A 55200-nucleotide genomic window follows, 5' to 3' on the forward strand; every position below is an offset into this window, starting at 1 on the left:
TTTTTGTTTTATACTTATCCATGCTGTAAGTCCTTTGTTTTGGTCTTGGATAAGTCATCCCACCCCATTATAAAGGACTTTTTCATGTGTTGAAACAGTTAAAATTTTTAATGCAACACTAGTGGTAATATATATAGTATATAAATTCTCAATCGATGAGATAACTAATTATATTCATCTGTTCACAAAAGTGTCAAACTTTCAGTGTCAAAGTTTAATCATAAATCCGACAGTTGTTTTAGTACATAATTAACCAGATGATTAACAATGTGACTTTTGTTTTGTTAGTTTACTCCACTGGCATTGATGGGTTTTTAAGGTGTTTAATAATTAAAAATGAATATTTAAAACGTTCTAAATAAAACAATTACAATTACAATCATTTCAATTTACTTAATACTCACGAAAAAAATGTAAAAAAGAGTGTTGCGGCTTCCAGCTTACTCCTATAAAATTGAATTTGTTGTTTAAAAATCAGAATAATTATACAGATTTGTTATTTTAAGAGGTGAGAAAATGTTTACCGGATCAAACTATAATTTAATTAAGGGTGCGTTGGATGCGTCTTCGATGAGGCAGGAAATGATTTCTTCTAATATTTCCAATGTCAATACACCAGGCTATAAAGCTAAGCGAGTCGATTTTGAAGAAACGTTAAAACGAGCAATGGATGGTTCAGCTATGAAAAGTACCCATGCGAATCATTTTGGCGCTTCGGACAGTTCATCTGTTACGCCGCAGATAAAAGCTCAGACAGGTAATCGTGTGAATGAAGATGGCAACAACGTGGCTATTGATAGTGAAATGGCTGAACTATCTGCCAATGCAATTTACTACCAAGCTTTAACTACCCAGTTAAGTAACCATTACAGTAGCATTCGTTCTGTATTGCGTTAAGAAAAGGAGAAAAGAAAATGTCGATTTTTAATTCCATGCAGATAAATGCCAGTGGACTGACACTTGAGCGATTCAAATTGGATACGATTTCTACCAATATTGCGAATGTAAATACTACTCGAAGAGAAGACGGCGAAGGTCCTTACATAAAACAAACAGTTGAATTCGAAGAAAACTTCAATCGTGCCAATTCCCAGTTGGCAAATACGCCCACTGTAAAAAGTGCCGGTGTGCGGATAACAGGTGTAGATGCAGATGAAGAAAACTTCAGAATGGCTTATGAACCCAACCATCCGGACGCAGATGAAGACGGCTATGTTGCATACCCAAATGTAGACATGGCAGACGAGATGGTCGATATGATGACGGCGATTAGAACGTATGATGCTAACGTTACCGCTATTAATAGCAGTAAAGAGATGCTCAAGCGTGCTCTTGAAATTGGTCGTCAGTAAAACAATTAAATAATGAATAGGAGTTTGACAAGTGAATATCCCAATAAATCAGCTATACTCTCAGGCAATCAGCCAGGTCAATCAGACTAAACAAGCTTTACCCGTACATACAGAAGAAAATAAACCAGCTCAATTTACTTCAATGCTGCAGAATTCCCTGGCCAGTCTTGAAGACAAGCAATCAGAATCCGTGCAGGCCGTTCAATCTTTAGTGGACGGAACAACGGATGATTTACATACAGTCATGATTAAAACAACGGAAGCTCAACTCTCTCTGGAAGTCGCTGTTCAGATGCGCAACCGCGCACTGGAAGCCTATAACGAAATAAAGAATATGCAATTTTAATTAAGTTAAGTAATCAGAGTAGAGGGAGCGTCCTAAATGAATAAAGTGAAAGAAATTGGCACATCGATTAAAGATGGCTGGCTTCAGCTTGAGGAAAAAAAGCGCAAGCGGCTGGTTATTTTTGTATCGATTGCGTTAATTTTACTGGGTACAATCGGCTACTTCACTCAGAGAAGTCAGTACACCGTGTTGTTTTCCAATCTTGAAGAGGCAGATGCAGGAGCCATTGTGGAAGACCTGAATGCTCAGAACATGAACTACCGTTTGGAAGATAACGGAACAACTATTTTAGTTGATGAAAAAGATGTCGATAATTATCGAATTAATCTTGCTGTTAATGGGATGATGCCCGAGCGTTCGACTGGTTTTGAGATTTTCGATGAAACGAATATGATGACGACTGATGATGATCGTCAGATTATGTATCAGCGTGCATTAACTGGTGAGCTGGAACGGTCTATTTCGTCATTGCAGCAGATTGATTCTGCTAAAGTGATGTTGTCTTTACCGGAAGACAGCATTTTTCAGAACCCGGCTTATCGAAGTGAAGCGTCAGCATCCATCGTAGTTCAGACGAGAGGAACTGTTTCTCAACAGAATATCCAAGGGATTGCTTCACTCGTAACGGGTGCGGTTGACCGTTTACCTATGGAAAATGTTCAAATTGTTGATACCAGCGGTAATTTGCTAAGTGGCTTTTTACAGTCCGGTGGTGAGGGACTGGCAAGCGGCGACTTCTCTTCAAATCAGCAAGCTGTCAAACGTTCATATGAAACTGATTTGGAAGAGCGTATTCTATCGCTCTTAGCACCCGTTTATGGCTACAATAATTTACGCGTGGTCGTTAATGCATCAATGAATTTTGATGTAATTGAAGGCGAAAGCGTAACCTATACTGCCCCGATGACAGAAGATGGTGATGATAATCGTGAAGGATTGATTCGCAGTCAGATTGAAAGTTTTGACGGCGCAAGAGATATGGTATTAGGGCTGATGGAAGATGCAAATACGCCTTTAGCTGACGATGATAATCCTGAAATTTCGGCGTCATTGGACCGCACGACCAATTATGAACTGGATCAAGTTACTGAACGGTATGTCCGTGCACCGGGTGTCGTTGAAGCGATTAATGCATCCGTAGTGGTTAATCAGAATTCTGGTGTGGTACCCGTAGAACTACAAATTAATGATATAGTCAGTCGGGCAATCGGTTTGGATAATCAGGCGGAGGTTACTCTGCCTGGTGATGTGACTGTCGAAATATTACCATTTGCAGAAGGAGAAGATTTAGCTATCGGCGGCGAGAGCATATTAGATGAGCTAATTGACTTCTTAGCATCAAGCTGGCTCTACATGGTTAGTGGTCTGTTACTCATTATCGGAGCGATGGTCGTTCTATCCCTAATAAAACGCGGAAAAGAAACACAGCAAAACGAGTTATCTGAAATGAGTGCGTCACCTGCTCCAGAACCTGTTGTGATGCCAGAAGTTAATCCAATAGAAGAAATTGATAAAGAAAACGAAAAACTTCAGCAGAAGAATAAAGTCATGTCAGAAAAAGAAGACAGAGTGAGAACGCAGGCGAAGGAGAATCCTGAATTAGCCGCTGAACTGATGAAAGTCTGGTTGAAAGAGTAGAGAGGATGAGTGAACGTGGCGGAGACAGTTGAAACTATTAAAACAAATGAATTAGATGGTATTCGAAAAGCGGCTATTTTTATGATTTCTCTTGGACCGGAAACGTCGGCTCAAATCATGAAGCAGCTGCCGGATACGTACATTCAGAAAATCAGTTACGAAATAGCCAATATTGATCATGTGAGTCAGAAAGAACGGGAAGCTATCGTTAACGAGTACTTGGAGATGTCCCAAGCCAGAGAGTACATTTTAGACGGCGGCTTTGATTATGCAAAAACACTACTGAATAAAGCGCTCGGGTCTCAGCGGGCCAAAGAAGTGATTGATATGCTGAATCAGATTCAGTTGCGTGAGCGTCCGTTTAATATCGCTCGAAAAGCGGACCCTGCTCAATTGACCAATTTACTTCTGGGAGAACAGCCTCAGACAGTTGCCTTGATTCTGTGCTACATGCAGCCGGATAAAGCGGCTCAGATTCTGATAAATTTCCCACCCGAAAAACAGTCAGAAATAGCGGAACGTATTGGAACAATAACCAGTACGTCCCCCTCCGTTATTGAGAAAATCGAGAAAGTGATAGAAAGTAAGTTTTCTACATATATTGAAAACGATACAGAAAATGTCGGTGGTGTGTCGACCCTTGTTGAAATCTTGAACCAGGTTGGTCGGACGACAGAGAAAGCCATCGTCGGCGAACTCGAAGAACGTCAGCCGGAATTGGCAGAAGAAGTCAAAGCCAGCTTGTTCACCTTTGAAGACATTATTTCTCTTCAAAAGAACGATGTGCAAAAAGTGCTGCGTGAGGTCAATAATGATGATCTTGTACTGGCTCTTAAAGGCGTATCAGACCAGCTACGTAACTTCATCTTCGATAACTTATCTGCAAGAGCAGTTGAAACTCTCAAGGAAGATATGCAGTTCCTCGGACCGGCACGTCTGTCTGCGGTTGAAGAAGCCCAGCAGAATGTCGTTACGGTTATACGCCGTCTAGATGAACTTGGGGAAATCTACATTATGCGAGGCGATCAAGATGCCATCATCGAGTAGAATTATTAAGTCGGTCAAAACGCAGTCAGCTAAGGCCTCCGAAGATTGGATAATCAATACTACTTACGACTATGAACCAGAAGAAGAGTTTTTAGAGAGTATAGACAATGAGGAAACCAGTCAGGAAGCGCGTGAGAAACTGGCAGAAGCGAAGGAAAAAAGCAGTCAGTTGATTGAAAAGGCGTTAAATGAAAAGGAACAGTTACTATCTGAAGCCGAAGAAGAAATTGCCAGTTTAAAAGAAGAAGCTTACAAAGAGGCTTTTGAAGCAGGTCAGCAGGCTGGCTATGAAAAAGGATACAGCGAAGGAAGAGACCAAGGCTACACTGAAGGAAAAGAATTGAGCCAGCAGCTGGTTGATCAGGCGAGAAATACAGTTCGTGAAGCTCAGTTGAACATTGAACAGTACATTGAAGAGAAGAAGGAAAGTTTACTGTCTCTTTCTGTTCATATGGCTGAAAAAATTGTTCAGGAGCAGCTAGAAATGACGCCTGATGGGATACTGGAACTGGTTCAGCCCATTTTACATCAGCTTGACCGCGAAGAAGATTATGTCAGTCTGACCGTTCATTCGTCCAAGCGTAAAGAGCTTCGGGAAGCTATTCCTTATCTGGAAAAAAATTACCCAGGGGTGCGCTTCGTTGTCTTTGGTGATGATAACGTTGATGCACTAGGCTGTGTTGTTGAAAGTGCGCATAAAGTGGTTGATTTACAGGTGAAAAATCAGCTGCTGGCGATGATTGAGGAAATGAAAGAAAGTGAACGTGAGATGGAATGATTAATATTCCTTTTGAACTGTACCATGAAACCTTAAATAAGAAAGCAGTCATGCTAAAGCACGGAAAAGTCAGCCAGGTCATTGGTCTTATTATCAAAGTGGATGGGCTGGATGCGTTTATCGGTGAAGTCTGTGAAATCGAAATTAAGTCACACGAAAAAACGGTTTTGTCTGAAGTAGTCGGCTTTGTGGATGAGACAGTTCTCTTAATGCCCTTAGATGACTTGGATGGCATTGGACCGGGCTGTCTTGTTTATCCAACAGGGAAAGCGCTGAAGATAGAAGTCAGCAACGAAATGCTCGGCAAGACCTTTGACGGTTTAGGTCGTCCATTAAGTGAAGAGACCCTAAAAGAAACAGCTACGTATTCTGTGCATCGTCCTTCTCCTGACCCGTTCAAGCGTCCGAAAATCGATACCATCATGCCTACGGGCGTAAAGGCCGTCGATGGTCTGCTGACAGTAGGCGAGGGTCAGCGGATGGGCATTTTTGCGGGATCTGGGGTCGGGAAATCGACGCTGTTAGGCATGATGGCTCGCTACAGTGAAGCAGATGTGATTGTGATTGGTCTGATTGGTGAGCGTGGACGGGAAGTCCTTGAATTTATCGACAATGATTTAGGCGAAGAAGGCTACAAAAAATCAGTTGTTGTGGCGGCAACATCCGACCAGCCACCTCTAGTCCGTTTAAAAGGGGCTTACGTCGCTACTGCGATTGCTGAGTATTTCAGGGATCAGGGCAAGAAAGTCGTCCTGATGATGGACTCCGTTACTCGTGTGGCCATGGCCCAGCGAGAAATCGGGCTGGCAACAGGCGAGCCGCCGACGACGAAAGGGTATACGCCTTCGGTCTTTACAGTCTTACCTAAGCTGCTGGAACGAAGCGGGAATACACTGACTGGTTCTATCACAGCTTTCTATACCGTCCTTGTTGAAGGGGACGATATGAATGAACCGATAGCCGACTCGGTCAGAGGTATTCTGGACGGACATATCATTTTGTCCCGGCAGATAGCTTCAGAGAATCATTACCCGGCCATCGATATCCAGAACAGCTTAAGTCGTTTGATGAAGGAACTGGTCAGCGAGGATCATGATGAAGCAGCCGGTAAGCTCAGAGAAAACCTGGCAACCTACCGAGAATCGAAAGACCTGATTGATGTGGGTGCCTACCAGCAGGGAAGTAATCCGCTAGTCGATCAGGCTGTCCGCTTGAATCAACCGATTAAAGGATTTTTAAAGCAAAAAACAACTCATTCGTTTACCTTTGCCGAGACAGTGCAGCAAATGAAAGCTCTGTTGTCCAATCAGGGAATAAGATAAGGAGGGATTGAATGCAGGAATACCGTTTTTCAATGGAAAAGGTACTGGATTGGCGTTCAGATCAGGAAGACACCGCTCAGCGTCTCGTGAAAGACAGGGAAGAGCGTGTCAGACAGGAAGAAGACAAGCTGAATCGCATAATTTCAGAAAGCCGTCGTTTAAAAAACGAAAATCTATTTCATAAGAGTGTTGATCATTTGAAGCGTCAGAATCTTTACAAGGATTTGCTGGATGACAAGATTATTAAACAGCGCCTAGCTCTTCAGACTGCTGAACAGGAACTTGTTATGGCAAGAAGCCAGTTAAAAGAAGCCCATAAAGACAAGAAAGTGATGCAGAAACTTGAAGAGAAAGAGCACTCCCGTTTTAATGATGCTTTGAAGAAAAAAGAGCAGTCCCAGCTCGATGAAATCGCCACCCTCAGTTTTGGCCGTCCATCACTGTTTTAATTTACATAACCACCTTTGAAAGGAGGTGAATAAGAATGAACGTGACGGCAGTTAATCAGATAGTCGCAAATACTAAAGCGTCGAAAAAAACAGAGTTGAATGATGGTTCAGCTTTTTCCCAGGAGCTGAAGAAGCAGTTAACGCACGCCGAAGAATCGGAAGCCGACGAATTAACTGATGACCTATCCCAGTCTGAAGTTAAATCAGAAGTGGAAGAAGATACTGACAAAATGGAAGAGACCAGTGAATTTGTCATTATCCCAGCCTTTCTGAGGTTTGACAGCAAATTAGAACACGCTTCAACTGTACTGACCGATTTACATAAAGACCAGCTTGACATGGCTAGTACAATCGCACGAGAGACTAACTTAACTCCGCTGGCTATCGATGAGGAAGCCATTATTTCTATGACTGATTTATCCGAGTCTTTCCAAGCTTTAGAAACGGTTAAGGTGTCAACTGAACCGGTGCTAACTACAGCGGTATCCGGAAAAGAAACAGCTGAACTGACGCCCGATTCTGAAATAAAGAATGCTTCTATGGCTGATACAGAATTCCTACCGGCTACTGACGCGAATGATTTGCCTGAAGGATTGATTAAAGAAAATTTTTCAGTAAATTTATCTAAGGCTGCAATTGAAGGTGAGACTGGAAGAGTTTCATTAGAAAAAGCAGAAGAGATGACAATGACAGTTAAAGATAGCAAGCCAGTCATAGGAGACTCTGCAAAAGAAACAGCTCCAGCCATTGAGAATAAACTGACGCAATCATCAACCCCACAGACTGAAGCGAATGGACAAAATGAACGCCCATCGAGTTTTGAAGCAATCAATTTTCAAGCTGGACAACAGTCGGAAGAACTTTCTAAACCGACAGTAACTGAACAGTCTGTTAATCTGAAAGACAACTCAGCTGAAGAACAGTTGGTTGAGCAGTTCGGTTTATCTCAGTCCACTCAATTAAAAACTGTACCTGACACTGTAAATCAGACAATACCATTACCGGTTAAAACTGCATTGGAACAGAGTCCAGAAGTTATTCAGGATATGATGATGTCTGTAAGTTCAAATGAAGCCGGAGAGACTGTCTATCAGTCTACTCTAACGTTAACGCCCGAAACACTTGGTGACATAAAAGTTGAGCTATCATACAGCGATGAGAAGCTGACGGGTAACTTTATTTTTGAAACTGAGGATGCGAAACAGCATATCGAAAGTCACTGGCAGCAGATTAAAGGGCCTTTGGAAATGAAAGGACTGCAACTGAATGGGTTTGAATTTCAGGTGGTTGACCCTCACACATCTGCTCAATCAGGTAATCTTAACTTTTCACAGCAGTCTGATCAGTCAAAAAAAGATCAGCAGGATGAACAAAGAAAATCTGCTCAGTCATCGGATCGATTTGAAGAAGAGACCGCAGGAGCAAACCTTGTTACTCGACAAGAGAGCGGCTTGAATTATTATGCGTAAGTGAAGGAGAAAGATATGAATATTCCAAATAATATGATGATTGGATCACTCAAAGCGATTCAACCTGAAGAAGAGACGAGACAGAATTCTGATTTAAATATGGAACAGTTTCTGCATATCATCGCAAATGCAATGAGCATGCCGTCTTTTGACGGACAAGGAAGCGGAGGCGGTTCGGAAACAGACTATATTGGACAAATGGTACAGTTTGGTATTCTGAATGCGGTCAGTGATTTAAATGACACGATGCAGACCAGTCTGCTTATGAATCAGCAGCAGCAAGCGCTAGGTCTCGTTGGAAAAGACGTGACGATTGCCGGCGAGGAAGATCAATTGATTATGGGGACCGTTGACAAAGTCCGTTTCGACAACGGCTATGCCACGCTTCAGGTCAATGGCAGAACGTATGAAATGAATGATGTCATTGAGGTGAGACAGTAACATGCTGCGAAACATTCAAGCCACGCCTGTTCATCAGACAGACAAGCTTTACCAGAAACAAACAATTGAACGTAAAGTGGATTCTGCCTTCTCAGATTTTATGGATGAAGCCGTTAAATCTACAGAAAAATTAAGCAAGGTCACCATTTCCAATCATGCACAAAAGCGGCTGGAACAGCATGGCTTTCATCTGAATGACACCGATATGCATCACCTAGAACAGGCAGTTGAAACACTTGAAGCAAAAGGATCCAGACAGTCTCTGATTTTGTATGATGACCTGGCACTGATAGCCAGCATTAAAAACAAGACAGTGATTACGGCTCTAAAATCCAACGAAATGAATGAAGTAACAGATATCGACAGTGCATTTCAAATAAATGAGAAAAGATAAACGAACCAGCTGGACTGAAAAGAAGCTGATTTCTGATGACCGATTGATTCAGAAACGTTTAAACTAGGAGGAAAAACAATGTTAAATTCATTATTTTCAGGTATTACTGGCATGAAAGGCCAGCAGACTAAAATGGACGTTATTGCAAACAATATTTCTAACGTCAACACCACAGGTTTTAAAGCGCAGCGTGTACGATTTCAGGATATGATTAGTGAAACTAACGCCAATGCACAAGGGCCAAATAACGGCGGACGTGGCGGACTAAATGCCCAGCAAGTTGGTTTAGGTACGCAAGTCGCTGCAACAGACGTGATGATGCAGGGCGGGTCCCTTCAGTTTACTGGACGTGCGCTGGACTTTGGTATTCAAAATGGCGACAACTCTTTCTTTGTAGTAAGTGAAGACGGTGGAGACAGTGGCATGATGCAGTATACGCGTGATGGTGGGTTTTATACAGATAATGAAGGAAACCTGACCACTTCAAACGGTTTCCGTTTGATGGGTTACAGTGAAGCAAATATGGGGAATCCATCTGCTGCCAATCTAGAAGCCTTAGCTATTCCTCAAGAAAGAGATGGTCTGACATTACAGGACTATAGCATTGATAATACTGGAACGATTTTAGGAACATACAGCGATGGAAATGCGTATGTTATTGGACGTATTGCCATGTCCAACTTTGCGAATCCAGATGGTCTGGAAAAAGCTGGAGAAAATATTTATAACGCTTCTGCCAACTCAGGAGTGCCGCAATATGGCGGTCCCTCAGATGATGGATTCGGTTTGGTCCGTTCAGGTTTCATGGAAATGTCCAACGTCGATTTGGCAACTGAATTCACTGAAATGATTGTGGCCAGCCGTGCTTATCAGGCTAATAGCCGCAGTATCACAACAAGTGATGAAATGCTGCAGGAATTAATCAACTTAAAACGTTAATTAATCAGGGAGTGGTCATATTTATCACCAATGGCCACTTCTTGACTTAAACATGAAAAGAGGCAAATCATGATTCCACTACGAACTGTATCTGGAAAAGAATTTTACTTGAACAATGATTGTATCCTTAAGATCGAAAAAGATTTTGACACACTGATTACCTTAGTGGATCATAAAACTTTGCGAGTAATGGATACACCGGAAGAAATAGCTGAAAAAGTGCTGCAGTACAAAAAGCAAATTTTCCAGAAATCGATGGGGGTGTAAAGAAATGAAACGAAACATATTGCCAGCAATTGGTCTGGTCGTAGGTGTGGGCTTAATTATTGCGGCTATGGCAACCAACGGATCTTTAGTCAGGTATTTCGATGTACCGGCATTGGTCATCACATTATTTGGATCATTTTCAGCGCTGCTCATCAGTTTTCCTTTTAATGCCTTAAAGAAAGTTCCAGCCTTATTAAAACTGTTGCTTTTCACACCAGATGATGACCGTGGCGCTTTAATCGATACGATTACACATCTGGCAAAGAAAAGCCGAACAGAAGGGATTCTTGCTATTGAAGAAGACATTCAGGAAATTGATAATCCAGTCCTTATTTATGGTTTGGAAATGGTAGTTGATGGAACAGATATCGATACAATTGATGAGATTTTAAATGTCGAAATGGAACAGACAGAAGACCGTCACTCCATTGGTCAGCAAGTCTTCTTGAAATGGGGAGAGTATGCACCGGCATTTGGAATGATTGGGACATTGATTGGTCTGATTGCGATGCTTGGAGATTTACAGGACCCGTCACTGATTGGAACGGGAATGGCTACGGCTTTGCTGACTACCTTTTACGGAAGTTTTATGGCCAACATGGTCTTCCTTCCGATTGCTAAAAATCTAGAAATGCAGACAGCCAACGAAATGAAAACCAATGAAATGATTATAGAAGGCGTCTTGGGACTGCAGCGTGGAGACAATCCGCGTATCATTGAACAGAAACTTCAGAGTTTTATGTCTCAGAGTGACTATAAGAATAAAAAAGATACAGCTGAAGCAGTTAATGTTGCTGAAGAAGTGATGTAAGGAGCTCAGGATGGCTAGACAACGAAAGAAAAGTGAGAAAATTGAAAGCGCAGGTTCGCCTCCTTGGATGACTACCTATTCAGATTTGATGTCTCTCCTCCTGACATTCTTTATTTTACTGTTCTCCATGTCTATCGTAAGTGAGGAACGGTTTAGAGAGGTAGCGGAATCGTTACGAATGGCTTTAATTGGAAGCAGCAGTGATGCCATACTTGATGACCGAGGCAATTCGTACGGTGATATGGAATTTGATGAGTATGGAGACTTGAGTGAATATGAGGGCCTAGATCCTGATGATTTAGCAGTAGAGGAATCACCGTCAGATTTGAATTACGTACCTGAAACAGTAATGGATTTGTTTGACACAGTTAACAGCTATATTTCAGATGAAGGTCTGGAAGCAGCTGTGACACTTTCCAGAGATCAGGAAGGGGTCTATATCGATATTCAGGAAGCGATACTGTTTGACTCAGGTAGTGCAACGTTGAAACAGAACGGACGTGAGACCATTGGTCAGTTAGCTGGTTTGTTTGACTTGTTTGATAATGAAATTGTTATTGAGGGGTATACGGATGATATTCCAATGAATAGTCGACAATTTCCTTCCAACTGGGAGTTATCGACTGGGCGAGCCTTATCTGTTTTAAGGTATTTGAGTGAAGAATACAGTATTTCACCTACGCGATTATCCGCCAGAGGTTATGGTGAATATCGGCCTATTGCTCCAAATGATTCCGATGAAAACCGAGCGCTTAATCGCCGGGTAAACATTGTCATTGTTCACGAAGATAGAGAGGAAGTCATGAATGGCGCAGAATAATAATGGAACAAAGAAAAGAAACACAGTAACTAAAATTGTAACGGTGATTGTTGTTGCTGTCATTGTTTTAGTCGTGGGTATGGGAATCGGCATGACTGTTTTTGGGGAGTCGGGCGATGACACATTTATGTCTCGTTTCACTTCTGAAGAAACAGAGACAGAACACACAGTGGCACTGGATGAATTTCTAGTTAATATCAGTGGCGAGTCTACACGAAGCAAAGCTATTGTTCGTATGGAACTCACCGTAACCAGCATGGATGACGAGGCTGAAGATATTATTAACCAGGACATTGCAAAAGTAAGGGATGCGGTCATACATGTAGTGGCGGGCCAGACTGACGCGACTATTCTTGAAGAAGATGAGGGCGAATTCATCATCAAAGATCTGATTAGAGAACGAATCAATCAGTCGCTGAAGCAGGATTTAATAGAAGATGTTTTTGTAACTAATATTCTTATTCAAAATTAAGACTGGCGAATAGTAAGAGAGGAGAAGAAAACAGTGTTTACAGATATTGTACAGATGATTCTAGCTTTAGCATTAATCATTTTTTTAGCCAATTTTTTACTGAAGAAGCTCGGATCATTTCAAAAGTCCACGAGTCAGATTATCAAGATTATAGAGCGTGTACCTGTATCGAAATCTTCTTCTCTCTGTATCGTTCAGGTGGAAGCGGAATACTTATTAATGAGCATTTCAGAGTCTTCAAATGAAGTGATTAAGACCTTTTCCGATGAAGAAAAGGAAGCCATACAGCTTCGGTTAGCCCGAAAACAACCGGATGCTAAAAATAAAGAAGCTATACATAAAATAAAAGAAAGCAGTGCGGTGCATCTGCTTTCTGATAAACTGGATACTTTAAAAAAAGATTATAAAGAGTTTCAGAAGAAAGGGATTAACAAGTAATGACGGAAATTTTAGTAGACGCATTAGCGGTGACTAATGATTCGTCCGAAGTTGTTAATCTATACCTGCTGCTGTTTTTGATAGCCTTGGTCCCTTCGTTTCTTGTTTTAACGACAAGTTTCACCCGAACGATTATTGTTCTTTCCTTTACACGGAATGCATTGGGGACGCAACAAAGCCCTCCCAACCAGGTGCTGATTGGACTGGCTCTCTTTTTATCCGTGTTCGTTATGCGACCGGTTTATCAGGAGGTAAATGAAGAGGCCCTGCAGCCAATGCTCGCCGGTGAAATAAGCCGGGAAGAGTCATTTGAAATTGCAGAGCAGCCCATAAAGAACTTTATGCTCGAACAGACCCGGACAAGTGACCTGGAATTGTTTGTACAAATCAGTGGAGACGATTTTCCGGATGATCCGGAAGACTTATCTCTATTCACCGTTATTCCAGCTTTTTCAATCAGCGAACTGCGTACAGCTTTTACTATAGGTTTTCTGATTTTTATCCCTTTTCTGGTAATTGATATTGTCGTAGCCAGTATACTCATGTCGATGGGGATGTTCATGCTGTCACCAGTCATGATTTCACTGCCATTTAAGCTGCTGCTGTTTGTCATGGTCGATGGCTGGTATCTAGTTGTGGAATCTCTGATAGGAAGCTTTTTCTAAGATGGAAAGGATAGTTATATGTCTACGCAAAATGTATTAGATGTTTTACAGGATGCCTTTTTAGTACTGATTCGTGTCGGTGGTCCGGTGTTAATTACCGCTTTAGTGATTGGCCTGGTCATCAGTATCATACAGGCAACCACTCAGATTCAGGAACAAACATTAAGTTTTGTACCCAAATTATTTGCCATATTACTTACTTTGGTTTTATTGGGTAACTTCATGTTGAATACGCTCGTCGCTTTTACTGACCGGTTATTCTCCATCATAGCAGGACTGTGACACGATGACGTTAGAAGTACAGCAGTTTTTACTTGTTATGATTCGGATAACTGTCTTCATTGCCATCAGTCCGGGATTCTCGCATAGTTCTTTTCCAACTATAAGCAAAGTCGCTTTGGCAGTCGGTTTATCCATACCTGTCATGGCAGTCATACAGCCCTTTGAAGCAGACCTGACCATGGGTATGTTTGTCGCCATAGGAATAAAAGAGTTGTTTATTGGCATGGCATTAGGTTACATCACTTTGCTGTTTTTTACAGCAGTTGAGATTGCCGGTTCACTGGTCGATTTCCAGGTTGGGTTTTCAATGGGATCCATTTATGATCCCTCATTGGGAGTCAACGCGTCGTATTATGGGCGGATATACTACTGGATTTCAATTATGATATTTTTTATAGCAAATATTCATCACCAGGTGATCACAAGTCTAGTTGAATCCTTTACATGGGCACCTTTAGATCAGCTGAATTTTACCCATATTGGAATGGAAGGCATCGTTCATTTGTTCGGCCACTTGTTTGCAACAGCGGTCCAGCTTGCCATCCCACTTATAATCGTCGCTTTATTGTCAGAGTTAACCTTAGCTTTAATTTCACGGACAGTTCCGCAAATTAACGTGCTGATACTCGGTATGCCGATGAAGACATTAGTCAGTTTAGTGTTTATGTTCTTCTTTCTGCCTGTTTTGATGCAGAATATCGGTGATCTGTTCCCGGACATGATCAGATATATGAATGAATGGCTGTTTTCCATACAGTAAGATATAAAAGGGGCTTAATTAACTATTGGATTAGTTTAAAAAGAAGCAAAAACTCAGCAGGTGTCTAGTTTAACAAGAGATGTACAGGCTGAACTCAACAAAATCGATGATTTCTTTAGTTCATAAAACTGAACTGCACAGAAAGCCCATTTAGAATGAAAAATGTTTAGTTCATCACTAATTAAGCGAACTGAACTAAACAAAATACGAAAAAAGTGTAGTTCGTAATCAACCTATTCGGCTAGACTTAACAAACTTGTAAAAGGGGTGAGGACATGCCTGCAGATAAAGATGGAAAAACAGAAAAGCCCACCCCCAAGAAGCTGCGTGAGGCACGAAAGAAAGGGCAGGTGCCCAAAAGTCAGGATTTATCTTCGGCGATTTCCTTTGGCCTCTTTACACTCAGTTTTACAGCCCTAGCTATGTTTGTTTTGCAGAGAAGCTATGTCTTCATGCAGGAGTCGCTAAGGTTTGGTGCGAACCCAATAAGTGTAGCACACGAGCTGCCGGCTATAGGTATGCGGGCCATCATATGGTTTCTCGTTTTGGCTTCACCTTTTCTGGCCATCGCCTTCTTCACTGGAGTCGTAGGCAATATGATTCAAGTCGGCTTTCTTCTGACAAAAGAGCCACTCAAACCCAGTTTCAGCAAGATAAACCCAATCAGTGGCTTTAAAAATATATTCGGTAAGAAAGCTTTGTTCGGTCTTCTGAAGAATCTTATGAAACTCTTTATCGTAGTTGGTTTCACTTTGTATACCATCTATCAGTCAGCGGTTATCATACTGAATGCAGGTAACGTCGGAGTCGTCAATATTTTTCCTTTGATGATTGAACTGGTCAGCTCGCTCGCGATTCAGCTGGCAGTCTTTCTAGCCATACTTGGGGCAGTCGATTACGTCTATCAGCGGTATGATCATAAGAAAAACTTGATGATGTCCATGCAGGAGATTAAAGACGAGTACAAAGAGATGGAAGGCGATCCGCAGATTAAATCTCAAAGGAAAGCAATGTACAAAGACATGGTTTCCGGAAATATTAGTGATGTCTCTGAGGCAACGGTTTTGATTACGAACCCGACACATTTCGCCATTGCCATTCGCTATGATGCAAGCAAAGATCAGGTTCCTATCGTCCTTGTAAAAGGTCAGGATTATATGGCTTTGAAAATGAGAGAAATGGCTGGCGAAGAATCTATTCCAATTATCGAAAACAAACCGTTAGCTCGTGCGCTTTATAAACAAGTCGAGCCGATGGATCCAATACCGTCTGAGATGTATCAGGCAATTGCCGAAATTCTTGCACTTATTTTGCAGGCTGAAGAAAACAAGAAGAAAAAGATTTAATAAAAGAGAATGGGTGGAAATATGAACAATCAAACGGCGGTCAAGACATCAACTGCATTAGCTAATTCATTAAATATAATCATCGCCTTTGTAGTGGTGTCTATTATCGGGATTATCATTATTCCAATGCCGACATTTGTGCTGGATTTCTTGCTGGTAATTAATATTTCCTTGGGAATTACAATACTGGTCCTGACACTCTTTACGCATTCTGTCCTGGATTTCCTCAGTTTCCCAACCTTGTTGCTCGTTACAACTATGATTCGTTTAGGCTTAAATATCAGCTCTACACGACTGATACTCAGCCAAGGGGATGCCGGGCGAGTTATCGATACGTTCGGCAGTTTCGTTGCGGGTAACAACTACATAGTTGGAGCTGTTCTGTTTGTCATAATTGTTATTGTTCAGATTATGGTCGTGACAAACGGTGCAAGCCGTGTAGCTGAAGTATCTGCCCGATTTACACTGGATGCCATGCCGGGTAAGCAGATGGCGATTGATGCCGATTTAAACAGTGGTCTAATCTCTGAAGAGCACGCTAAACTCAGACGATTAAATTTGGAAAAAGAGGCGAACTTTTACGGGTCGATGGATGGTGCCAGTAAGTTTGTCAAAGGGGATGCCATAGCCGGTATCATCATTACCCTGATAAACCTGGTTGGTGGTATTGCCATCCACTCTATGCAAGGAGATTACTCTATTGGCGAAGCGCTCAGTCACTTTGGACAGTTAACGATTGGTGACGGTCTGGTCAGTCAGATACCTTCCTTATTAATCTCTGTTGCGTCCGGTATTTTAGTTACTCGAACAGCAAATGAAAAAGCCTTTGGTGATACAGTCGGAGGCGAACTCTTTCATACGCCGCAGGTCATGTATATTGTTGCTACATTATTAGCTGTTTTCGCACTCGTACCAGGCTTTCCATTTTTCCCATTTATTCTAATTTCAACTGGACTAGCAGTATCTGGATACCTCGTTAGTGAAAGCCAGAAAGCTGACGCTAAAAACGAGTTGGATCAGCAGGATAGAGCAGCCATGCAGCAGGCTTCAGAACCTGTTGAAGAATCTGCTTCTCTGTTTCAGGTGGACCGGATTGCTGTTGAAATCGGTTATGGTCTGATTCCGCTGGCAAATGAAGATCAAGATTCAAGTATGACGGATCAAATTGCCGCAATAAGAAAACAGTTGTCTTATGAAATGGGTATTTTATTGAATCCCATTCGCATTCGAGACAACTTACAGATGGAACAGCACAGTTATGTTATTAAAATAAAAGGTAACGAAGTGGCTTCGGGCATTCTCTATCCTGATAAATTCCTGGTGGTCGAACCGGGTGGTATGGAAGAGGAAATTGACGGGATTGATGCGAAGGAACCGGCATTTGGTCTGGATGCCTTATGGGTCACACCTAAAAACAAAGAAATTGCCGAACTTCATGACTACACGGTAGTTGATCCATTGACTGTGTTGGTTACACATGTGAAAGAAGTCATGAAACAGAATGCAGATGAACTCTTAGGCAGACAGGAAGTCAAAGAACTCCTGGAAGGCCTCAAAGAACATTATAATGTTGTCATTGAAGAATTGATTCCGGATATTCTACAACTGGGTGATGTGCAGAAAGTACTTCAGAGATTATTAAAAGAAGGCGTGCCGATTACGGATCTGGTTACCATTCTCGAAACACTCGCAGATTACGGTAACACAACCAAGGATCATGAGACACTGACCGAATACGTCAGACAGTCGCTGAAACGCACAATAGTTAAGGATCATCTGGATGAAATGGGAACGATGCACGTGCTGACCGTTCATCCAGAAACAGAGGAACGACTGGCGGGTAGTGTGCAAAAATCAACTCATGGCTCCATTCCAGTCCTTCAGCCACAGGAAGTGAACCAGTTGTTTGACAGTATTAACCAGCAAAGTTCTTTATTGTCTGCCCAGGGCATTCCATATGTCTTGCTGACGTCACCGAAAATAAGACCGGCAGTCAGAAATTTGCTGTCCTTTAATTTTCCGGAATTGAATGTGTTATCTTTAAATGAAGTACCGAATGAATGCCCAATCGAAAGTGCAGGAATGGTGTCCATTAATTAGTCAGGAGGGTAAAAAGTGGAAGAGAGTCAACGTAATGAAACAGTCATGCAGTATATGCCGCTAGTCCATAAGGTTGTACACGGACTGAAAATCAATAACAGAGACTATGACCACGACGATCTGGTTAATATTGGTGTCATTGGTCTGATGAAAGCAATTGAGAAATACAATGAGTCACTGAATGTTCCTTTTATCAATTATGCCTACATGCGAATCAAGGGTGCGATTATCGATGAAATCAGAAAAACATCGCGTGTTTCACGTAATAAAATAAAAGCTGTGAATGCTTATTATGATGCTATCAGCACGCTGCAGCAGACACTTCTGAGGACACCGACTGAACAGGAAATACTTGCCGAGATGGCCATAGATATAAGTGAACTGAAGAAAATTTATGAAACAGTTCATCAACTGGCAGACGTTTCACTGGACGATATTTTATTTGAAGATTCCTCCGGAGAAACCAGTTTACAAGGAGTCATGACAGATTCTGCTGCTATATCGACGGCTGATAAGCTAATTAAAAAAGAGCAGCTTCAGTTCATGGAAAAAGCAGTCAAGAAACTGACCGAAAGAGAACAGCAGATTCTTCAGCTGATTTACTTCGAAGAGTTAAGCATGAAAGAAGTCGGTTATATTTATGATATCTCTACGCCGCGAGTCTCCCAAATTCACGGCAAAGCGTTACTTAAACTAAGAGAAGCATTACGAAAGGACGATGAATCTTGATTAGAGGCTTAGATACATTATCGAGCAGTTTCAATGTGCTCACGCAAAAGCAGAAGAATCTGGCGACAAATGCTGCAAACACGATGACGCCTGGATACAAGTCACAGAAATTGATGACAAGCACAACTGAACAAGTAGATGTACATAATTACACACGGGGTATCGATTCTAATAGACGGCGAGATGTGGGTGACTTAGTGTTCGGCAATCAGCTGGATGAAGCGGTCAGACAGCATTCATTTGGCGGTCTGCAGATGACTGAAAACAAAACGGATATCGCTATTAATGGAGAAGCCTTCTTTACTGTACAAAATGAAGCGGGTGAATTGTTTTATACTAAAAACGGTAATTTTTCTGTCAATCAGGAAGGACAGTTGATGACACAAGAAGGCTATCAGGTCATGGGCATCGAACAAAATGGTGCGATTACTCCTATTTCTGTGGGCACTGACTTGGAACAGACTTTCTCAATTAATGCTTACGGTTTTGTGGAAACAGACAATCAAGCCCCACAATTTTTATTTTTAACAGAATTTGAGGATACCAGCACATTAACCAGCACTGGAGGCACATTGTTCCAAGGTGACGGCGGTGTACCCGTTGGAGAAGGTTTCAGAATTCAACAAGGCTACCTTGAATCATCCAACGTCGACATGGCAGATGTAATGACTGACATGCTGCAAATCTCTAGAGAATTTGAAGCCAACCAAAGAGTTTTACAGTCAACAGACGAAACGCTGAAACGCGCAACCCAAGAGATAGGACGAACTTAAAAAGGAGCAGATTATGACAATCCCTTATAGTATTTCTAAAAGTGCACTGCAGACTCATCAGCATAAACTTAATCATTTGTCCCACAATATTTCAAATGTGAATACAATTGGCTTTAAGCAAAAAGACAGTCATTTTACTGAACTGCTGCATAATGAAGTAACGAACCAGGATGTCCGTTTGTCAGACAATGCGGAGGTTTCACTGAATGCAGGGGTACGAATGGCAGCCAGCAAGGACAGCTTTACTCAAGGTGCTTTGAACCATACCGGAGAAGCTCTCCACCTGGCTATTGGTGGAAACGGATTTTTCGGGGTACGTAATAATGACGATGAACTGCTTCTGACGAGAGACGGAGCTTTTCAAGTTAATGAAATGGGGCAGGTAGTTTCTGATAGAGGAGAGTCTCTGGAAATGGATTTGACTATTCCGGTCGAACAGTGGGATAGACAATCTCTCACAGTCACTGATTCGGGAGAAATTCTGACCGCAGTCAATGGCCAGATGACCGTCGCTGGTACTATTCCTTTGTATTTGCCGCCTCATTCAACCGCTTTGGAATCAGCTGGAGGCAATAGTTACCGCGTACTGGATGGAGTGAATTTAACTGATTCACGTAATGCTCCAGAAATGTTTGGATCAGTCATGAGCGGCTATCTGGAAGAATCAACGGTTGATTTAGCAAGGAGCATAACTGATATGATGCTCTCCCAGCGCGCTTATTCGTTAAACGCAAAGGTGATGCAAAGCACGGACGAGATGCACAGCTTAATTAATCAGTTTACTTAATTGACATAATCAGCTAAGTGATGAGCTAGAGAGGAACGCGAGATGATTCGTTTAATTCAGTTATCCAAAAAGTATCATAAAAACGACCCATATGCTTTGCAGGATATATCAGTTGATATTGAAAAAGGTGAATTTGTTTACCTGATTGGCAAAAGTGGCTCAGGCAAATCAACCTTACTCAAGCATCTCTATGGTCACGTTAAGCCAGATACAGGGCATGTATTAATGGATTCTTTTGTGGTGAGTCAGCTCAAAGCAAAGGATATGTATAAATTGAGACGACAAGTAGGAGTTGTGTTTCAGGACTTCAGTTTACTGCAATATAAAACTGTCTTTGATAATGTAGCTTACGTACTAGAAGTGATCAAGACAGATGAAAAAGAAATTGAAGCAAAAGTGATGCGGGCTCTAAAGATAGTGGGCTTGAGCCAGCGTGCCCTCGATTTTCCTGGAAATTTGTCAGGTGGTGAGCAGCAGCGCGTGGCCATTGCGCGTGCCATAGTACACGAACCAAAGTTTTTAATAGCTGATGAGCCGACCGGTAATCTTGATCCGAGAACGAGCTTGTCTGTTTTGAAACTCCTCCATAAAATCAACAAAACGGGCACCACCGTTATTATGTCAACGCATGACTATAGTTTTGTTGAACACATGCCTGCACGAGTGATTGCGCTAGCTGATGGAAAAATTAAAAGTGACCGTTCCAAGAATCATACGCTGCTTATACTAAATAATACGATGGGCGAATACTACGTCGTCTAATAATAAAACGGTACTGACAAGTTGTTATCTTGTCGGTACCGTTTTTAATATTACTAATGAGTTAGCTATATTTAGACTGTCTGGGTCACTGATGAAATAGGGAACAAAGACTGTCCTTTATCGATTTTCTGTTCAATAGTAGTAAGTTTGTTATTTCTTAATTTTGTAATAAGTGGTGTCAGCTTCTCAACTTCAATCATTAATAAATCAGCAATGTGTGTCGTGTTTTTAATAAGCTCCAGCTGCTTTTCTGACTGACTATCTGTAGTATCCGTTATTGTAGAGGTCTGTTCAGCAATTGACTGCATGCGGTCCAGAGCCTTGAGAATACTGTCAGCACCTTGAGATATGGATTCAGAAGTTAAAGCGGTCTGATGAATATCCTCATCTAAACTATTCACCGCATCTATAATGTATTTAAACTTAAGTTCAGTTTCCGATACACTATGAAGGCTATCTATCATTTTGTGTTGTCCATTATTAACCGATTCCTTAGCCTCGCCACTTTCAGTTTGTATAGTTTTAATTATATTACCGACCTGCCTGACAGCCTCGTCGGTCTGAATCGATAATTTTCTTACTTCATCCGCAACGACAGCGAAACCTTTACCCGCACTGCCAGCTTGAGCCGCTTCTATAGCTGCATTCAAAGCCAGAAGGTTAGTTTTTTCTGAAATATCCGAAATAACTGTGATAATACTATTGATTTCTTTCGATTGTGAATCCAGCGTTTCGACAATGTCTCTGACATGATTAAATGAAGCTTCCAGTTTGTTCATTTCGTCGGTCGTCTGATTAACTAAAGCAAAACCTTCTGTTGATTCTTTTTTCATTAATTTAGATGAATTGACAATATTGGATGTATTTTTTTCAATTTCTTCAATCGACAAGGAAAAAGAGTCCAGTACTTTTTGACTGTTTTGGGCTTGTTGGACTTGATCGTTGGCTCCTTTTCGAATGGAAAGAATAGAGCCCTTTACTTCCTGACTACTGGTTTGTGTTTGGCTGGCGTTTTCAGTTAATTGCTGTGCTGTAAGTTCTACTTGTGAACTTGTGTCTGTCAACTGCTCAATAATCGATTGAATAGTCCTCTCACTTGCTTCATTCATTGCTTCTAATGTAGCTACTTGCTTTTGATTAGCAAGAATTTGCCATATAACAGCCCCTGCTGTAAGAACTAGAAAGACAGCGTGGATGAGCACCATAGTAAAAGAATACGTTCCGGAACCATAAACAAACACCGTGGCTGGTGGATAAAAGTAGCCTAATAGATGCTGAAAAGCAAAAGTACCCGTCATTAAAGAAACTAATTTAACGGAATTATAATAAGCCATCGTGGCAATAACCATGAAAATACCAAAATGGTACTCAACAGCCCCAAATCCACCCATGATCATGCTGATAACAGAAAAAGTCAGTAGCAGAGTAATCAGGACCGGTAGTAGTCTGTGATTATTTGAGACCCGCATCAATAGAAAGGCAGTTAACAGAAGAGATACTGGAATTGAAAGAAACAGAGCGTTGACCATATTAAAATAAGGGGGAAGTGTAGATGTCATCGCTACTTCTGAACCGTGATTGTGCGAGTTAATAACAGAAAATTGATGAAGATACTGCACCAGCAGAGTAAGGGACAAGGTAATGGTTCCCAGAACCATCATGAGTTTATTTTTGTTCATGGCATTCATCCTTTAGGGTCGAGAATAATTCGACAAGTTATTTAATACGCTTATTATCGGTAAGTAAAAAAGAATATTAAGCATAGAGTTCAATAAATAAGACTTTTCATTGTATAATTAAAAAGAACACTTTGCTGAAAATGATTTACATTGAGAGATGGGGTACAACGATGATAGAAAAACTGAATTTAAACTTGGAAGAAGCAAAAATATGGATTACTTTAGGCGGGAGTGTGTTATTTTCATTTCTCCTAGCAATTTTTGTTATTTCATTGGATACTCGAGTAGTCCCTTTGCTAGAAAGCTTCCCTACTTGGACCTTGACAAGCGTTAGCTTAGCGAGGGAAATACTGAGTCTCCTAGCCGGATCGCTTTTCTCTGTTGCAACGTTTACTTTTGCGACAATGTTGACCATAGTCACCTTGTATACATCAAATTTTAGTCCAAGAGCCACTGAAAATTTTCTACTGAACCGTACTTCAATGCAGACACTGGGTATATTTCTTGGTGGCTTTATTTATTGTTTGTCCTCTTTATTTTTTATGAGAAGTTCTGAAGATGAATTCCTAGTTGTTTCTGCAACAGTTGCACTACTATATGCGCTAGGGGCAGTTATTACCTTTACTCGTTTTGTCTATGTCAGTTCTCAATATGTCCAGCTTGAGAAACTGATCCATAACCTCTATTCTGAAGCAGAAGAAGTTTATGAAAACTACATTACTCGATTTGAGGAATTTCAGACGGTCAAGCATTTACCTGAAGTGGAGTATATGTATACCTATACTATAAAAGCAAAAAAAAGCGCCTATATTGAACACATTGATTTTAATATACTTACTTCAGCAGCAAAAAATACGCAGGCACTGCTGGAAGTGAAAATAAGAACCGGAACGTTTGTCTCTTCTAATGAGCCAGTAGCAGAAATTCTAACCAATATGAAGCTGGACGATGAAAAATTAAATAAATACAGTTCGCGCATTAATCAAAGTTTCAGTTATGAAGAACAGAAGTCAGCCATGTACGACCCGGACTATGCCCGCTCAAAGTTAACTGAAGTTGCTTTAAGAGCTGTGTCTCCCGGAATTAACGATCCCAAAACAGCGATTCACATATTAAGGTATAAGGCTCTACTTGAACGGCGTTTAGCGGGGCTTCCAGGAAAGTATGTAATCATGAAAAAATCGGATGAGTCACTTATTGAAAAAGAGACACCGGAAAAATACGAAGGTACTGTGTTCTATCGTTATAATGACTTCGCTGAGGATCTGTATACAGGCTACTGGCAGCTTGTCTTTTACATGCAGAAAGATATTTCCGGCGTACACGCTTTATTCGAAGCCGTAAAAACTATTGTCTACAATGCTCATGAAGATAATTTAGGTTTTATAAAAGAGTACAATGAATACCTCTATACAACATGACTTATAAAAACTTTGAAGAAGCCTTTGACCTCCGAATCATTGAACAGGATTATGAGAAAATAAAAGCTGTTATTGAGGCAAAGAGCTCCGAATCAGATAAATAGGAATTGTAAAAAGAGCCTTTCAAAGGCTCTTTTTTTGTAATAGTTACTATCTGCCTATTAACATAGCCCTAGAATAACCGATAATAACGACGAGGAATACTTTAGAGAGGGAGTCGTATATGAAAGAATCGGCTATTAAATTAAATGAAATTGAAAATGAAATGGTATTAGAAGAAAGTAAAACAATGAAAGAGCGCTACAATGATAAAGCAACAAAATTACTCACGATTTTAATAGGTGCGATGATAGTCAGTGCCTACCCTGTCGTTTATCTATTTACAGTAGTTGACTGGCTGGCGATTGAAAATTTTGTTTCATTTTTAATCTACACATCGGTTATCAATATTTTAATGATTATCAGTTACAACGTGTTTGGTAAAAAGTACGCAGGTAAATACATTTTAGTATCGCTTATGTACACTTTACCAACCGCGATAAACATTGCTTTGCTCTCGAGAACAGCTTGGAGCGTACTGTTTCTTTACTTAGTTCTCACCGTCATCTTTTTGAACAAAAGAATTCTATTATTATCAGGATTACTAGGCATGATCAACTTAATGGTTGTCATATTTTTCGAGTTTACTTTAATCGCTGATCCGGTCGAGTTTAGTATTATGGCCATTCTGTACTTATTTACCGTAATTACAGGTTATGCTGTTGTCTCCAATGGTGAAGGACTGATAAATCAGATTGAGACGTCACAAGAGAAAACATTAGCACAATCTTCGCATATGGAAAACATTATACTGGCTGCTCAGCAAACGATTAGTCAGTTAAGAGGAAGTGCCCAATCACTGGATAAAACAAGTGCATCCATTGTCCAGGCTTCTAACGAAGTAAGTCGAGCAATCGAGGACATTGCCAGTTCAACGTCCAGTCAGGCAGCAGATACTGAAAACGGGGCTGACCAAGTTAAAGTTCTTGGTCGTATTCTCTCTGATCAGTCCAATTACATGAAACAACTGACAGAGGCTACTGAGAAGGCAGATAGTTTAAGAGAAACTAGCATGACTAATCTATCTTCTCTAACTGAAAACACTCAAATGAGCATTGAGAATGTGAAAGAAATCGAAACGATGATTCAGTCAACATCTGAATCAGTAGAGAAGATTGATGCCGCATCTGCTGAAATAGCTAGTATTTCAGAACAGACCAATCTCTTAGCTTTAAACGCATCCATTGAAGCAGCTAGAGCGGGAGAAGAGGGCAAAGGCTTTGCAGTAGTAGCTGATGAAATAAGAAAACTTGCAGAGAAGTCACACGTATTCAATGAAGAAATTGTTGAAGTCATCAGCAGTTTAACGAAACAGGCAAATGAAGCTGTAGGTGCAGTAAGAAACTTAAGTCTGATAACTACGCAGCAGCAAGGGAGTCTGGATGAAACGAATAAGCAGTTTGATTCACTCTCTGAATCAATTGCTATAATGGAAAAAGTAATTAAAACTGTTGCTGAGGCTGGAAAGAAAATGGAAGAAAAAAGCGAAGAGCTAATTACAATTATGCAGAGTTTATCTGCTTCGTCAGAAGAAAATGCAGCAACGACAGAAGAAATCTCCGCTTCTACTGGTTCAACTTCTAATGATATAGAGGTAATATCTAAAGAAATACATGATATCAGCTTACAAGTTAAAGAACTGGAACAAGTCATCAGCAAATAATGGACAACGTTTAGCATAATAAAACAATAAATTTATAAATATGAAAAAACTTTATATAGATGCGTATTTTTTGTACTATTATGATACACTTGCATTATATTGCTGACAAAATACAAGAGAGCCGTAATTAACTCTTTAATTACGTAAAAGGGGTAAACATCCGAATGACATTTATTAGTTTGTTAAATGTACAAGCGATAATACAACTGAATACACTGACCGCTATTGAACACATACTAGTGGCCTTGATTTGTTTTGCAGCACTATTCATTACGATTAATTTTTCCAAACCAGCCCATGTTTATTCTATTATAAGTGATCCGTATGATTATCCTGACAAATCAAAACAGAACAAGTCCGTCAAGAAATGGTGGCAGATTTTGAGCAATAAGCTTAAGCGTTCAGGAAAAGACGAAGATAAATGGCGAGATGCTTATGAAAAGAAAAAACATGAACTCCATAAAATAACTTACTTTGATATGCTCACGAACCTTCCCAATCGTGTGAAGCTTGTGCAGGACTTTAAGGCAAGGCTTGCTGTTTCAACTGAAACGGATGCATCAGTCGAAATTTCAATTTTCATTCTTGATATCGACCGCTTTAGAATTATCAATGAGCTTCATGGGAGAGATGCTGGGGACAAAGTGCTCATCAAAATCGCTCAACGACTCCGAACGTTATTCGGCGATCAGGCCGTCATAGCTAGAGAAAGCGAAGATGAATTGTACATACTAATAGAAGGCGTCAATGAAAAACAGACGCTTCAATATGGACAGGATATAGTGGCACTCTTTTCCAAACCTTTCAGAGTGAATCAATCTACTTTTTATGTTACTGCCAGTGTGGGAATCAGTCGTTATCCTGAAACAGCTCAGGACATGGATGCATTACTTCAGCAGGCTGAAATTGCCATGTACAAAGTGAAACGATCTGGAAAGAACAACTTCCATCTGTTTATGACCGATGATGCTGCTGCAATTGAAAGAAAACGCCGGATTGAATTTGGCTTGAAAGAAGCACTTTTGAACAACGAGCTGTATCTCCTGTATCAGCCGAAGATTGAAATGAACAGTGATAAAATTTATGGCGTCGAAGCCCTTTTAAGATGGGAACATCCATTGCTTGGGCTAGTGTCTCCAGTCGAATTCATTCCAATTGCGGAAGAATCAGGAATGATTAGTGAAATTGGCTATTGGGTCATTTATGAAGCTGTCAGACAGGCGAAAGAATGGCAGAAAGAAGGATTAGAGCTTCATGTGGCGGTAAATGTTTCTGCTATTCAGTTAGAGGACCCATACTTTGTAGTTCGTGTTAGAAATGTATTGGAATTATACGAAGTTGATGCGAAACTCTTTATTATAGAAATAACAGAGAGTGTGATGCAGGATGTTGAACAGGCTAATCGCGTGATTAAAGAATTGCATAAAATTGGAGTGAATGTTGCCATCGATGACTTCGGAACAGGTTACTCTTCATTAAGTGTGTTAAACAATGTCTTTATCGATATTGTTAAAATTGACAAGTCATTTATCGACCATATCCTGAACAAAGAAAATACTGCTTCGCTGGTTCGTACAATGATTCAAATGGGTAAAAGTCTGGACTTCAGAATTGTTGCAGAAGGCATAGAAAGTAAAGAACAGTCTAACTTCCTGAAAGAAAATGACTGTGAATATGGTCAGGGATACTTTTACAGTAGACCAGTATCGGCAGACGATATTATACGATTATCCAATAAAGAATAGAACAATCTAAATGAAACTCTCAATATTAGGTGATATGGCAATGTGGCAATGTGGCAATGTGGCTTAATTATTGAGAGTTTTTGAATACATAAATTACGAGAGTAAACAGATTAGCAAAATGTGTCAGAATGATATAAAAGGAATAGAGGCTACGAAAGATAAATTAAAACTTTTTAGTAATGGACTGTTTGTTTATTATTCACAAATTAATACTAATTCGATATAATTGACTAAGACATGGTTAAAATATAAACTTATTTCTATGAGTTTTTACTGAAAGTGTATTCATATTAATTGGCGGAGGATTTCAGATGATATCATCATTTTACAAGAAAGTGATATGGGGTAGTTTTGCAATGGGCAGTCCTGTGTTATTTTATCTAGCTTATAGCTTGTCTCATACTAGACCCGATTTTTTCAGCTTCGAATTTGGTATTTTTTTGTTGCTTGCAATTATTGTAGCTCTTTATCCTATTCATACTGAAGAGTCTATATTGTTTCTGATTACGGGTATTTCTTTACCAGCTTTTGTTTTGTTTGGATTGTTCGCAGAAATGGTGTTGACTACTATTGCACTTATATTCTTAATGATGCGCTCACATATAAAGTTGGATGAAAGTTTTCGTTATCCTCTTAATATAGTGATGTTTCAGATTCTATCAATCATTGCTGCCGTGACGTACAATCTAATCAACCCTTACATAACAATCTCAAGCTATCACAATTACAGTATAATCGCAATGACTATATACATGCTGATACATTTATTAGCCAATCAGTTTTTGATGCTAGTATTTAACCGCTACTTGTTTAATGATAAAGAAGCTTCGTTTCTAGACGGCGAGTTTATTTTTTCACTAGTTACAAGTCTCTTTACTGTCCCCTTATCCTTTATTTTAATCTACTTATTTGTTGAAATTGGGATACCTGGTGCATTAATTGGATCGCTTCCATTTATTACCATTACTATCGGGGTTAATGTCCATTATAAGAGCAAGGTCAATAATTCGTACTTAAAGAAAGTAAATACCTTAGCTCAGGAATTAACTGAAAAAAAGCAGACAAGGGAGGTTTTAGAGACATATTTACGTTCTTTGGCTATGATTTTTCCTGTAGATGCACTATCGTATTTTACTATTAATGATAAACAGTCACTTCAAAGAGTGGCAATTTATAGAAAAAAGGAAGGGTTCAAAGAACTTGAAGAAGCATTTGACCTGTCCAATAAATCGATACTTAAACGTGCAATGGATACAAAAGATATTCTATATTATAATCGCTCATTGGACTGGAAAAAATATTGCATACGTGATTTATCATATACAGCTGAAAGTGCATTAGTCCTTCCGATTACCCAACAAAATGATGTTACAGGTTTAATATTATTAAGTCATCGCACAAAACATATGTATAATGAGATGCTAGTTTCGTTGATTAGAATATTGCACAAGTATTTTGCCATAGCCTTAGATAATGCTGTTCAGTACGAACTATTGGAAGAGAACAGCGAAACTGATTTTCTCACGGGCTTACCTAATTTAAAGTACTTTGCTAAAAAATTGGAATACGCCATGAGTAAAGGGGTTGACCATATATCTCTAGTAGTAATGGATTTGGACCACTTCAAGAAAACAAATGACCAGTATGGCCATCAAGCAGGTAATGAAATATTAAAGCAAGTGGGGTGCTTACTAGAGGACTACTCAAATGATGAGATAACAGTTGCGCGCTTTGGTGGTGAAGAGTTTGTCGCACTACTGCCAAACTATACAAAAGAAGAGGCAGCTGACGTGTCTGAAGATATGCGCCGGTCTATTGAACAGAGAGTGTTTGAAATTAGTCAGACGATTCAGGATAAAGATACTGTGGGAATCAAATTGACAGCCAGTTTTGGAGTGGCTACTTATCCAGATGATTGTAAAGAATCAGATGAACTCATTAACCTGGCAGATAAAGCTATGTATATTGGGTCAAAACAACGCGGGCGTAACCGCGTGACACTCGTACAAGAAGGAAGTTTAAAAAATGCAGTCAAAAAGAAGTATTGATCTAAAGAATGATAGCGGCACAACCCTAGTTGAATTATTAGCTGCCATCGCTATCCTTTCAATAATCGTAACGGCCTTTCTTGCATTTTTTGTTCAAGGAGCCAGAACCAATAGCCGGACAAATGACATGACTGAAGCAACCTTTATTGCTCAGGAAGAAATGGAAGAAATTGTGCACTATTCTCAGACGATGACTTTCGAAAATTTGCAAAGTCAGGATAGATTTAATAGCAGCGGTAATACACTTAATAGCTCTTATACGGCTAGCGGTTATACTGTAAAAACATCAATCAGAAAAATGGAAGATACTGAGCGTCTTTTTACTGTTATAGTAGAAGTAGAAAACGCAGCCGGTAGACAGGCGGTTATGGAAAACAGACTGACTTTCGAATGAGGTATATAGGATGTTGAAATTTTTGAAAAATGAAGACGGTATTACCCTTGTGGAACTGCTGGCGAGTTTGGTAATTTTATCAGTAGTCATACTTTTAGTCGGATCTGTGCACATTTTTGGACAAACCCAATTCATCAGTCAGACAGAATCCGCTGGACAGGCGAATGATTTAAGATACAGTTTGACTTTAGTTTCACGAGACATCAGACAAGCTGAGGAAATCAGTTTTGAGTCGGGGGAATTAAAACTGGACGGGCTAACTTATACTCATTCTGGGAATGCATTAAGAAGAAATGGGGAAGTTATCTCTGGCAGGGTCAGTTTATTTGAGGTTGATTTTAATGATGAAAAAGCTGATATAAGAATACGGAGTACGGAAAACAGACAAAGAAAATCCCAGACATACGAAACAACTATTTACTTCAGGAGGTGATTGGCAATGGGATGCTTAATTAGCAAGCTTAAAAACGAAGAGGGCAGTGGACTGATTTTAGCCTTGATGACACTAATGGTACTGGCCGTTCTAGGAGCTTCTTTAGGAACAATCACCATCGGTAGTCACCGTCTGAGCAGTATGAACAGAGATTCGACATCTGCCTATTACATAGCCGAAGCCGGCGCCAATCAGGCTTTTGAAGAGATTAAAGCGTATGTCTATGACGCTCATGAAAGCACATCTGGTCAGAGCAGTTTCTTTAATCGAGTCGATGAGTTATCCAAAGAGTATTTTAATGGACAATCAATAACCGGCTTTTCAGACCAGTTCGGAGATTCGCCTGAGAGTATAGTAATACTTTCTAGAGGGACTCAAGATGGTGAAACAACGTCTTATGAACTTTCTTCTGTTGGAAGTGTGGATGGAAAAGAAAGAAAAGTTGTAAAGGCGTTTGAAGTGACTTACAGGACTGAATCAAAAGAGGATATAGAGTTTGTCGCTCCCAAAAACGCTGCGATTATATCTAATGATACAGTAAGTCTAAACAATCATACTGAAATTCACGGGGATGTATGGGTAAACGATAAAAAGTTTATTAATGGAAATCAGTCTGCGATAAAAAAAGAAATTAGAACACCAATTAATGACTGGAATTTATATAATGAGATTATTGGCGTAGATCATATTTTAAATAGAAATTATCAAAATTTGACCGAAAATAAACTCACTACTGCAAAAGGGGAAGTATTGTACTATCAAGTTGATAAGTTAAATACTAATCAATTAGATATTACAGGTGAAGGAACTGTTCATCTTTTAGTTACTGATTCAATATCATTTCAGAATAATGGAAGTTTTGGAAATGAGAACGACTCTAATAGGGTTAGAATTTACTATACTGGAAAAGAAGATTTTACTGTCTCTAATGGTTTCAATTTAAATGCATCAATTTATATACATGAAGCTAAAGTGAATCTAAGAAACCATTCTTCATTTGAAGGAGTTTTCCTTTATGGAGGTACAGAAGATATAAATATTAGTAATCATACAGAAATTAGTGCTTATATGATTGCTCCAAAGGCAACGGTTAACTTTGGTAATCATGCTGTTCTAGAAGGTTCACTAGTGGCTAATGGGGCAAGTTTAGGCAATTATTCTAAAATAATTTATAAAAATGTTGGCTCGTATCCTTTTACCTTCAGAGGTTCTGGAGGTAATGGCGAAAGTGATAGAGACGAATTAATTAACGCTAGCCCCATAGTAGAACCAAAATAAGAAGGAGGCGATTGAATGGTTAAAACTACCCGTAAAAAAATAGGCGATTTACTGAAAGAAGCTGAATTAATCACTGAAATGCAGATTGTTGAAGCGATTGAACATAAAAAATCAAATCAGAAGCTCGGAGATGCTCTTGTTGATCAAGGTTACATAACAGAGAAGCAGTTGCTGGATGTACTCGAAATTCAGCTGAAACTTGAAAGTGTGTCCCTTTATCAATACCCCATTGATAAACAGCTTATTGACTTGATTTCAAAGGATTTCGCTCGGTCAAATCTACTTATGCCTATTAAAAGAGAAAACACCCGATTAATTGTCGCGATGAATGACCCGCTTGATTTTTACGCTATAGAAGATTTGGAATTATCAACGGGATACACTGTGACACCGGTAATTGCCGCAAAAGATGATATCCTGCAGACTATTAACCGCCTGTATGACAGTAATGATATTGCAGTTGAAGATATTGAAGGAGAGGATGCTCCCGCAGTTCGTATTTTTGACCAGCTACTGGAAACTGGCGTTGCCATGCATGCTTCGGATATCCATTTGGATCAGAAAGAAAATGCTGTCAGCGTCCGTTACCGAGTTGACGGTGTACTTCGCACAGACCGGACCTTGCCTAAAAGTCTGATGAACTCTCTAGTGGCACGTATTAAGATTATGGCCGGCCTGAATATTACTGAAACGCGTTTGCCGCAGGATGGGCGTATCAGTACTGAAGTGATGGACAAGCGTGTTAATTTAAGGGTTTCGACCTTGCCGACTGTTTTCGGTGAAAAGGTTGTTATCCGAATTCTGGATATGTCTAACGTCTTTAATAAAATCGAAGACATTGGCTTGCAGAAAGACACGTTAGATGCTTATGAAGAACTGATTAAACAGCCGTCAGGATTAATCCTTCTGACCGGACCGACTGGTTCAGGAAAGTCATCCACTTTATATGGGTCAATTAACGAACTGAACAGTCCGGAAAGCAATATCGTAACAGTTGAAGATCCGGTTGAGTATCAGCTTGAGGGCATTAACCAGGTTCAGGTTAATACGCAGATTGGTCTGACCTTCGCTGCTGGTTTGCGCTCTATTTTAAGACAGGATCCCAATATCATCATGGTTGGGGAAATCAGAGACAAGGAAACAGCCGATATCAGCATACGAGCTTCACTGACTGGGCACCTGGTTTTCAGTACCTTACACACAAATAGTGCCATAGAAGCGATTCCTCGACTGCTGGATATGGGAATTGAACCTTACCTAGTTGTTTCGTCACTCAGCGGTGTAATGGCTCAGCGACTAGTTAAGACGGTATGCAAAGATTGTGCCTACACTCGTTCAGCCAGCCCAATTGAAAAAGATCTCTTTGAAAGAAGACAGATGACAATAGACAAGGTGACGGTTGGACGAGGCTGTGATCGCTGCCGAGGTACAGGTTACCGTGGTCGGATGGCGATTCACGAACTGATTGTCGTTGATGATGATATCAAGGAATTGATGATGAACCAGTCAACCATTCAGGAGATTAAAAGGCATATTAAGAAAAAGGGCATTCGCTTTTTAATTGACGATGGCCTTGAAAAAATCAAAGAAGGAAAAACTACATTGGACGAAGTACTCCGAGTCGCTTCAGTCGATGAATAGAAGGACGGATTAAATGAATAATTTAAATACAATACTGACAAAAGCACACTATAAAGAAGCGTCAGATGTTCATCTCATAGCGGGAACGTCACCTGTCTTTCGAATAGATGGTAAATTGGTGACCGAACAAGATGACAAACTGATGCCTGATGATACGATTGAAATGGCACGGGCGATACTAACTGATAAATTGTGGGACGAACTTCAGGAAAAAAAAGAAGTTGATTTGTCTTATGGCATTTCTGGTGTTTCCCGTTTTAGAGTTAACATTTTCTTTCAGCGAAACGCAATTTCTATGGCATTCAGAGTCATCCCAAGAGATATACCGACAATAGATAGTTTGGGGATTCCCAAACAGCTGAAACAGCTAGTTAAAAAGTCACATGGTTTGATACTGGTTACTGGCCCGACAGGAAGCGGAAAAAGCACTTCACTAGCATCAATGATTGATTATATGAACCGCGAAATGAATCGTCATATTATTACCCTTGAAGATCCAATCGAGTACCTGCACTCTCATAAGCAGTCTATTATTGAACAGAGAGAAGTAGGATTTGATACATTATCCTTCAAAGAAGGCTTGCGAGCCAGCTTAAGACAAGATCCGGACGTAATTCTAGTTGGAGAACTGAGAGATTTGGAGACCATTCAGACAGCTATTACAGCTGCTGAAACAGGGCATCTAGTCATGGGTACATTACATACTCAGGACACGACAGGTACCATTGACCGTATTATTGATGTATTCCCGGTACATCAGAAAAACCAAGTACGGACGATGCTGGCTAATGTACTCTTAGGTGTCATGTCGCAACGATTATTCCCGACAGTCAATCATAAAGGACGCGTTGCCGCCACGGAACTGCTTATTAATAATCCAGCTATCAAAAACTTAATCCGAAATGAAAAAATGCACCAGATTCCAAATGTTTTGCAGACTTCTAAAGATCAAGGGATGCATACTATGGAAATGAGCATGAGACAATTGATAGCTGAAAAGCAGATTAGTGAAATGGAACTGCTGCCCTATACTAGTGGGAAATAACAGAAAGAAGGTCAGAAATGGCAACATATGCTTACAAGGCTAAGACGAATCAAGGAAAAGTAATTAAAGGGCGACTGGATAGTATTAATAAAAAAGAAGCTGTTCAGGAACTGACAAATATGAATCTGATAGTTTTTGAGGTAGAACCGTTAAACTCCATTTTGTATAAAGACATTTACATCGGAAAACCGATTAAACAGAAAGAATTCGTGTTGTTTTTACGCCAGTTCGCTACGCTGATGGAGGCTGGTATCTTACTTGTCAACTCCATAGACTTGTTGGCTGAACAGACAGACAGTAAAGCATTGAAAGATGCCCTTGAGGAGATATCGGTTGATGTAAAGGAAGGGGTAGCCTTATCTGAGGCAATGAAAGAGTACCCTAAACTCTTTCCTGACTTGCTGGTCCAAATGATTCATTCCGGGGAAATCAGTGGCCAGCTGGAAGATGTGCTTAAACGGATGGCGACATACTATGAAAAGCAATACCGGATTAAACAGAAAGTATCGACAGCTTTAACATACCCGACGGTAGTTGCTTCCTTTGCCATCATAATCACGCTATTTTTACTCATTTTTATTGTTCCAATATTTGGCGATTTGTTTGCCTCATTTGGAGAGGATTTACCATTAATAACCCAGGTCGTCTTAAATTTCAGTGCATTTATCCAACAATACTGGTGGGTTTTCATTGCGTTACTTTTATTAATGGGCGTTGTTTTCTTCCAGACGAAAAAGAAAGAGTCAGGCGCGTATCTTATTGATAAACTGCTTCTGAAACTTCCGATTGTGGGACCATTTGTACAGAAAGCGGTACTGGCTCGAATGACCCAGACTCTAAGTTCGCTGTTAAACAGTTCCGTTCCAATTCTGCAGGCGGTTGACGTGACCAGTACAGTCGTAGGCAACAGAGTCGTTGAGAAAGTACTGATTGAAGCTAGGACTTCACTTGAAAAAGGTGAGAGCTTAGCCAAGCCGATGGAGGACCACTGGGTTTTCCCCTCACTCATTAAACAAATGATTCGAGTAGGTGAGTCAAGCGGATCACTTGATGAAATGCTGAAGCGAGTGGCGGATGTGTATGATCAGGAAGTAGAAGAGGCTTCAGATAAACTTCAGTCGCTGATTGAACCCGTTTTAATTATTTTCCTGGCAGTCATTGTCGGATTAATAGTATTATCAATTGTGGTACCAATGTTCAGTTTATTCGAAACATTTTAATTAATATACAAGTTATAAGACCAGCTTTTCTGTTGTAAATTCAAGAATTCTATTCTATAATGTTACTAATACAAATCAATTACATAAATTCGTACTATTATCTAACTGATTTGTATACAAAAATCATTGAATGTTTATACTAGTTTTTAAAGCTTGTCGGACGTTATAAACTTTTTATTCCCAATCAAGTTTATGTTCCTTCAGCTTTATTAAAAAGTATAAACGAAAATATTAGGAGGATAATAATATGAGAAACAAGATCAAACAGATGATGAACAAAGAAGAAGGTTTCACACTCGTTGAGCTGCTAGCGGTTATCGTTATTTTAGGGATAATTGTTGCAATTTCAATACCTGCTATCGGTGGAGTAATTAGTAATGCACAAGATAATGCAGATTCAGCTGAACAAGATTTAATTGAAGAAGCAGCAAGAATGTGGCATATATCCGAAAGAGACGGCAAGGGCTCAGTTGATGTGGGCGTAAAAACACTTATAGATGGTGGCTATCTTGAAAATAGAGGAGATGACGACCTTTCAGGAGGCGTTAAAATAGACGATTCTGGAAATACAACTACATTTGAATATAATAGTGGTATATCAGTTACCGCTCCAGGCATCTAAAAATAATTGACATCAACAGAAAGGCCCTCTCGGGGGTCTTTCTTCATACCTACATACCTATTAGGAGCCAGCTATGGAAACCATTATTATACTTATTTTCTTTCTTTACGGTCTCATTTTCGGATCTTTTTTCAATGTTGTCGGTCTGCGAGTACCGAATGAGTCCTTATTTAAAGAAAAGCGTTCATACTGTGATACGTGTCAGCGTACGTTGACTTGGAAAGAACTCATTCCCGTTTTTTCATACTTATTCCAAAAAGGTAGATGCAGCGGGTGCCGTGATTCTATTTCACCACTTTACCCAATTATGGAAACAGCTACCGGACTACTGTTTGCTATTTCTTATTATGTCTATGGCTTCAGTTATCAAACGATTTTAGGATTGCTTTTAACGAGCTTGATAATACCAGTTACTGTATCTGATATTGCTTATAAGCGCATACCTAATAGGTTGCTGCTATTCTTCTCTCCCATTTTTTTATTATACCGGTTACTGATTCCTTTAAATTCCTTGTGGTTTTCACTGGCAGGGGCTTTACTGGCATTCCTTCTCGTTTTAATCGTTATACTAGTATCTAAAGGCGGAATGGGTGTAGGAGATTTGAAGTACTTTACTTTATTCGGCTTTATATTTGGACCGTATTACTTTTTACTGCTTTTCTTTTTGTCGACAGTTTTTGGAAGTATTGGCGGATTAATAATAATTCGGATTAAAAACATCAGTAGTCGGTCGAAAATTGCATTTGGTCCTTATATTGGGCTGGCTGCTTTAACAGTCTTTTTTGTTGGAGAGAACATAATCAACTGGTATCTATCTTTGATTAAGTCATAACCGCACACTTATACTTATGGAGGAATAATAATGTTATTTAAAAGCAAACCCCAATTATTCATGCAGTTTTTTGATCGCAGTATTCGTTATTTGGTAATGGATACTCAGAAGAAGACAGTCATCGAAAAGGATGAGCTTGTTTTTGATACAACCATTATTCAAGAAGGCCAGTTGGTTAATGTTTCACTTTTAGAGACCAGACTGGATGCTCTAATCAAAGAAAAAAAATGGAAAAACGCGAAAGTCTCAATCATTCTTCCAGATGATTTTGTGACGATTCGTGAAGAAGACATTCCATCACAGCTCAATGAAACGGAAATCAAGGATTATCTTAATCTACATATAAATCAGTCTATACGGCTCCCGTTTGACAATCCTAAAGTTGAATTAGAAGTGCTGGAGAAAAAAGAACAGACGCAAACCCTTTTACTCGTTGCTTATCCTGGAGAACAAGTCACAAATTATTTAGATCTCTTGAGCCAGGTTTCTCTTAAACCAGAAGTGGCTGATATATCATCCCTGTGTGTCTATAGAATTTTGCTTCAACAGAATACAGCACATTTTAGCACTAAAGACCACGTCATGGTGTTGCAATGGAACCCAGTTGACACAACAATTACTGTCTTTAATGAGGGCATTCCTCAATTCAATAGACACACGCGTTCTCAAAGGTTGATGGACAGCTGGAAACTGTCTAAAGACGGACAATGGGACTGGACCATGTCTGATGAGGAGCTGGTGGACAGTTTAACGGAACAGTTAAATGGGTTGGAGCGTTTCATTGAGTTTTATCGTTATTCAGTCATGGATGGACAAGAGAGTATTTCTGACATTATTTTGTCTGGCTATTTCCCAGATTTAAATCGACTTGAAGAACTCTTGAATGACCGGTTTTCAATCAAGGTTCATACGTTAAATTTGCCAAATGAATTTACCCAAGCTGATGCTATGCTATATGGGTCGACTTTAAAAGAAAGCAAGCGAAAAGAGTCACTATTAAAAGCGAAAAAACAGAGGGTAGCTGTGTCAAAGACTGAAAAGAGTAAAAAGAAGGAAAAACCGACACTAATTTTGTCAAAGAATAAAGCTGAAGGGGAAGTGGCAAATGATTGAAGTCAATTTTTTTGAAAAAAAAGCCAAAAATGTGCTTCCTCATGTCATGGTTCTCTTTTTCTTCATTGGTCTATTAGCTTTAAGTGTCTACTTTTTCCTTTTGCATGGGCTCTATGTAAGTGAGGCTAATCAGAATAATCAGATGATTCAGCAGCAAAGTGAAGATGTGGCTCTGGCTCGTGAAATCCAGAATATTGACGGGTTGACTGAACTGAACTCACAGACTATCTTAACGCTTGAAAACGAGCGGTATCCTATAGTCTACTTGACTGAAGATATTGCCCGAGTTATTCCGGATAGCGAAGACACTATACAGAGCTTTGAATTAACTGATGGCAGTGACTTGCTTATTCAGATTAATCAATCAGTTGTCGCAAACAGTGCAGAGTTGATTACAGTATTAGAAAATCTGCCATACACCAGGCGTGTGCAAATGAATCGTCTAGAACAGCAAGGAGAAGAGGATGAGCACCTTATCGAGCTTTTGCTTATCTTTGATGAAACAGAATTAAGAGAGGAGAGCGTTCAATGATTTTTAAGTGGACAAGAGAATCTCTTCTCATTTTACTGACTTTGCTTATGATTTTAATTGGTCTATTTTATTATGGGAATCGTTTTCTGATTGAACCGGTCAGAGTGACGGCTGATGTGTCCTCTCAAACGGTTAACCAGCAGGGGCAGCTCTTGAATCAATACCCACCGTCTGAAGAGTTGCGAAACGAATTAGAAAGTGAGTACAGTGAGACAGCCCGGTTTATTCCTGAAGGTGAGACCATTAATGAAATCATCCTTCTTATCGAATCAGCGGCTGATTCTAATAATGTCACCGTTCAACAGATGACTCTATTGGCAGATAATCAATCGGTGGAGAATTTGGACGACCGATACGTCAGGTCGACATACCAGATTGAAATCGAAACGGACGAAGCCGTTAATATTAGGCAAATGCTGGAAGAGATGAACAGTCAGGACCGATTATGGAACACGCGTGTCCTGAACTACCAGCAAGAAAACAATGATACAATAACCGGCAGCTTCATCCTCGACTTGTACTACCATGTTAGCGACAATAACTAAGAAAATAGAATAAGTCACTACCGTTAAATCCGGAAATACAGTCGGAGTTATCGGTAGTTTTTTTTATGGCAAAACTTAATCATGGTTCAGGCTGGCATTTAACGATGAACAACGACTAAAGGACAGATAATCATCTTTCAGTGCTTTTTTTCAAAATGAAAGACGATTATCACAGTATAATCGTCCTTCAGAATGAATTCTTCCCGCGAACAACGATTAAAGCCCAGTTAATCATACTTCGTTCATATCAAACCAAAATTTTTATTAAAGTAATCACGTCCTATCTATGATAAGATGAAGTAAACAGTGAATTGAAAAGAGGAATGACCATGTCCTATTCAGAAAAGATGATTGAAGCGATTCAGAATGAGGAATTAGATAAAGCAGATGAGTTGATGCAGGAGGCACTTTTAAGAGATTCGGATGACGATTTGTTTGCCTTAGTTGAAACACTCTACGATTTGGGCTTTTTAAAAGAAACGAATGAAGTAGTCCTGCACTTGTTAGCCCTTCATCCGGAAGAGGAAGGCCTGAAGCTGACACTGGCTGAAATTGCACTGGAAGAAGGCCACGAACTGGAATCTTTTGAATGGTTTGACCAGATTGACCAAGACAGCCCGTTCTATCCGCAGTCTCTTCTTGTTGCTGCGGACTACTATCAGGTACTCGATTTGCCTGAAGTGGCAAGAGAAAAGCTGAAGGAAGCAAAAGAATTGCTTCCTGATGAACCGGTGATAGATTTTGCGCTGGGAGAATTGCTGTTTTCAGCCGGGAATTACAAGGAAGCTATCCTACATTATGAAAAACTGATTGTAGCGAATCATGTGGAGTTTGCGGGGGTCAGCTTAAATGGCCGACTGGGAAATGCTTATGCAGCGACTGGCGACTTGGAGTCGGCGGTCAGTTATCTGGAAGAAGCCATAGACTTGAAAGAAACAAGCGACTTGCTGTTTCAGCTTGGTCTGATTCATTTCCAGAAAGAAGAATTTGACCGCTCTGCTAGCTTATTTATGCAGGTGAAAGAACAGGATCCATCGTATTCCTCTGTGTACAGCTACTTGGCCAAAGGCTTTATGGAACAGCAGGATTACGAAAAAGCGCTTGAAAATGTAGAAGACGGACTCATTTATGACAAACAAAATGCCGGCCTGTTTGCGATGGGGGCAGAAGCTGCACTTGCTTTAGGCGATGAAAAGAAAGCGGAAGACTATTTCAGGCAGGCACTGATTATTGAACCGGATAATATTTCAGTCACACTTTCCTTTACCCATCTCCTATTTAATCAGGAGCGCTTTGAAGATGCCTTAACCCTGATTACGCCGCGTATAGACAGTGGTGAAGAAGATCCCCAGTTGTTATGGTATGCGGCAATCGCAAATAATGAAGAAGAAGCATTTGAAGAGGCGCGTGAATATTATGATAAGGCGGCGGTTTATTTGTCTGATAATGCTGAGTTTCTAAAAGATTACGCTCTGTTTCTCCGAGAAGAAGGAGACAAGGATGGCTTCATGAATACAGCGAAGTCTTATTTAAAATTAAATCCCACCGATGAAGAAGTTAATGAGTGGATTAAGTATGAAGATGGCCTATAATTTTGGTATACTATAAGTGAGTATAGATAAGGAGGGGAGTTTAAATGTCTAGTCGCATACAGTTGAAAGATAAGAAAAAATTCTTGAAGTGGTTTCTTCAGCGCTATCAGATGAAGCGCCGTGAATCGATGTGGATTTTAAATTATTTACTCAATCATGATATTGTTCTCAATAAGACGAAGTTTGTAGAAGAAGCTGACAAAACTCCTCGTGGAATTAAAATGGCTGCGGTCGGTGTAGAAGACGAGGCTTTCCGATTCTATAAAGAAGGCCAGGAATTTGATCACCCCGAACAGGCTTTTCACGAAGTCAGATTGAACTGGCATACAGATTTGTATATTGAACTGCTGTTTCAGGATGCATTCTTGTCACCTGAGTACGTTTCCGTTCTGGAAGATAATCCGTTTGCAAAATGGAATGATCGACTGGCTCAGGATATTGATGAGGAAGTGGATGAAGCAGTCGATGCCTTTTATCTGCAGGAACAGCGCCAGCAGCTTCTGGATGCCATTGATGAATCTCTGGAGACAGACAATCGGGATGATTTTTACTCATTAGTTAAAGAATTAAAGGCTATTGAAGAAAAGATGGAGGCGAACTGTTCGCCGTCCTAAAAATAGACAAACGATAAACTGATTTAAAGGAGCAGCAGAATGACAGACATGACAGACATGCAGAAACAAGTTGATGAGTATATCGGTCAGTTTAAGGCCGGTTACTTTTCTCCTTTAGGTCAGCTTGCTCGTTTAACTGAAGAAGTTGGCGAATTGGCTCGCGAAGTCAACCACCGTTATGGTGAGAAACAGAAAAAAGAGTCAGAGACGGATAAGGCGCTCGAAGAGGAAATCGGAGACGTCTTATTTGTTCTGATTAGTCTGTCTAATTCACTGGATATTGACCTGTCTGAATCCTTTGAACAAGTGATGAAGAAATTTCATGACCGAGATGCCTTTCGTTTTGAACGGGTGGACGGTCAGACTGAGGATTCTAGCTAATTAAGGTTAGAAAATCTTACATTATAGATACATATTATTCGTACAGTTGATACATAAAGGAGAGAAGGAATTAAAAGACATCCTTTTAATTCCGTATTTATGACAATGAAGGTGCCGATTAAAGGTGAATTCAAAGAAGCATTACCCGTTATCGAAACCCTGCAAAATGCTGGTTACGAAGCGTATTTTGTCGGAGGCAGTGTCCGGGATGCGCTGTTAGGAAAAGACGTCAATGACGTGGACATTGCAACCAGTGCGTTTCCCGAAGAAATTAAGAGTCTATTTAAAAAGACTGTAGATGTTGGAATTGAACATGGTACGGTCATGGTTTTGATGAAGGGCGAAAGTTATGAAGTCACAACATTTCGGACCGAATCGACGTATCAAGATTACAGACGTCCTGATTCGGTCACTTTTGTGCGCTCTTTAGAAGAAGATTTGAAACGCAGAGATTTGACGATAAACGCTTTTGCGATGGACAATCACGGTCAGATTCAGGACTTTTTTGATGGCGAGAAAGATTTAAAAGACCATGTGATTCGGGCGGTCGGCAAACCTGAGGAGCGATTCAACGAGGATGCTTTGAGAATGATGCGGGCTGTTCGTTTTGCTTCTCAGCTGGGTTTTCATTTAGAGGCAGACACTTATTACGCTATCGTTGTGAATGCTCATTTGCTGGAAAATATTGCCGTTGAGCGTATTCAAGTAGAATTCGTCAAAATGGCTCTGGGTGAATACATTCTTCAAGGGATGGAAGCCTTTTCTACAAGTAATTTGTTTGAATACTGTCCGGGAATGAAACATGCAGAAGTTGCATTGAGACGTTTTTCGCTGATTCCCCGACCAATAAAAAAAGAGCGCCATGTCTGGGCGTTATTGCTGTACTTTTTAGGCATTCGTGACAGCAAGGAAGCCGCATCGTTCCTGAGGTACTGGAAAGTGTCCAACCAGATTATCAACGACAGCACAAAACTGCTTGAATTACTGCTGTACCGCCATCACCGTCCGCTCAATCAGTATCAGGTATATCTGTATACACCTAAGCTGGTATGGGAGGCGGAAGATTTACTTGAGTATATTCAGCTGCCGTCTGACAAGAGTCATGCAATCAAACTGATTCAGTCACTGCCTATTCAGTCCCGAAAAGAACTGAACATTGACGGAAAACGTCTGATGGAAGAAACAAATGCCAGAGGCGGCAGATGGTTAGGAGAGGCGATTGCCATGGCTGAAAAAGCCGTTATTCTCAAAGCAGTAGAAAATGAAGCCGAAAGCATTGTGAAGTGGCTGCGTAAAAATAAATATATTTAATGCTGGGGTCAACTGACTCTTAGAAAATTAGATGAGTTGTATGAAAAACGACTCATTAGTAGCAAGTCAATTAGTCAAATTTGCTGACTTTTATCTTGTAACCCTTTCAGGATACTAGTGCATTTTTAAAATGTAATTCAGTTGTATCTAGTCAGTGACTCAAGATACAACTGGGTGTAAAAGAGTTTACTGGGTCGTATCTTGGAAGCGATTCTGAATACAACCCATGCAACTTTTTTTTATGACGTGTATCTAATAACCGGTTTTTCATACAAGTTACTTTTAAAAATCAAACGAGTCCTACACAATAAAGCTACGGTAACAATCAACTTATAAAATAGAAAGGAGGGAACGCATGAAAAAAGATCAGCTCTATGCCATCGTTGACATTGAAGCGACTGGCGCAAGCATTGGGCGGGATGAACGCATGATTCAGTTTGCCTGTGTACTGATGAAAAACGGCGAAGTGGTTGAAGAATTTGACACCTATGTCAATCCATCCCGAAAAGTTAGTCCAGCTATTCGTCAATTGACGGGTATCAGCTCAAAAGATCTGGCGACAGCTCCTTATTTTGAAGATATAGCCCATGTCATTCATAATCTTTTAGAAGATACGATTTTTGTCGCGCATAATGTCGGCTTTGACTATCAGTTTCTGAATGAATGCCTGATACGCGGGCACATGCCCCCTTTGACTATACCGGCTATTGACACCGTTGAGCTGGCTCAGATTCTGTTCCCTCAAGAAGACAGCTACCAGTTGAAGGAGCTGACATCCTCTTTAGGCTATGACTTAGAAAAGGCACATAATGCGCTGTTTGATGCACAAGCAACAGCTTACTTACTGAAGCAGCTGGACAAGAAGCTGTCAGCCCTTCCATTAGTGACGCTTGAATCATTGACGGAACTGGCAGACTGCACGACAGCCCAGACTGCCTTATTTTTTGCTGACATGCTGGAAACTGTCAAAGAAAACCCGGGAGATTTGGATGACTCACTGATGATTGTCAACGGCCTGGCGCTTAAAAAGCCGCAGTCCCAAAACAATCAGATAGCTCACCGGAACTTGCCGGTTTATCCCTATAAAAAAGCTGATAAAGAAGCTTTGTTCAGCAAACTGGGACTTAACAGCAGAGAACCCCAGTTCAGTCTGATGAACGATGTGTTTAATTACCTGAAAAACAGTGAGCCAGACTTTTCCTTCTTAGTAGAGGCCGCACCCGGTTCAGGGAAAACATTCGGGTATCTGCTGCCAGCTTTTTACTTAGCAACACCGGAAGACAAACTGGTGATTTCCACCTATACGAAAGTACTGCAGAAGCAGCTGGTTGATGAGAGTCTGCCATTTTTCAATCGACAGCTTGAATTCAACCAGTCCGTGGCGCTTGCGAAGAGCCCGTCTCATTACGTTTCTTTATCAGCGTTTTACCGTAAATGGAAAAACACGACTGAAAGAGATACGGAAGCTCAGTTCTGCATGCGACTCCTGGTCTGGCTGACTGAAACAACAGAAGGGGACTTGGAAGAAATCGGTGTCGGACCTAAAACGCCGCATTCGTTCTGGCAGGAAATTAAGCCGACACCCAAACTGCAGCCTTTGCCGGAATTTGAACCCATTGATTTCTTGAAACGCCGAGAAGAAAAATTGGCGTTATCAGCAATTATCGTGACGAACCATGCCTATCTCGTGGCAAACGGCTTAAAGGAACAATCGCCATTTGAACTGAATAACGTCATTCTGGACGAAGCGCATCATTTTCCGGATGTCATTGAACAGAGCGCGACGCTCAACTTGCGAGCCAGTTCACTGACGAAGGATTTAAAACGATTAGGCAGCCGCGAGAAAGAAGACTCACTGCTATTTGCACTAGCCGACTTGAAGGATAGTCGGATCAAAGACTATCAGTTAAACACCCTGGAATCAGTGAGTCAGGTGCTGCTGGAAGAGTGGGAAGAATGGAGTCTCTACTGGATTAGCTGGCTGATGTCTTTCAACGATTATGACAAGACTGTCATTGAATGGAAAGAAAAACCGATTGATCTGAATACCTTACCCATGCAGCTGAAAAAAAATACCCGACGACTGGTTGTAGCGGTCAATGAATACCGTTATGTAGCCGGTCAGCTGACCCAGCTTCTCGATACCGAACTCGAGGCTTTGTCCAAAGAAACGCGAAGAGAGCTGATGCGCCTGCAGGTCATGATAGACCATGCAGAAAAGGTGACTGAAGCGATGCAGTCGCTGTTCTTTTCAAATGAAAAAGGCAGTCAGACAGGTATTCGCTTCTACTCGAAGAACCCGACCAGCACATTGACGTTTTACCGATTTAATCAGGACAGTAAAGAAACGATTTTGAACCAGCTGAATAAAATCAAGCATCTGGTTCTGGCCAGCAGTACGCTTTCTGTCAATGACTCGCCGGCTTATATCAGTCAGGCCCTTCAGCTGAACAATGTGGAATTCAGTCAGTATGACTCGCCATACCAGTTCAGTAAACAGGGGCGCATTTTTGTTCCTGTCGAGAGCAGTGATCTTAACTTGTCTAAAAAGGCAGCCTATGTTTCCGTGCTTGCGAATCAAATCGAACAGATTCTGGAACAGACAGATGAAAATGCACTTGTCCTGTTTCGGTCACAGGAAACCATACAGACCGTTTATACACTATTAAAGCGTAGGGGTCGACTGAAAAACAAGACCCTGCTGGCTCAGAACATTTCCGGCACACCAGTAAAAATTGCCAAGCAGGTCAAAAAGTCCGATCAGGTTGTTGTGCTGGGGGCAGATAGTTTCTGGGAAGGCGTGGATTTCCCGGAAGATGAACTGCGGCTGGTTATACTGACTCGCCTTCCGTTTGACTCACCGGATATGCCGTTAGTTAAAAACAGACACCGCTCTTTAACGGAAAAAGGCTTAAATCCATTTGTTCACGATTTGCTTCCAAAAGCAGTGATGCGTTTCAAACAGGGAATCGGACGACTCATTCGGTCAGAAAAAGATAGAGGCATTTGGATAGTTCTGGACAGACGCCTGATTGAATCGAGTTATTCGTCTGCCTTTATTGATTCGCTGCCAAAGGGATTAAAAGTTGAAGAAGAGTCCCTGGAAACGATTATTGCAGAAAGTCAGGCATTTTTTAATAAAGACAGTTAAGGAGATTCAATAGAAAACGGCTGGAGATATTTATTTCTCTGGCGGCATTTGCTATACTAGAGAAGTTGAAGTGAAGAACACAAATGAGGAGAGTAACGTGAAAAAAGTGGTTATAGGGCTCGTTATTGCAATGAGCTTACTGATTGTCGGCGCTGTCTATTTGTACAGTCAGTCTACCCAATCGTATTCCCGTGCTAAATCGGATACCATTGCCTTTGTAGCTGAACGGACAAATTTAAGTGAGGTAGATGACTTTTTCTGGTTTAATGGAGAAGAGACCTATTTTACAATCACAGGAACAAATGAAGACGGAGAAGAGCGCATTTATATTGTGCAGCAGCAGGGTGGACAGATTACAACCCTATCAGCGGAAGCGACAATCTCCAAGCAGGAAGCCATTCAACGGACGAGACAAGCCAGGGAGCCTCAGAAAATTTTAAATGCCCGAATCGGCATGCTTGATGGTACACCAGTCTGGGAAGTCAGTTACCGTAATGACAATGATCGCCTCGGCTATTATGTCATCGACCTGAGAAATGGCGAATGGATTCGAACAATCGACAATATATAATTGAGACAAAGGGGATTATTAGCGTGAAAAAGATTCAGATTAAAGACTCACATAAACATGTGGGCGAAAAAGTTAAAATTGGTGCGTGGATTGCCAATAAACGTTCAAGCGGTAAAATTGCTTTCTTGAACCTTCGTGATGGCTCTGCCTTTTTCCAGGGTGTTGTAGTTAAGAGCGAAGTGGAAGAAGACGTATTCCAGACAGCGAAAAACGTGACCCAGGAAAGCTCTGTATGGGTCGTTGGTACAATTCAGGAAGACACCCGTTCAAAATTCGGATATGAAATACATATCGAATCAATTGAAATTATTCATGAAGCCGTGGATTATCCAATTACACCGAAAGAGCACGGAACAGAATTTTTAATGGATAACCGTCACTTATGGCTGCGTTCATCTAAGCAGCATGCCATTATGCAGGTTAGAAATGAAATTATTCGTGCCACTTACGAATTTTACAATAAGGAAGGGTTCACTAAAATTGATCCCCCAATTCTGACAGGGAGTGCGGCTGAAAACACAACCGAACTGTTCCACACGCAGTACTTTGACCGTGAAGCTTATCTGACTCAAAGCGGCCAGCTGTATATGGAAGCCGGCGCAATGGCTTTAGGAAAAGTGTTCTCCTTTGGACCGACTTTCCGAGCAGAAAAATCCAAGACACGTCGTCACCTGATTGAATTCTGGATGATTGAACCGGAAATGGCATTCATGGACCAGGACGACTCATTGGAAGTTCAGGAACAGTACGTTGCATATTTGGTGCAAAGTGTTCTGGACAACTGTGACGATGCATTGGACGTGCTAGGCCGTGACAAAGAGCTATTGAAGAAGTATACTGAACTGCCATACCCACGTATTTCTTACGATGAAGCAGTTGAATTATTAAACAAAAATGATTTTGACATTACTTGGGGAGAAGACTTCGGTTCACCGGAAGAAACCTTTATTGCTGAACAGTTTGACAAGCCAGTCTTCATTCTAAATTACCCTAAAGCGATTAAACCATTCTATATGAAGCCTCATCCAACGCGTGAGGACATTGTACTATGTGCCGACATGATTGCGCCGGAAGGTTACGGCGAAATTATTGGTGGATCTCAGCGTGAAGATGATTACGATTCTTTGGAAAAACAACTGGAAGCATTTGAGCTGGACCTTAAAGAATACGAATGGTATCTGGACCTCCGTAAATACGGCAGCGTGCCGCATTCCGGCTTTGGTTTAGGACTGGAACGTACAGTAACATGGATCAGTGGAACAGAGCATATTAGAGAAGCGATTCCATTCCCTCGTTTACTCAACCGTATTTATCCATAATTGAACACTAAAAAGAGGGTTGGGCGGCTGTTTCCCAATCCTCTTTTAAATAGACTTTTACCGTTTGTGTGTATGGGTCTTGCCACGTAGCTCGCAGCATGAAAATTACTGAGTAAGGGGTCAAATGCAGTTTGCCCAGTAACTTGTTCATTCAAATCAGCTGAGCAGCGGGTCAAAGGCACGTTCACCCGTCACTCATCTTAGTTTCAATTGTGAGTTCAGGGGCAACTGACCTTTGACCCTGAACTGACTGCTTTTCATTTCCTGAGCTACCGGTCAAAAGTCCGTTTAGCCGGTACTCGTCCATTATTTAACGGCGAGTGACCCCTCAAACAGCTTTAGCCAGAGACTCAGTAGATTTTTAAAGGTGAGTTGCCGGTCAAAGCCCTGCAACCAATCGAAATAAAGAAATTTTAAAAGTCGTATAACGAAAGCATCCATCTAAGCAGCAAAGGAGTCAAACACATGTCACAACTATTAACGAAATGGCTGAAAGCCGGTCAGACGTCCATCCCAAATGTCTTGCTGATGTACTACAAATCACTCGGCTTGTCCGACAAAGACCTCGTTGTTCTGATACAGCTATTGTCTCTGGTAGATAATGGCCAGACATTCCCGGACAGCCAACTGCTGGCGGATCGTCTAGACGTTTCAAGAGAAGAAGCCTTTAAAGCTATCCATCAGTTAATGAATAAAAAGCTGATTGCCATTGAAACGAGCTCGGATAAGGAAGGCAAGACAGTAGACGAGTTTTCCTTTGATTTACTGTACGAAAAACTGGCCTACCTCCTCGAAGAGGAAGATAAAATCGTTCAGGAAAAACAGCAGACGATTTCGGCCAAAGATATCTACAGACGTTTTGAAGAAGAATTCGGAAGAAGTTTGTCTGCCATGGAAATCCAGACCATCAGCATGTGGCTGGATGAGGACAATTACGAGCCGGAACTCATTGAGTGCGCCTTGAGAGAAGCCGTCTTAAGCCAGGTCTACAGTCTCAAGTATGTCGACCGCATTCTACTGTCATGGGAAAAGAAAAATATTCGGACAAAAGATCAGGTCGAAAAAGAGTCCAGACGTCATAGAGAAAAGCAGGCTGACAAGGAACTGAACCAGAAATCTGATCCCGATGAAAAACCTGTTCCGATGTACAACTGGTTGAAAGACAAGCTGGATAAGTAACAAAACAAGAACTGATAAAGGATGAATTGATTTGCCAAGAAGAAAACTATTATCAGCGGCAGAAACCACTCAGTTGATTGAAGCTATGGGCGTCATGTTTCCGGATGCCAAAGCCGAACTGACTCACAAAAATGCTTTTGAACTGCTCATAGCCGTCATATTAAGTGCTCAGACAACGGATGTCGGTGTGAACAAAGTCACTCCCCAACTGTTCGAAGCCTATCCGACTCCTGAGAAAATGGCCGAAGCGGATGTTGCTGAAATCATGGATAAAATTAAAACCATTGGTCTCTACCGCAACAAAGCGAAATTCATTAAAAAATGTGCCACTGACTTGGTGGAGCGTTTTGACAGTCAGGTGCCGAAAACGCATAAAGAACTGGAAAGTTTAGCTGGTGTGGGACGGAAGACGGCTAACGTCGTCATGAGTGTGGCTTTTGACGAGCCCGCTATTGCCGTCGATACGCATGTTGACCGCGTCAGCAAGAAATTTGATATTTGTCCTCAAAATGCCACTGTCAAGCAGGTTGAAGAGGCTTTAATGAAAAAATTGCCTAAGGAGCTTTGGAGTATTGCTCATCACCGCATGATTTTCTTTGGACGCTATCAGTGTCCGGCCAGAGCACATGACCACGAGGAATGTGTGCGCAAAGTTACGGAAATCATGGCTGAAACCAATTCTTCAGCCAACTGACTTTAGCCAGACTATTGAATCGTTTTCATTCCAGATAAACTTACGGTATAATTATCTTTAGCGTGACACAACTATGAAAAAAGTTAAGTTGAGAGGAGATTGAAATGACTACAGAAGATATGACTAACCGAATGGAGACAGTCAGAGCGCAGTATGAACTCTATAAAGAGCGTCCGTTTGACTTGACTCTTGCTCGCGGCATTCCGTCTACAGACCAGTTGAAACTGTCGGAAGCCCTAATAAATGAAACACCTATTGAAAACTGGTATAGTAAAGATGAACTGGACATCAGAAACTATGGTGGCTTGTTTGGTATACAGGAAGCAAGAGAACTGTTTAGCCAGCTCCTCAATACGGACGTGGAAGAAACCTTTGTAGGCGGTAATTCCAGCCTGCAGCTGATGTATGCGACTATCAATCACTTGATGTTTACTTCATCCAATCCTTGGGTAAAAGAGGATAAGGTGAAATTCATCTGTCCGAGTCCTGGATACGACCGTCACTGGTTTATGCTGGATCATATGGGGATTGAAATGATTCCTGTTGAACTCACTGGGAATGGACCGGATATGGAAACTGTTGAAAAACTGGTGTCTCAGGATCCGGCGATTAAAGGTATGTTTGTCGTTCCTACATACAACAACCCGACCGGCGAAACGGTATCGGATGAAGTCGTAGACCGGTTGGCGAACATGCACACAGCTGCGGATGATTTTGTGATCATCTGGGACAATGCTTATGTCGTGCACCACTTGAGAGACAGTAAAAAGCAGGCTAAGAATATTCTGGAAGCCGCTAAAATGGCTCTTAACCCGGACCGCGTCATTCAGTTTGTGTCAACATCCAAGATGACGATTCCAGGAGCAGGTGTTGCTGCGATTGGTGCTTCGGAAGCAAGAATAAGTGAACTGGCACTGGCATTCAGTAAACAGCTGATTAGTTTTGATAAGCTGAACCAGATGCGTCACGTCCTGTTTTTAAAGGATAAAGAGACCATTGAAAAGCATATGGAAAAGCATGCCGAGATACTGGCTCCTAAATTTGACTGGATTGACGCAATTCTCTCTGCTTATTTTCACGGAGACCGTCAGTCTTTCGTTCAATGGACTAAACCGGAGGGCGGCTACTTTGTTCATCTGACAACGCAGGACGGCTGTGCAACCGAAATCGTTGATAAGATGAAGCAGATTGGTATTGAACTGACTCCTGCCAATGCAGCTTACCCATATGGAAATAATCCGAAAGACAACAGTATCCGTCTGGCGCCTAGTTTTGCCAAGCCGGATGATTTGGAAATCGCCATGGAGGCACTCTGTACCTGTATCGAACTGGTTACACTTGAAAAATCATAAATACTAGGAGGAAGAAGACATGTCAAAGAAAACATTTGGACTGGGATTGACTCTTGGTGCATTAGTAGGGACAGCGGCAGCTTATCTGTTTGCCCCTCAATCAGGAGAAGAATTTCAGCGCGATATGAAACTGAAAGCACAGGATGCAAAAAATAAAGCTGTGATAGCTATTGATGATGCCTTGATGGAAACCGAAATCTGGCTCGATCAGAAGCTGACTGAGAGTGACATTCAAAACGAACCAATCCGTTACGAACGCACACCAGAGAATGTCGCGCCGGCACCGGAGTATACAGAATCTCCCGAGTACACAGAGTCACCGGATGTATTTGTAGAAGAAGAGTAATACGCATGCGAAAGAGAAAGTTACAAGCTTTCTCTTTCTATTTGCAGAAAAATGAATATTTATACTACTATTTAAATAACTATACCAAGTTATCAACAGGAGGTTACTATGTCACGTACATTTAATATTGAATCAGAAATCAATCCATTAAAATCAGTCTTGCTTAAACGACCGGGTAAAGAGGTGGAAAACCTTATTCCTTCAACCATGGAGGGGCTTCTTTTCGACGATATTCCATATTTACCCATTATTCAGGAAGAACATGACGCTTTTGCCCAGGCGCTTAGAGACAACGGGGCAGAAGTCCTGTATCTTGAAAAATTGACGGCAGAAGCACTGGATGCTAAAGGAAGCCGTCAGGAACTGATTGACCAGATGATAAAAGAATCCGGCATTCATGTGAAAGATGTCAAAAAGGAATTGTCTGACTATTTCCAGACACTCCAATCAGAAGAGATGGTAGCGAAGATGATGGCCGGCGTTCGCACTGATGAACTCTCCATAGAATCGTCTTCTTTAGCCTGGTTGGCTGACCGCAAAGGTGAGGATTTGTTTTTAATGGACCCTATGCCGAACCTATATTACACGCGAGATATTGCTTCAACCATTGGTAACGGCATTTCAATCAATCAGATGACCTATGAGGCACGTAAACGTGAGTCTCTCTTTATGGAAACCATTGCCAAGCATCATCCGGATTTTAAAGGCGACGCTTTGAAAATCTGGCGTGACCGCTATTCGGACACGTCAATTGAAGGTGGAGATATTCTCGTTTTAAGTGATGAGGTACTGGCTATTGGTGTTTCCCAGCGTACATCCGGACGCGCAATTGAAGAACTGGCTCATTCTCTATTTAATAAGCAAAATGGCTTCAAAAAAATTCTGGCGATTGAAATTCCGCATGTAAGGGCCATGATGCATTTGGATACCGTCTTCACGATGGTCGATAAAGACGCCTTCACCATCCATCCGGAAATTCAGGATCTGGATGAGAAAATGTCGATTTATATGCTGGAACCGTCCAGTCTAGAAGGGCAGTTAAAGGTCTCCCATCATACTGACTTGTCAGACATTCTTAAAACGGTTCTGAAAGTGGACGATATTAACCTGATTCCTTGTGGAAATGGTGATCCGATAGCAGCGCCGAGAGAACAGTGGAATGACGGGTCCAACACACTGGCTGTCAAACCAGGCGTCGTCGTCACATACAATCGGAACTACGTATCCAACCAGCTTCTTAGAGAAAATGGCATCAAAGTCATTGAAGTGCCGTCCAGCGAATTATCACGTGGAAGGGGCGGACCACGCTGCATGAGCATGCCGCTGCACCGCTCATCGAAATAAAGTAAAAACAGTCAGTATGTAAGGCATCAGGCCATCCATACTGACTGTTTTATTGTTTTATTGTCTATTGCCGTCTTTGGTGAAAGAAACCACAGAAGACTCTTTGTTATCAGCAATCTCTTCTGCACGTTTTAAGGCGTCGTCTTTTTGGTCATGAGTGGAATCTGCCTGCTTGGCGTCTTTTGTGCGCACTTTCCAGCTGTCGTCCTCATAGTAAACGAGTACGTCATTGTCCAGCAGTTCTTCATTTGTGGTGTCTTCGTGAGAATCACCTTTGGAAGGAGAGGAACTGTATTTGTAGGACTTGAGTTCTTCGTCAGAGGCATTGTCTGCCCACTCTTTTGCCTGTTCGGTCGCAATAGGAATCGCACGGCCTTCGCTGTAGCCGTTGTCCAGCAGTGCATTCGCAATATCTATGGCTTTCTTCCGCACGACCTGGTCAAGGTTTTTGAATGAATCCGGATAATCTGATAAATCCCAAGGCATTGTTGAATCATCCTTTCATATTTATTAATTTCGTTATATCATTAATAAGATGAAAGGTCTATCAATAGCTACTGAAATGAGGAAAGTCATGCTTAAGAAAAGAGACAAAGGCCAGCTGTTTTTGAAGAATCATCTGGAACTGTTCCAATGCCCAGTCTGTAAAAGCGGCTTTGAAAATATTGAAAATTATCAGCTGATCTGCGAACAAAAGCATCAGTTTGACTTGAATAAAAAAGGCACCCTGCATTTGATGCTGAAATCCGTGGATTCTGAATACACGCGGGATATGCTGCTATCCAGACAGCGCCTGGCTCAAAGTGGATTCTGGCAGCCACTGCTCGACTCTATTTATACTGAACTGCAAAATAACGTCGGTCCGGTTCTTGATGTCGGCTGCGGGGAAGGGTCGCATGCTGCTTACTTGAAAGATAAGGGTATGACTGATCCCCTGATTGCCTTTGACATTTCAAAAGAAGGCGTCAACCTGGCAGCGGCTACTTATCCGGATCCCTTTTTTCTCGTGGCGGATTTGGCGGATTCTCCTTTTGCCTCTGGAAAGTATGCCACACTATTAAATATACTGTCTCCATCAAACTACAGCGAGTTTAAGCGTTTATTGAAGCCGGATGGAAAAGTCATTAAAGTCGTCCCGAATCCGGACTACCTGAAAGAACTCAGAATGCTGAAAGAATCGGGGGAACAAACTTACTCAAACGAAGAGGTTGTGACGAAATTTGAAGAGCATTTTTCATCTGTTCAAAAGATAAGAGTGCGCTATACCTATCACTTATCTGAAGAATTGCGAAAAGATTTTATTAATATGACTCCACTAGGGTGGCATCTCGAGAAAGAACTGAATAATGTTACTGATGAATTGAATGAAATTACAATAGATTTAATGCTTCTAGTTGGAAGTAATGCATAAATAGTGTTTATTTTATAATTTTGTCAGTTTTGTCACTAATTATAGGCTGAGAGTAGGCCATAGGCTTGTGTTATTATTCAGTAAATGTTATGATATAGAGCATAAGCTAATTTGGTTCATTGGTTTTTATCAGTCAACCCATCAGAAGCTGATAAAAACATGTGAATTTTCAAAGGCTTCATCAACGTATTGTTTCGCAGTGCTGGACACCGAAACAATACGTTTTTTTTGCGCAGAAATTGATTTTCTCACAGACTTTTTTACATAAACAGTTAACCAATCAGTGTGTCATGGTGTATAATACAGTCAGAGTGGTAACACCCAATAATCTATGAAAAACTATGTATTAAAAAAATCTTGTTGCTCGTTTGATACTTGCTATTGATCAGGCTAAATAAATACTGATTTTTAAAAAAAGTTAGTCCTTAATAAAAGTCT

Annotated in this window: 56 protein-coding genes; 54 read left to right on the forward strand and 2 right to left on the reverse strand. The window is 40.9% G+C overall.

Annotated features, from left to right (window positions below):
• Positions 1-516: 516 nt before the first annotated feature.
• The 26 genes from flgB (at position 517) to ftsE (ending at position 21187) form a co-directional block, all read left to right on the forward strand.
• Entirely contained in the window at positions 517-897 is a 381-nt protein-coding gene (gene flgB, locus ACYVLS_RS07420; RefSeq protein WP_460323103.1) for a flagellar basal body rod protein FlgB, read from the forward strand.
• 17 nt (positions 898-914) lie between these two features.
• Positions 915-1352: a flagellar basal body rod protein FlgC gene (gene flgC / locus ACYVLS_RS07425; protein WP_460323106.1), complete on the forward strand. Its 438-nt coding sequence runs from the start codon at positions 915-917 to the stop codon at positions 1350-1352.
• Positions 1353-1383: 31 nt separating this feature from the next.
• Positions 1384-1698: a flagellar hook-basal body complex protein FliE gene (gene fliE, locus ACYVLS_RS07430; protein ID WP_460323109.1), complete on the forward strand. Its 315-nt coding sequence runs from the start codon at positions 1384-1386 to the stop codon at positions 1696-1698.
• 36 nt (positions 1699-1734) lie between these two features.
• Entirely contained in the window at positions 1735-3336 is a 1602-nt protein-coding gene (gene fliF, locus ACYVLS_RS07435; RefSeq protein WP_460323112.1) for a flagellar basal-body MS-ring/collar protein FliF, read from the forward strand.
• Between the two features lie 15 nt (positions 3337-3351).
• Complete coding sequence (fliG, locus tag ACYVLS_RS07440; RefSeq protein ID WP_460323114.1) at positions 3352-4383, forward strand: flagellar motor switch protein FliG; 1032 nt, start codon at positions 3352-3354, stop codon at positions 4381-4383.
• Positions 4367-5161, forward strand: a complete 795-nt coding sequence (locus ACYVLS_RS07445) for a FliH/SctL family protein (protein WP_460323116.1) — start codon at positions 4367-4369, stop codon at positions 5159-5161. The genes fliG and ACYVLS_RS07445 overlap by 17 nt, the downstream gene beginning before the upstream one ends.
• 50 nt (positions 5162-5211) lie before the next feature.
• Complete coding sequence (fliI, locus tag ACYVLS_RS07450; RefSeq protein WP_460323241.1) at positions 5212-6483, forward strand: flagellar protein export ATPase FliI; 1272 nt, start codon at positions 5212-5214, stop codon at positions 6481-6483.
• Between the two features lie 11 nt (positions 6484-6494).
• Positions 6495-6932 carry a flagellar export protein FliJ gene (gene fliJ, locus ACYVLS_RS07455; RefSeq protein ID WP_460323119.1) on the forward strand — a complete coding sequence of 146 codons (438 nt, stop codon included), beginning with the start codon at positions 6495-6497 and terminating at the stop codon, positions 6930-6932.
• 35 nt (positions 6933-6967) lie between these two features.
• Positions 6968-8401, forward strand: a complete 1434-nt coding sequence (locus ACYVLS_RS07460; protein WP_460323121.1) for a flagellar hook-length control protein FliK — start codon at positions 6968-6970, stop codon at positions 8399-8401.
• A gap of 15 nt (positions 8402-8416) precedes the next feature.
• Entirely contained in the window at positions 8417-8842 is a 426-nt protein-coding gene (locus tag ACYVLS_RS07465) for an FLgD tudor-like domain-containing protein (RefSeq protein ID WP_460323124.1), read from the forward strand.
• 1 nt (position 8843) lies between these two features.
• Positions 8844-9236 (forward strand): TIGR02530 family flagellar biosynthesis protein, encoded by a 393-nt coding sequence (locus ACYVLS_RS07470; RefSeq protein WP_460323126.1) that lies wholly within the window; start codon positions 8844-8846, stop codon positions 9234-9236.
• Between the two features lie 78 nt (positions 9237-9314).
• Complete coding sequence (locus ACYVLS_RS07475; RefSeq protein ID WP_460323128.1) at positions 9315-10175, forward strand: flagellar hook-basal body complex protein; 861 nt, start codon at positions 9315-9317, stop codon at positions 10173-10175.
• Between the two features lie 69 nt (positions 10176-10244).
• Positions 10245-10442 (forward strand): flagellar FlbD family protein, encoded by a 198-nt coding sequence (locus ACYVLS_RS07480; RefSeq protein ID WP_460323131.1) that lies wholly within the window; start codon positions 10245-10247, stop codon positions 10440-10442.
• Between the two features lie 4 nt (positions 10443-10446).
• Positions 10447-11253, forward strand: coding sequence for a motility protein A (locus tag ACYVLS_RS07485; RefSeq protein ID WP_460323133.1), 807 nt, complete (start codon positions 10447-10449; stop codon positions 11251-11253).
• A 10-nt stretch (positions 11254-11263) separates the two neighbouring features.
• Positions 11264-12073 (forward strand): flagellar motor protein MotB, encoded by an 810-nt coding sequence (locus ACYVLS_RS07490; RefSeq protein ID WP_460323136.1) that lies wholly within the window; start codon positions 11264-11266, stop codon positions 12071-12073.
• Positions 12060-12545: a flagellar basal body-associated FliL family protein gene (locus ACYVLS_RS07495; RefSeq protein ID WP_460323138.1), complete on the forward strand. Its 486-nt coding sequence runs from the start codon at positions 12060-12062 to the stop codon at positions 12543-12545. Before ACYVLS_RS07490 ends, ACYVLS_RS07495 begins: the two co-directional genes overlap by 14 nt.
• A 33-nt stretch (positions 12546-12578) precedes the next feature.
• On the forward strand, positions 12579-12983 hold the full coding sequence (locus tag ACYVLS_RS07500) for a FliO/MopB family protein (protein WP_460323141.1): 405 nt from the start codon (positions 12579-12581) through the stop codon (positions 12981-12983).
• Positions 12983-13648: a flagellar type III secretion system pore protein FliP gene (gene fliP, locus ACYVLS_RS07505; protein WP_460323143.1), complete on the forward strand. Its 666-nt coding sequence runs from the start codon at positions 12983-12985 to the stop codon at positions 13646-13648. The genes ACYVLS_RS07500 and fliP overlap by 1 nt, the downstream gene beginning before the upstream one ends.
• 18 nt (positions 13649-13666) lie before the next feature.
• Positions 13667-13930, forward strand: a complete 264-nt coding sequence (gene fliQ / locus ACYVLS_RS07510) for a flagellar biosynthesis protein FliQ (protein ID WP_346024805.1) — start codon at positions 13667-13669, stop codon at positions 13928-13930.
• A 4-nt stretch (positions 13931-13934) separates the two neighbouring features.
• Positions 13935-14690 (forward strand): flagellar biosynthetic protein FliR, encoded by a 756-nt coding sequence (fliR, locus tag ACYVLS_RS07515; protein ID WP_460323146.1) that lies wholly within the window; start codon positions 13935-13937, stop codon positions 14688-14690.
• A 275-nt stretch (positions 14691-14965) separates the two neighbouring features.
• Positions 14966-16036, forward strand: a complete 1071-nt coding sequence (flhB, locus tag ACYVLS_RS07520) for a flagellar biosynthesis protein FlhB (protein WP_460323148.1) — start codon at positions 14966-14968, stop codon at positions 16034-16036.
• Positions 16037-16057: 21 nt separating this feature from the next.
• Entirely contained in the window at positions 16058-18136 is a 2079-nt protein-coding gene (gene flhA / locus ACYVLS_RS07525; RefSeq protein WP_460323150.1) for a flagellar biosynthesis protein FlhA, read from the forward strand.
• A 15-nt stretch (positions 18137-18151) separates the two neighbouring features.
• Complete coding sequence (locus ACYVLS_RS07530; protein WP_460323152.1) at positions 18152-18865, forward strand: sigma-70 family RNA polymerase sigma factor; 714 nt, start codon at positions 18152-18154, stop codon at positions 18863-18865.
• On the forward strand, positions 18862-19638 hold the full coding sequence (locus tag ACYVLS_RS07535; RefSeq protein ID WP_460323155.1) for a flagellar hook-basal body complex protein: 777 nt from the start codon (positions 18862-18864) through the stop codon (positions 19636-19638). The genes ACYVLS_RS07530 and ACYVLS_RS07535 overlap by 4 nt, the downstream gene beginning before the upstream one ends.
• A gap of 13 nt (positions 19639-19651) precedes the next feature.
• Entirely contained in the window at positions 19652-20425 is a 774-nt protein-coding gene (locus ACYVLS_RS07540) for a flagellar hook-basal body protein (RefSeq protein WP_460323157.1), read from the forward strand.
• Between the two features lie 42 nt (positions 20426-20467).
• Complete coding sequence (gene ftsE, locus ACYVLS_RS07545) at positions 20468-21187, forward strand: cell division ATP-binding protein FtsE (RefSeq protein WP_460323160.1); 720 nt, start codon at positions 20468-20470, stop codon at positions 21185-21187.
• A 71-nt stretch (positions 21188-21258) separates the two neighbouring features.
• Here ftsE and ACYVLS_RS07550 read toward each other — a convergent pair whose 3' ends face one another.
• Positions 21259-22866 (reverse strand): methyl-accepting chemotaxis protein, encoded by a 1608-nt coding sequence (locus tag ACYVLS_RS07550; RefSeq protein ID WP_460323163.1) that lies wholly within the window; start codon positions 22864-22866, stop codon positions 21259-21261.
• A 170-nt stretch (positions 22867-23036) separates the two neighbouring features.
• On the opposite strand from ACYVLS_RS07550, the gene ACYVLS_RS07555 reads away from it, so the two are divergent.
• The 27 genes from ACYVLS_RS07555 to arcA all read left to right on the forward strand — a co-directional run bounded on the left by ACYVLS_RS07555 (position 23037) and on the right by arcA (position 53351).
• Positions 23037-24287: a DUF2254 domain-containing protein gene (locus tag ACYVLS_RS07555; RefSeq protein ID WP_460323166.1), complete on the forward strand. Its 1251-nt coding sequence runs from the start codon at positions 23037-23039 to the stop codon at positions 24285-24287.
• Between the two features lie 223 nt (positions 24288-24510).
• Complete coding sequence (locus ACYVLS_RS07560; protein WP_460323169.1) at positions 24511-26049, forward strand: methyl-accepting chemotaxis protein; 1539 nt, start codon at positions 24511-24513, stop codon at positions 26047-26049.
• Between the two features lie 164 nt (positions 26050-26213).
• On the forward strand, positions 26214-27794 hold the full coding sequence (locus tag ACYVLS_RS07565; protein WP_460323171.1) for a putative bifunctional diguanylate cyclase/phosphodiesterase: 1581 nt from the start codon (positions 26214-26216) through the stop codon (positions 27792-27794).
• Between the two features lie 311 nt (positions 27795-28105).
• Positions 28106-29842, forward strand: coding sequence for a sensor domain-containing diguanylate cyclase (locus tag ACYVLS_RS07570; RefSeq protein WP_460323174.1), 1737 nt, complete (start codon positions 28106-28108; stop codon positions 29840-29842).
• Positions 29820-30236, forward strand: coding sequence for a type IV pilus modification PilV family protein (locus ACYVLS_RS07575; protein ID WP_460323177.1), 417 nt, complete (start codon positions 29820-29822; stop codon positions 30234-30236). Before ACYVLS_RS07570 ends, ACYVLS_RS07575 begins: the two co-directional genes overlap by 23 nt.
• A 10-nt stretch (positions 30237-30246) precedes the next feature.
• On the forward strand, positions 30247-30669 hold the full coding sequence (locus ACYVLS_RS07580) for a PilW family protein (protein ID WP_460323180.1): 423 nt from the start codon (positions 30247-30249) through the stop codon (positions 30667-30669).
• Positions 30670-30675: 6 nt separating this feature from the next.
• On the forward strand, positions 30676-31947 hold the full coding sequence (locus tag ACYVLS_RS07585) for a pilus assembly PilX N-terminal domain-containing protein (protein WP_460323183.1): 1272 nt from the start codon (positions 30676-30678) through the stop codon (positions 31945-31947).
• A gap of 15 nt (positions 31948-31962) precedes the next feature.
• Positions 31963-33588, forward strand: a complete 1626-nt coding sequence (locus ACYVLS_RS07590; protein WP_460323186.1) for a GspE/PulE family protein — start codon at positions 31963-31965, stop codon at positions 33586-33588.
• A gap of 13 nt (positions 33589-33601) precedes the next feature.
• The gene (locus ACYVLS_RS07595; RefSeq protein ID WP_460323188.1) at positions 33602-34633 is read left to right on the forward strand and encodes a type IV pilus twitching motility protein PilT; all 1032 of its coding nucleotides are present in this window, start codon (positions 33602-33604) and stop codon (positions 34631-34633) included.
• A gap of 17 nt (positions 34634-34650) precedes the next feature.
• Positions 34651-35853, forward strand: a complete 1203-nt coding sequence (locus ACYVLS_RS07600; RefSeq protein ID WP_460323191.1) for a type II secretion system F family protein — start codon at positions 34651-34653, stop codon at positions 35851-35853.
• A gap of 247 nt (positions 35854-36100) precedes the next feature.
• Positions 36101-36475 carry a competence type IV pilus major pilin ComGC gene (locus ACYVLS_RS07605; protein ID WP_460323194.1) on the forward strand — a complete coding sequence of 125 codons (375 nt, stop codon included), beginning with the start codon at positions 36101-36103 and terminating at the stop codon, positions 36473-36475.
• 73 nt (positions 36476-36548) lie between these two features.
• Positions 36549-37307: a prepilin peptidase gene (locus tag ACYVLS_RS07610; RefSeq protein ID WP_460323197.1), complete on the forward strand. Its 759-nt coding sequence runs from the start codon at positions 36549-36551 to the stop codon at positions 37305-37307.
• 30 nt (positions 37308-37337) lie between these two features.
• Positions 37338-38420, forward strand: a complete 1083-nt coding sequence (pilM, locus tag ACYVLS_RS07615; RefSeq protein WP_460323200.1) for a type IV pilus biogenesis protein PilM — start codon at positions 37338-37340, stop codon at positions 38418-38420.
• Positions 38413-38952 carry a hypothetical protein gene (locus ACYVLS_RS07620; RefSeq protein WP_460323202.1) on the forward strand — a complete coding sequence of 180 codons (540 nt, stop codon included), beginning with the start codon at positions 38413-38415 and terminating at the stop codon, positions 38950-38952. Before pilM ends, ACYVLS_RS07620 begins: the two co-directional genes overlap by 8 nt.
• Positions 38949-39497: a hypothetical protein gene (locus tag ACYVLS_RS07625; protein WP_460323205.1), complete on the forward strand. Its 549-nt coding sequence runs from the start codon at positions 38949-38951 to the stop codon at positions 39495-39497. The genes ACYVLS_RS07620 and ACYVLS_RS07625 overlap by 4 nt, the downstream gene beginning before the upstream one ends.
• A 329-nt stretch (positions 39498-39826) precedes the next feature.
• Positions 39827-41089, forward strand: a complete 1263-nt coding sequence (locus ACYVLS_RS07630; protein WP_460323207.1) for a tetratricopeptide repeat protein — start codon at positions 39827-39829, stop codon at positions 41087-41089.
• A 44-nt stretch (positions 41090-41133) separates the two neighbouring features.
• Complete coding sequence (locus tag ACYVLS_RS07635; RefSeq protein ID WP_460323209.1) at positions 41134-41703, forward strand: ReoY family proteolytic degradation factor; 570 nt, start codon at positions 41134-41136, stop codon at positions 41701-41703.
• A gap of 39 nt (positions 41704-41742) precedes the next feature.
• On the forward strand, positions 41743-42084 hold the full coding sequence (locus tag ACYVLS_RS07640) for a nucleotide pyrophosphohydrolase (protein ID WP_460323211.1): 342 nt from the start codon (positions 41743-41745) through the stop codon (positions 42082-42084).
• 111 nt (positions 42085-42195) lie between these two features.
• Entirely contained in the window at positions 42196-43395 is a 1200-nt protein-coding gene (locus ACYVLS_RS07645; protein WP_460323214.1) for a CCA tRNA nucleotidyltransferase, read from the forward strand.
• 355 nt (positions 43396-43750) lie between these two features.
• Positions 43751-46546 carry a helicase C-terminal domain-containing protein gene (locus ACYVLS_RS07650; RefSeq protein ID WP_460323217.1) on the forward strand — a complete coding sequence of 932 codons (2796 nt, stop codon included), beginning with the start codon at positions 43751-43753 and terminating at the stop codon, positions 46544-46546.
• 97 nt (positions 46547-46643) lie between these two features.
• Positions 46644-47117, forward strand: coding sequence for a cell wall elongation regulator TseB-like domain-containing protein (locus ACYVLS_RS07655; protein WP_460323220.1), 474 nt, complete (start codon positions 46644-46646; stop codon positions 47115-47117).
• Positions 47118-47140: 23 nt separating this feature from the next.
• A complete protein-coding gene (gene asnS / locus ACYVLS_RS07660) occupies positions 47141-48436 on the forward strand; it encodes an asparagine--tRNA ligase (protein ID WP_460323222.1) in 1296 nt (431 codons plus the stop codon).
• Between the two features lie 465 nt (positions 48437-48901).
• Entirely contained in the window at positions 48902-49615 is a 714-nt protein-coding gene (locus tag ACYVLS_RS07665) for a DnaD domain protein (protein WP_460323224.1), read from the forward strand.
• A 31-nt stretch (positions 49616-49646) separates the two neighbouring features.
• Entirely contained in the window at positions 49647-50309 is a 663-nt protein-coding gene (gene nth, locus ACYVLS_RS07670) for an endonuclease III (RefSeq protein ID WP_460323226.1), read from the forward strand.
• Positions 50310-50413: 104 nt separating this feature from the next.
• A complete protein-coding gene (locus ACYVLS_RS07675) occupies positions 50414-51661 on the forward strand; it encodes a PLP-dependent aminotransferase family protein (protein ID WP_460323229.1) in 1248 nt (415 codons plus the stop codon).
• Between the two features lie 19 nt (positions 51662-51680).
• The gene (locus ACYVLS_RS07680; RefSeq protein ID WP_460323231.1) at positions 51681-52007 is read left to right on the forward strand and encodes a YtxH domain-containing protein; all 327 of its coding nucleotides are present in this window, start codon (positions 51681-51683) and stop codon (positions 52005-52007) included.
• Positions 52008-52115: 108 nt separating this feature from the next.
• Positions 52116-53351 (forward strand): arginine deiminase, encoded by a 1236-nt coding sequence (gene arcA, locus ACYVLS_RS07685; RefSeq protein WP_460323233.1) that lies wholly within the window; start codon positions 52116-52118, stop codon positions 53349-53351.
• Between the two features lie 57 nt (positions 53352-53408).
• On the opposite strand, the gene ACYVLS_RS07690 is transcribed toward arcA, so the two are convergent.
• On the reverse strand, positions 53409-53837 hold the full coding sequence (locus ACYVLS_RS07690; RefSeq protein ID WP_460323235.1) for a DUF2188 domain-containing protein: 429 nt from the start codon (positions 53835-53837) through the stop codon (positions 53409-53411).
• A gap of 88 nt (positions 53838-53925) precedes the next feature.
• Here ACYVLS_RS07690 and ACYVLS_RS07695 point away from each other — a divergent pair, with 88 nt between their 5' ends.
• Positions 53926-54762: a methyltransferase domain-containing protein gene (locus ACYVLS_RS07695; protein WP_460323238.1), complete on the forward strand. Its 837-nt coding sequence runs from the start codon at positions 53926-53928 to the stop codon at positions 54760-54762.
• Positions 54763-55200 lie beyond the last annotated feature (438 nt).

It is taken from the genome of Alkalibacterium psychrotolerans (assembly GCF_054784355.1).

Coding starts and splice junctions, on each gene's coding strand:
- flgC (WP_460323106.1), top strand. CDS start 915: ATGTCGATTTTTAATTCCATGCAGATAAATGCCAGTGGACTGACACTT.
- ACYVLS_RS07565 (WP_460323171.1), top strand. CDS start 26,214: ATGACATTTATTAGTTTGTTAAATGTACAAGCGATAATACAACTGAAT.
- ACYVLS_RS07630 (WP_460323207.1), top strand. CDS start 39,827: ATGTCCTATTCAGAAAAGATGATTGAAGCGATTCAGAATGAGGAATTA.
- ACYVLS_RS07625 (WP_460323205.1), top strand. CDS start 38,949: ATGATTTTTAAGTGGACAAGAGAATCTCTTCTCATTTTACTGACTTTG.
- ACYVLS_RS07595 (WP_460323188.1), top strand. CDS start 33,602: ATGAATAATTTAAATACAATACTGACAAAAGCACACTATAAAGAAGCG.
- ACYVLS_RS07650 (WP_460323217.1), top strand. CDS start 43,751: ATGAAAAAAGATCAGCTCTATGCCATCGTTGACATTGAAGCGACTGGC.
- fliQ (WP_346024805.1), top strand. CDS start 13,667: ATGTCTACGCAAAATGTATTAGATGTTTTACAGGATGCCTTTTTAGTA.
- ACYVLS_RS07480 (WP_460323131.1), top strand. CDS start 10,245: ATGATTCCACTACGAACTGTATCTGGAAAAGAATTTTACTTGAACAAT.
- ACYVLS_RS07485 (WP_460323133.1), top strand. CDS start 10,447: ATGAAACGAAACATATTGCCAGCAATTGGTCTGGTCGTAGGTGTGGGC.
- ACYVLS_RS07635 (WP_460323209.1), top strand. CDS start 41,134: ATGTCTAGTCGCATACAGTTGAAAGATAAGAAAAAATTCTTGAAGTGG.
- ACYVLS_RS07610 (WP_460323197.1), top strand. CDS start 36,549: ATGGAAACCATTATTATACTTATTTTCTTTCTTTACGGTCTCATTTTC.
- ACYVLS_RS07675 (WP_460323229.1), top strand. CDS start 50,414: ATGACTACAGAAGATATGACTAACCGAATGGAGACAGTCAGAGCGCAG.
- ftsE (WP_460323160.1), top strand. CDS start 20,468: ATGATTCGTTTAATTCAGTTATCCAAAAAGTATCATAAAAACGACCCA.
- ACYVLS_RS07550 (WP_460323163.1), bottom strand. CDS start 22,866: ATGAACAAAAATAAACTCATGATGGTTCTGGGAACCATTACCTTGTCC.
- flgB (WP_460323103.1), top strand. CDS start 517: ATGTTTACCGGATCAAACTATAATTTAATTAAGGGTGCGTTGGATGCG.
- ACYVLS_RS07560 (WP_460323169.1), top strand. CDS start 24,511: ATGAAAGAATCGGCTATTAAATTAAATGAAATTGAAAATGAAATGGTA.
- fliR (WP_460323146.1), top strand. CDS start 13,935: ATGACGTTAGAAGTACAGCAGTTTTTACTTGTTATGATTCGGATAACT.
- pilM (WP_460323200.1), top strand. CDS start 37,338: ATGTTATTTAAAAGCAAACCCCAATTATTCATGCAGTTTTTTGATCGC.
- ACYVLS_RS07495 (WP_460323138.1), top strand. CDS start 12,060: ATGGCGCAGAATAATAATGGAACAAAGAAAAGAAACACAGTAACTAAA.
- arcA (WP_460323233.1), top strand. CDS start 52,116: ATGTCACGTACATTTAATATTGAATCAGAAATCAATCCATTAAAATCA.
- fliP (WP_460323143.1), top strand. CDS start 12,983: ATGACGGAAATTTTAGTAGACGCATTAGCGGTGACTAATGATTCGTCC.
- ACYVLS_RS07640 (WP_460323211.1), top strand. CDS start 41,743: ATGACAGACATGACAGACATGCAGAAACAAGTTGATGAGTATATCGGT.
- ACYVLS_RS07580 (WP_460323180.1), top strand. CDS start 30,247: ATGTTGAAATTTTTGAAAAATGAAGACGGTATTACCCTTGTGGAACTG.
- ACYVLS_RS07605 (WP_460323194.1), top strand. CDS start 36,101: ATGAGAAACAAGATCAAACAGATGATGAACAAAGAAGAAGGTTTCACA.
- ACYVLS_RS07460 (WP_460323121.1), top strand. CDS start 6,968: ATGAACGTGACGGCAGTTAATCAGATAGTCGCAAATACTAAAGCGTCG.
- flhB (WP_460323148.1), top strand. CDS start 14,966: ATGCCTGCAGATAAAGATGGAAAAACAGAAAAGCCCACCCCCAAGAAG.
- ACYVLS_RS07680 (WP_460323231.1), top strand. CDS start 51,681: ATGTCAAAGAAAACATTTGGACTGGGATTGACTCTTGGTGCATTAGTA.
- ACYVLS_RS07490 (WP_460323136.1), top strand. CDS start 11,264: ATGGCTAGACAACGAAAGAAAAGTGAGAAAATTGAAAGCGCAGGTTCG.
- ACYVLS_RS07590 (WP_460323186.1), top strand. CDS start 31,963: ATGGTTAAAACTACCCGTAAAAAAATAGGCGATTTACTGAAAGAAGCT.
- fliI (WP_460323241.1), top strand. CDS start 5,212: ATGCTAAAGCACGGAAAAGTCAGCCAGGTCATTGGTCTTATTATCAAA.
- ACYVLS_RS07620 (WP_460323202.1), top strand. CDS start 38,413: ATGATTGAAGTCAATTTTTTTGAAAAAAAAGCCAAAAATGTGCTTCCT.
- ACYVLS_RS07585 (WP_460323183.1), top strand. CDS start 30,676: ATGGGATGCTTAATTAGCAAGCTTAAAAACGAAGAGGGCAGTGGACTG.
- ACYVLS_RS07665 (WP_460323224.1), top strand. CDS start 48,902: ATGTCACAACTATTAACGAAATGGCTGAAAGCCGGTCAGACGTCCATC.
- ACYVLS_RS07465 (WP_460323124.1), top strand. CDS start 8,417: ATGAATATTCCAAATAATATGATGATTGGATCACTCAAAGCGATTCAA.
- ACYVLS_RS07690 (WP_460323235.1), bottom strand. CDS start 53,837: ATGCCTTGGGATTTATCAGATTATCCGGATTCATTCAAAAACCTTGAC.
- ACYVLS_RS07470 (WP_460323126.1), top strand. CDS start 8,844: ATGCTGCGAAACATTCAAGCCACGCCTGTTCATCAGACAGACAAGCTT.
- ACYVLS_RS07445 (WP_460323116.1), top strand. CDS start 4,367: ATGCCATCATCGAGTAGAATTATTAAGTCGGTCAAAACGCAGTCAGCT.
- ACYVLS_RS07570 (WP_460323174.1), top strand. CDS start 28,106: ATGATATCATCATTTTACAAGAAAGTGATATGGGGTAGTTTTGCAATG.
- ACYVLS_RS07475 (WP_460323128.1), top strand. CDS start 9,315: ATGTTAAATTCATTATTTTCAGGTATTACTGGCATGAAAGGCCAGCAG.
- ACYVLS_RS07695 (WP_460323238.1), top strand. CDS start 53,926: ATGCTTAAGAAAAGAGACAAAGGCCAGCTGTTTTTGAAGAATCATCTG.
- ACYVLS_RS07600 (WP_460323191.1), top strand. CDS start 34,651: ATGGCAACATATGCTTACAAGGCTAAGACGAATCAAGGAAAAGTAATT.
- ACYVLS_RS07540 (WP_460323157.1), top strand. CDS start 19,652: ATGACAATCCCTTATAGTATTTCTAAAAGTGCACTGCAGACTCATCAG.
- ACYVLS_RS07555 (WP_460323166.1), top strand. CDS start 23,037: ATGATAGAAAAACTGAATTTAAACTTGGAAGAAGCAAAAATATGGATT.
- fliJ (WP_460323119.1), top strand. CDS start 6,495: ATGCAGGAATACCGTTTTTCAATGGAAAAGGTACTGGATTGGCGTTCA.
- flhA (WP_460323150.1), top strand. CDS start 16,058: ATGAACAATCAAACGGCGGTCAAGACATCAACTGCATTAGCTAATTCA.
- ACYVLS_RS07575 (WP_460323177.1), top strand. CDS start 29,820: ATGCAGTCAAAAAGAAGTATTGATCTAAAGAATGATAGCGGCACAACC.
- fliF (WP_460323112.1), top strand. CDS start 1,735: ATGAATAAAGTGAAAGAAATTGGCACATCGATTAAAGATGGCTGGCTT.